Genomic DNA, 56,572 nt, shown 5'->3' with positions numbered 1-56,572 from the left:
ATCGACACGGCGCGGGCGGCGGTTGCGCACCTGGTCTCCGACGGTGTTCCACGCAGCACGACCCAATTGCGCAAGGCGCTACCGGAACTCGATGGTCGAGTGACCATCGGCACGGGAAAGTCGTGGGGCGGAACGATTCCCATGGCACCGCGTGTCCTGAACATGATGAGTGCAGCCGGCGAGATCGTCCGCGGCCCCAACGACGGTCCCTGGCATCGGTCCAAGCCGCTGTGGGTCGGGATGGAGCAGTGGCTCGAAGAACCGCTCGATCCGCCCGACATCGAGACCGGCCACGTCAGAATGATCGACAGGTGGCTGCGTGCCTTCGGACCGGGTACCGAGACCGATATCGTCTGGTGGCTCGGGAGTACCAAAACCGCTGTGCGAGCGGCACTTGCGCAGCTCGACGTCGTCGAGGTCGACCTCGACGACGGATCGGTCGGCTACGTGCACGCCGACGACACCGAAGAAGTCGGCGCCGTGGAACCGCAGGCGGTGCTGCTCCCCGAGCTCGACCCGACGACGATGGGTCACAAGCAACGCGCCTTCTACCTCGGTGAGCACGGCGAGCACGTCTTCGATTCGAACGGCAACGGCGGACAAACCGCGTGGTGGGACGGTCGGATCGTCGGAGGTTGGTCGCGCCAGCCGGATGGATCGGTGGAGATCCATTCGTTCGAGCGACTGCCCCGCGCCGCGACTCGAGCACTGACATCGCGCGCGGACACGTTGGCCGAATGGCTCGGCGACGAGAACCCGCGGCCCGCATACCCGGCGCCGTTCATGCGTGGGGCGCCTCGATGAGAGCTATGGGCCGCTGACTACGACCGGGGTGGCTGCTCTCGAACTACACCCACTCGACGAACTGCACGATGATGCCGTTCGGATCCTCGATCTGGAAGTAACGCTCGCCCCAGGGTTCGGTCTCCGGTTTGGTCACCACCTGTGCGCCCGCGTCGCGCACTGCGCGGAAGACACCGTCGACGTCGTCGACCACGAATGCGAGGAGTAGCCCGTCTCCCGCGCTCCCCGCACGATGGGCGGGTTTGAAGGTTCCCAAGCCGGTCTCGAGAAAGATGACGTTCGGTGTCCCCGTCGGCGCATCGTCCGGTGCGGCGAGTGAGATAAAGCCGTCCGCCTGCATGGCGACGGTGTATCCGACGTGGCGGGATAGGAAGTCGGCCGACGCCTGTGGGTCTGGCACGTTGAGGGAAATCGCGGTGGCTGTGATGGGCATGTGGGCCTTTCTCGTATGGGGTACGAGATCCAGTATCCGTATAGTGTACGAAAAGTCAAGGAACGGGAGATGCACTGGTGAGCACCATCGAACTGCTCTGGCGCAAGGTGGTGCCGCTGCCCGCGCGGCAGGGGAGGCCGCCGCGCTTCACGGCGGACGCTGTCGTGGACTCGGCGATCACGGTCGCCGACCGTATCGGGTCGAGATTCACCCTGCGCGACATCGCGCAGGAGCTGGGAGCGCCGGTGATGTCGCTGTACTCCTACGTCGACAATCGTGAGCAGCTCGTCGAGCTCATGGTCGACCAGTGTCGTGCCGACATGACGCATTCGGTGCTGACCGGAACGTGGCAGTCGCGCCTGCGGCAGGTCGCAGCCGACAACCTGAGCCTGTTCGACCGCCACCCGTGGATGGTCGACGTCGAGTCCGAACGCGCGATTCTCGGACCGGGAACCCTCGGCAAATACGAGCGCGAACTCGGCGCCGTCGAATCTCTCGAGCTCAGCGACGCGGCGAAAGATGCTGCGCTGCAACTGGTGCTGAACTTCGTTCGTGCGTCGGCTCGTTCGCTGCATCACGCGATTGCGGAGCGGCGAGAAGAGACCCCCGAGCATTGGTGGGAGCGGGAGGGCGCGCAGCTCGCGAAACTCGGTGTCGAGGAACGCTATCCGCTGGCATCCCGTATCGGTACGGCCGCTGGACAAGCGACCGGGGCGGCCGAGAACGCCGACGCCGCTCGCGACTTCGGATTGTCGGCGCTGCTTCTCGGCATCGAGGCGATGGAGTCCTCGGGGGTGTGAACGCAGCGAGGAGGCCGCGAGCGCGACAAACTGCGTACACAATTCGGTCGTCAGCGCGAGGCCACGACAATAATTGTCTCGGCGCCCCGCTGACGTCACAGTTGTGTACGTATCCATGGGCAACGTGTTCGTGTGTCGGCGCGACGATGAGTTTTCCCGGCCACTGTGGTCAGTCTCTGTGACCGGACTTCTTCTCGGTTGAACTCGGCCCGACTTCCTCGGCTCAACTCGAAGGACAGGAGCACTGAATGTCTGAAGGACTCCCACCCGTCGTCGACGTAGATACCTGGCGTCGCGAACTCGACGAGCTGCGCGCCCGTGAGAAGGCCGCAACTCGTGAACTCGATGCGATTGCGGCGCAACGTCGTCGAATGCCGATGGTCGAGGTCACCGATCACATGCTCACCGGCCCGGAAGGCCCGATCGCGCTCTCGGACATCTTCGACGGTCGCTCACAGTTGATCGTCTACAACCACATGTGGACCGACGGAGCAGCGTTGCAGTGTGGCGGTTGCACCGGGTACACGTCGCAGTTCACCCGGCTCGACTTCCTGGACAACTACGACGCGCGTTTCGTGATCGTCACCAACGGACCGATCGGCGAGGCGCTGGACTACAAGCGGCGGGTCGGCAACCAGATGGATTGGTACTCGGCGGCGGGCACGACCTTCGGCACCGAGGTCGACGCGGCACCCGGCGAGGGCTTCGCCATCAACGTCTTCCTCCGCGACGGGCAACGGGTCTTCCGTACCTGGCACACCGCCGGCCGCGGCACCGAGCAACTCGGTCATAGCTTCTCGCTCCTCGACATCCTGCCGTGGGGCAGGCAGGAGGAGTGGCAGGACGTGCCCGACGGCTGGCCGCAGCGTCCGACATACTCGGGGTGGGCGAGCTCGGCCGACATCGCGCGCCTCTACGGAGAGGCGTAGGCCCAAGGCTCGGGACCCGGCGTCGCAGAATGAACGCTCCCGAACGTGCAGGTCAACGCTCACAGGAAGCTGCCAGCTCGTCTCCAGACTGATGGCAGAATGCTGCGAGAAGGTGTATCTGTGAACGAGATGGGTCAGGGAACACACCAGTTGATCAGCAGGGGCGCCGGAACCGGGCCGCGAGTGCTCGTCGTCGACGACGAGACCAATATCCGTGAGCTGCTCTCGGTGTCGTTGAAGTTTCAGGGATACGACGTCGAGGTCGCCGCGGGCGGCCCCGAGGCCATCGACAGGTGCCGAACCTACAAACCCGACGTGCTCATCCTCGACGTGATGATGCCCGGCATGGACGGATTCGGGCTGCTGCGCAGGTTGCGCGCCGACGGCGTCGACGCTCCCGCGCTGTTCCTGTCTGCCCGCGACAGCGTCGAGGACAAGATCAACGGCTTGACGGTCGGCGGCGACGACTACGTCACCAAGCCGTTCAGCCTCGAAGAAGTGGTCGCGCGGTTGCAGGTGTTGTTGCGCCGCAGCGGATTCGACGCGCAGGCCAAAGAGGCGTCGCGCGTCACCTTCGCCGACATCGAACTCGACGACGAGACCCACGAGGTCTGGAAGGCGGGCAAGCTGGTCTCGCTGTCGCCGACGGAGTTCACGTTGCTCCGCTACTTCATGGTGAACGCGGGCACGGTGCTGTCGAAGCCTCGTATCCTCGACCATGTGTGGAACTACGACTTCGGCGGCGAGGTGAACGTCGTCGAATCGTATGTCTCGTACCTGCGTCGCAAACTCGACTTCGGCGAGAAGCCACTCATCCACACGCTGCGCGGCGTCGGATATGTGATGCGAGAGCCGCGTACCTGATGGTGGCAACGCAGCCGCACTCTGCAGCGGCACGGTCTGCTCCGCAGCACGCCGAGTCTGCGGGCGGACTATCTGGCGCGGTCGCCAGTCGCGCGAAACGTGGTGTACCACTGCGTATCTCGCTGGTTGCGTTGACGGTGCTGCTGATGGCCGTCGGCCTTCTGGTGTCCGGGATCGCCGTGACGTCGGCGATGAAGAGTGACCTGATGTCGCGCACGGACGCGGGTCTCGTTTCGGCCGTCGACACCTGGGCCAAGCCCCGGATCCACGTCAGCGACTCGCCCGGCCCACCGCCGGGGCCTCGCAGGCCGCCGTCGCCGTACTTCGTGGAGAACACCCTGTCCAACGGGACGGTGATCTCCAGCAATGACTTCGACGACGAGCCCGCCACCTCCGCTCTGCCCCAGGGCGATGACGGCCCGGTGACGGTGAATTCCGCGGACGGCAACGGGCCGCAGTGGCGGGTGATCAAGCGGTCGAGTCCCGAGGGGCAGTCGATCGTCGCGATCCCGCTGACGGATGTGAACAAGACCATCTCGCGTCTGCAGTGGCTCGAGTTCGGGATCGGTGCGGCGATCGTTCTGGTGATCGGGGTGCTGAGCTATCTACTCGTCCGCTCCTCGCTGCGCCCGTTGCGCCGCGTCGAGGAGACCGCGCACGCGATCGCGGCGGGCAACCTCAACATGCGTGTACCGCCTGCCGCGCCGAACACCGAGGTCGGCAGCCTGTCGTCGTCGCTGAACACCATGCTCGGCCAGATTCAGCACGCGTTCGCCAAGACCGCCGCATCCGAGCAGCAGGCCAGGGCCTCCGAAGAGCAGGCGCGCGCATCCGAGGAGAAGATGCGACGTTTCGTCGCCGACGCCTCGCATGAACTTCGTACTCCGTTGACCTCGATCAAGGGGTTCGCTGAGTTGTCGCGCAGCGGCGCGCTCCCCGACACCGGCGACGCACTTCGACGCATCGACGACGAGGCGGGTCGGATGGCTCTGCTCGTCGAGGATCTGCTGGTGCTCGCGCGTCTCGACGCGCACCGGCCGCTGAACTCCGAGCCCGTCGACGTGTTGTCGCTGGCCGCCGACGCCGTGCAGGCGGCGCGCGTCGCGGCACCCGAACGGAGCATCCGGCTCGAGATCGGCGAGTCCGACGAGCCGCCGATGGTCCTGGGCGACTCACCACGCCTGATGCAGGTGATCCGCAATCTGGTGAACAACGCGGTGGTGCACACTCCGAAGGATGCGTCGATCACCGTCGGAGTCGCCGTCGACCGCGCAGGCACCCACGGCAATGGCGCGCCCGTCGACGACGTGGTGATCACCGTTGCCGACACCGGTCAGGGCCTCGAAGCCGGTGAACTCGAGCACGTCTTCGAGCGCTTCTACCGCGGCGATTCGTCGCGCTACCGCGGCGAAGGCGGCGGCAGCGGACTGGGCCTCTCGATCGTGGCAGCTCTCGTCGGGGCTCATGGCGGTCGCGTCGGGGTCGAGTCGACACCCGGCCAGGGCGCGTGCTTCTGGGTGCGCCTACCCCGGCTCGCGGCCTGAGCCGCGCGTCGACTGGGCGCTCGAGCGTGCCGACTGGGCGCTCGAGACTGTCGAGTGGGCGCTCGAGACTGTCGAGTGGGCGCTCGAGACGGTCGACTGGGCGCTCGAGACCGTCGACTGTGCGTCAGACCAGCCTGTGTAGCCGCGCGAACTCGGCGAGGTCGTCGCGAAACGTGTCGAGCGTTGCGAGCGTGTACATCCCGTCGATCTGGCGGTCGGCCCATAGTTGGTGGATGCGGCGGAGGTCGGACTGCCTCGACTTCCAGCCGATTCCGTCGATGACGGCCAGGACCACCTGGCGTGGAAGCCGTACTTCGGCCATCTCCTCGATCTCGCGCACGGCGTCGGTCAGCTTGCTGCCGGTCGAGTCGAAACCCTTTGCGGCGACGACGATGTCGGCGGCTCCCTCGTGCCCGACGATGAGGTCGGCAGGGGCGTCGCGCCCGCCTCGTCCGGAGAATCGGGAGCGGGTCACGTAGGGGAGTCCGAGATCGCGGGCGATGGCCTCGATCTCGTCTTCGATGTGTCGTCCCGACGCTCCCGCGCGGGTGGCCGTTGCGCGCGTTCCCGACCGCGCGACGAGGATGTCGGCAAACGTGTACGTCCGTGCCATCTGTACTCGCAGCATTCGGACAAGGTCGAACTCCCGGTCCATCCAACTGACCAGCTCGTATGGCTGTGTGCGCGCAACTTTCTGCCACGACGACGTCCCGAACTCGTGCCGCAGGTTGTTGCGCAACTTCTCTTGCGAGAGGCCGACGGCCAGCCGCAGGATGCTGTCCTCGTCGGCGTGATCGCGCGCCCAGACGGCGAGCCCAGTGAGGTCGGTGTCGAGTACCTCGGTCAGTGTCTCGACGGCGTCGACGATCTTCTCCGCATCGGGGGTCGACGCTGTCGGGTCGACGTGTGCTGTCAGCCGGCCCAGCGTCGACAGGTAGTCGTCGAACTCTCCCGCGTCACTCATCGTCGTCGATCCCTGTGTGTCTCAAAGATGGTGTATTTCAACGATGTTCAGTCTCGGCCGATGAACAGGTACTCGCTCACGTCGCGACGGGTCGCGGCGGCGTGGGTGCCGAAGCTGTACTTGTGGTCGATCGCGATGACTTCGACCGACGGCTTGACCTTGCCAAGCAGGTCGACGATGCGGTCGGCGCCGGGCAAGGCGTTCGACGAATAGGACAGCACGATCGCACCCGCGTCCTCGAAGTGCTCGAACGTGCGGACCAGAGCGTCGTCGATGGTCCGTTTGTAGGCGAACGGGGTGAACCGCTTCGGCAACTTCTTGGTCTTGGTGTTCTCCATGATGCTCATGCCCTCCCAGTAGACCGAGAGGCCCTCGAGGAAGTGGTAGCGCTTGATGTAGTCGTTGTCGTCGGTGGGCGGTGCGTAGGGAGGGTCGAGGTAGACGAGGTCGGGAGCGGCGTCGAACAGCGGTGTGACGTCGAGGTCGAAGACGTCACCGCAACTGCTGCGATGCTTGCGGCCGTTGCTGAAGACCGTCGAGTTGTATTCCGACGCCGCGCGCAGCCGGAAGTGGTCGCGTAGCGACATGCGCAGATCGCGCCGGCCGTCGGCGTAGCGGGTGGCGTCGGTGAACGTGAAGACGCCGCGTGGCTGCTTTCGTGCTGCCGAGAGGACGAGGGCGGAGATGGCAAGGTCGCGACGGTACCCACGCAGGCGCGCGATGTGTGACCACGCGGAATCGAGGAAGGCGCGGTCGGCGGCGTCGAAGTAGAGGCCGTCGAACGTGCTGCGGATGAAGTCGCGGTCGTCGAGGGGTGGGCCGCAGATCTCGTCGATCAATTCGGGCTCGAGGCGCACAGACGAATTGGCGACCGTCGCGCGGGCGATGATGCTCGGAAAGTTCAGGAAGTCGTTGCTCGCAACGGAGAACCCCTGCGCCTTGAGTAGATATGACACGACCCCGGACCCGGAGAACGCGTCGACCGCGGTGGTTCCGCCGATCTCGGCGAACGTCCGCTCGAGGTGGGGGAGGAGCCGGTACTTGGAGCCCATGTACCGCAACCGGGGGAAGCGCTGGGCGCGTGCCACCACCTCTGCGGAACCGACCGGCCGCGTCCCGGACGGCGTTGCGGACTGCATCGGGTGCGCGGCGTCGGTGAACTCTCGACGACTCACAGGAAAAGAATGTCACGGCCCACCGACAAGATCGCAGGCAACACGACTCGATCGCCGACAACGTCGCCGGGATTGCCCACAACACCCGCAGTATTGCCGCCCGACCGCCATAGAATGTCCTCATGGCATCAGTATTCACCAAGATCATCAACGGAGAACTGCCCGGTCGATTCGTGTGGAAGGACGGCCAGGCGGTCGCATTCCTCACCATCGAGCCGGTGACCGAGGGCCACGTCCTGGTCGTGCCGCGCAAGGAGGTCGATCACTGGGAGCAGATGGACACGGCATCGTTCACTCATCTCGCCGACGTCGCGCAGCAGGTCGGCCGTGCCGTCAAAGCCGCGTTCGACGCTCCGCGCATGGGTCTGCTCATCGCCGGACTCGAGATACCGCACGTGCACCTGCACGTCTTCCCCGCCAAGAGCATGGAGACGTTCGACCTCAGCAAGGCCCGGAAAGACATCTCGCCTGAGGAACTCGACGCCGACGCCGAGAAGATCCGCGCCGCGCTCCGGGCAACCGGCTACGGCGAGTACGTCGCCGACTGAGCGTCGCAGCGCACACTCGGCGCGCTGGAGCGCCCAGTCGACGATCTGCAGCGCCCAGTCGGCGGTCTCGAGCGCCCAGTCGACGATCTGCAGCGCCCAGTCGGCAGTCTCGAGCGCCCAGTCGTCGAGCGGCTCGGGCGGTCAGACGCTCCGGTGGATCAGCAGCGGCATGACCGCGGTGGCGCCTGGCTCGCGCAGTGCGGCGGCGGCGAGCGTGATCGCCCACCCCGACCGCGACTCGTCGACGACGAGCAGCACGTTCTGACCCGCGACCTCCGGCGGCGGCTCGCCCAGATGGTCGCGCCAATACGCGGCCTCGACGGCGCCGGGTGCGTCGCGATCGGGCGGGTTGCCCTGCCGCACCGGTAGATGTCCGCCCGGCCGCTTGCCGACGACACGTAAGTGTTCGGCGAGTTGATCGGCCAGGTTTGTGCCGGTCAGGCGCAGCGACATGATGATGTCGGGGCGCATGCCCGACTGCCGCACCCACGACGACAGTGTCGCCACCGCAGCGTCGCCGAGGTCGGCCAGCGCCTGCTGATCGTCGGCGCGAGCGGCACTGAGGAGGTCGGTCCACTCCGGGGCGTCGGCGTGTGCCAATACCCTTCCCGGTTCAGCGGCGAGGTCGGCGGCGATGCGGCCGCGACGCCCGAAATCGCCACCGGGCCACATCTTTCGCGGTTCGAGGATCTGCGCGGAACGTCGAAGGTCGCCGGTGATCGTGCGTACGACGGCGGGATCGACGTCGGCGGTCAGCGGCGGGGTCAGGGCTCCCGTGCACACCGAACAACGCCCGCACGGCTGCGCCTGCGGATCGTCGAGCGATTCGGTAAGTAGCTGCATCAGACATTGTCGGCCTGCGATGTAGCTGCGCATGATGTCGGCTTCGCGACGCCGCACCGCGACGACCCCGTCGTAGTGGGCGGCGTCGAACGTCCACGGTGTACCCGTCGCCGACCATCCGTCCGGCCCGCGTTCTGTGGCCCCGTCGACCGCAAGCTGCTTGAGCATCAACTCGATTCGACCTCGACGCTGCCCGGTCGCCGCCTCCAGTGCGGGCACCGACATCGGCTCGTCGGCCTCGCGCAATGCCGAGAGCACCGACTCCATCTTCACCGGATCAGGGATGGTGGCGGTCGCGAAGTAGTCCCACACCGAGTTGTCGGTGGCCGACGCCAACAGCATCACGACGGCGTCGTCGAGTGCGCGGCCCGCACGCCCGACCTGCTGGTAGTACGACACCGGCGACGGCGGCGATCCGACGTGCACCACGAAGCCGAGATCTGGCTTGTCGTAACCCATTCCGAGCGCAGATGTCGCAACGAGAGCCTTGACCTCGTTGCGCAGCAGGGCGTCTTCGAGATGGTGCCTGCGGTCGGCGTCGAGCTGCCCGGTGTACGCCTCGACGGCCAACGAATCTCCGTGTATCGCGCGAATCGCGTCGACGAGGCGTTCGGCGTCAGCGACGGTGAGCACGTACACGATGCCCGAACCGGGGAGTTCCGGCAGGTGCTGTGCGACCCAGGCGTACCGCCCGATCGGCGACAGCCCATCGATCACGTTCAGGTGCAACGACTTTCGAGCAAGTGGACCGCGCAGCACCAAGGTCTCGGACTGCTCGCCGCCGGCGCTGAGTTGCGCGGCGACGTCGTCGGTGACCCGACTGTTCGCCGTGGCCGTGGTTGCGAGAACAGGAGTCTGGGGATTGAGCGACTGCAGGACGTCGGAGACCCTGCGGTAGTCGGGCCGAAAATCGTGACCCCAATCGGAAATTGCGTGCGCCTCGTCGATGACGAGCAGGCCCAATTCGCCCGACAACGCGTCGAGCACGCGCCTGCCGAATCCCGGATTGGCGAGACGCTCCGGCGAGACGAGCAGAACGTCGAGTTCGCCGGAACGCAACGACGACTCGATCGCCGACCAGTCGTCGACGTTCGACGAGTTGAGCGTCGCCGCCCGCAGTCCGGCACGCTCGGCCGCCGAGACCTGATCGCGCATCAGCGACAACAGCGGCGACACGATCAACGTCGGACCCCGCCGATGAGACCGCAGGATCGCCGTCGCAGTCCAGTACACCGCCGACTTTCCCCACCCCGTCGCCTGCACCACGAGTACACGCGGCCCTGAGCTCCCTGAGCTCCCTGAGCTCCCCGAACTCCCCACCAACCCGACCACCGCACTGAGCTGGTCGTCGCGCAGGCGCGCGCCGTCGCCCGCGAGGCTGGTGATCACCGCGTCGGCGACAGCCTGATCGTCGTCGGACAGTCCTACCGGTGTTGCCGTCATGCCCGCCAATCTAGTGATGGCCACCGACGATGGCCTTTTCGCAGGCCAGACGCTCACAGGAAGCTGGCAGGTTCGACGCAGAGTTGCTGCAGTTTGGCACCCGAATCTGTACTCATGACGACAGAAGCCCTCCCGCAGGCCGCGGCACCCGTGACGATCGTCGCCGACACATCGGTCACCGCTCCGGTACTCGACATCGTCGTACCGGTCTACAACGAAGAGACCGACATCGCCTTGTGCCTGCGCCGCCTCCACGACCACCTGCGGACACACGTCCCGTTCACCGCGCGCATCACCGTTGCCGACAACGCGAGCACCGACGCCACCGTCGCGATCGCCGCGGAACTCGCGGGCGAACTCGGCGACATCCGGGTGGTACACCTCGACGAGAAGGGCCGCGGCCGGGCACTCAAGGCGGTGTGGACGCGCAGCGACGCACGGATCGTCGCCTACTGCGACGTTGATCTGTCCACCGACCTCAACGCGCTGATGCCGCTCATCGCGCCGCTGGAGTCCGGGCACTCCGACATCGCGATCGGCTCCCGACTCTCCCGCGGCTCACGGGTGGTGCGTGGTACGAAGCGCGAATTCATCTCGCGCTCATACAATCTCATTCTTCGTACGACGATGCGCGCCAAGTTCTCCGACGCCCAGTGCGGCTTCAAGGCAATGCGCACCGACATTGCCCGTCAGGTATTGCCCTACGTCGAGGACACGGGCTGGTTCTTCGACACCGAACTACTCGTCCTCGGTGAGCGCATCGGGCTGCGGATCGCCGAGATCCCGGTCGATTGGGTCGACGATCCGAACAGCACCGTCGACATCGTGTCCACGGCGGTCGACGACCTCAAGGGCTGCGCCCGGGTGGGCTACGCGCTGGCGCGTGGTCGGCTGCCCATCGTCGAGCTGCGTTCGACGGTCGGCCGTGAACGCGCGGCCGGTCCCGACATCGCGGGTGTTCCGCCGGGCATGGTCGGCCAGCTCGTCCGATTCTGCGTCGTCGGGGTGGCGTCGACGGCCGCGTATGCGGTGCTCTACCTGCTCCTGCACTCGATCCTCGGCGCGCAGGTCTCCAACTTCGTGGCACTCGCGGTGACCGCGGTGCTCAACACCGCAGCCAACCGCAAGTTCAGCTTTGGCGTGCACGGCCGCGAAGATGCTCTCAAACACCAGCTCTTCGGCTTCGGTGTCTTCCTGTTCGGCTGGGCGGTCACCGCGGGGGCACTTGCGGGACTGCATGCCTTCGCACCGGAAGCGTCGAAGCACGTCGAACTCGTCGTGCTGATCGTCGCCAATCTGGTGGCCACGGCGACGCGTTTCGTCGGATTGCGGTGGGTGTTCCGTGCTCATCTGCGACGCACCGCCGAGGTAGCGGAATGACGTCCCACAGCATTCACGAGGCCGGTCACACTGAGGTCAGACACACCGGGGCCAGCCGCTTCACCGAGCAAGAATCGAGACGATGACCACCACAGCAGAATCGGCGACGGCCCCGGACTCCCGGGGCCGCGCGCCTGTCGACACCACGGGCGGCTCGACCGCACGCACGACGCTCTGGGAGCGCGGATCGCTTGCCGCACTATTGATCGCGACGACGATCATCAACCTCTGGAACCTCTCGGCGAACGGGTGGGCCAACTCGTTCTACTCCGCGGCGATCCAGGCGGGGTCACAGTCGTGGAAGGCATGGTTCTTCGGGTCGTCGGACATGGCGAACTCGATCACCGTCGACAAACCGCCTGCGTCGCTGTGGATTCCGGCGCTGTCGGTGCGGATCTTCGGATTGAACTCGTGGGCGATCCTGGTGCCCAATGCCTTGATGGGCGTGGCATCTGTGGCGTTGCTCTACTGGATGACGCGCAGGTACTTCGGGCACTGGGCGGGCATTCTCGCCGGTGCGACGTTGGCGCTCACCCCGGTCGCCGCAATGATGTTCCGCTTCAACAATCCCGAGGCGTTGCTCATCCTGTTGATGATCGCCGCGGTCTGGGCATGTCTGAAAGCCGTTGAGACAGGACGGCTTCGGTGGATGATCCTGGTCGGCGTGTTCGTCGGGTTCGGATTCCTCACCAAGCAGTTGCAGGTGATGCTGATCGTGCCGGGACTCGCGATCACCTACTTCGCATTCGGTCCGGGCGGGTGGGGTCGACGCCTCGCGCACTGCTTCGCCGCACTCGGAGCGATGATCGTCAGCGCGGGTTGGTGGCTGCTCGCCGTCGCGCTGTGGCCGGTGTCGTCGCGACCGTGGATCGGCGGATCGCAGAACAACTCGGTCATGGAACTGACGTTGGGCTACAACGGTTTCGGCCGCCTCAGTGGCAACGAGACCGGCAGCGTCGGACCGGGCATGGGGCGCGGTTCCTACGGTGGTTCGGCAGCGGGGCCGGGCGGGATGGGTGCCGATTTCGCGGGACCGGGCGCGCCCGGTGGCCGCGGCGGCATGTGGGGACAGCCCGGCCTGCTGCGGATGTTCCAGCCGGAGCAGGGCGGTCAGATCGCCTGGCTGATTCCGTCGGCGCTGGTGCTCGGTATCGCCGCGCTGATCATCATCGGTCGGGCCAAGCGCACCGACACACGACGCGCCTACCTCGTCGTGTGGGGGCTGTGGCTGCTCGTGACGATGGCCGTGTTCAGCTTCATGGCGGGCATCTTCCACAGCTACTACACCGCTGCCCTCGCGCCGGCCGTCGCCGCCGTGCTCGCCGGTGGTGCCGCGGTGGCCTGGCGTGCGCGCGACAAGGTGTGGGTCCGGTGTGTGCTCGCCGCTGCGGTGTGGATCGCGGCGATCTGGGGCTTCGCGCTGCTCGCGCGGTCGTCGGATTTCGTGCCGTGGCTGCGCTACGTGGTGCTGTTCCTCGGGATTGTCGGGGGTGCTGCGATGTTGTTCGCGCAGCGCGCCTACGTCGGTGCGCTCGCGATCGCGATGTCGGTGATCGCCGCTCTCGCGGGCCCGTTCGCGTACACCGTCGACACCATCACCACGGCCAAGCAGGGCTCTATCATCAGTGCGGGACCGCGCGTCGAGGGCGGATTCGGTCCCGGAATGCGCGGCGGACCGGGCGGAATGCGCGGTGGCGGAGCTGGATTCGGCGGACAGCGTGGAGGCGGCCAGGGCATGGCTGGCCAGGGCGGATTCGGCGGCCCGGGTATGGGCGGCCAGGGCCAGGGCCAGGGCCAAGGCCAAGGCATGGGCATGGGCATGCCGCCCGGCATGGCTGCGGGCGCCGGGTACGCGGGGATGCGTGGCGGAATGGGCGGTCCCGGTGGCGGTCTGCTGATGGGGTCGAAGCCCAGCGCCGAGATGCTCGCGCTGTTGAAGTCCGACGCCGAGAAGTACACCTGGGTCGCAGCGGCTGTCGGATCGAACACCGCGTCGGGCTACCAGCTCGAATCCGGCTACTCGGTGATGCCGATCGGCGGGTTCAACGGCACCGATCCCTCGCCGACGCTCGCACAGTTCCAGAAGCTGGTGGAGCAAAAGAAGATCCACTACTTCATCGGTGGCGGTGGATTCGGCGGTGGCGGATTCGGTGGCGGTTCGGACAGCAGCAGGCCGTCGAGTCAGATCACTACGTGGGTGGAGCAGAACTTCACCGCAAAGACGGTCGACGGTGTGATCACCTACGACCTGACAGCTCCGAAGTAGTCGCCCGGCGTCGACGTCGGGACCTCGACAGTCGAGAGCGAATCGACAACCACGTGTTGCGATCGCTCCGGTCTCGCTTGAGTGTCCTGACGTCGACGTCCTCCGACGTTAAGGTTCTGATCGTGGCATTGACGATCGGACATCGACTGAGTCGGATGACGGGCAGAGACCCGCACGAGGAACGACGCTCGGCGACCAACCTCGAGTTGTTCTTCGACCTCGTCTTCGTGGTCATCTTCTCGGTGGCAGGCACGCAGGTGGCCCACTACCTCGCGGAAGGTCACTGGCGTACCGCCTTCTTCGGATACGTGCTGTGCACCTTCGCCGCGATCTGGGCGTGGATCAACTTCAGTTGGTTCGCCTCGGCATTCGACACCGACGACTGGTTCTTCCGCGTCATGGTGCTGGTGCAGATGGTCGGTGTCGCGATCCTCGCGTTGGGAATCGCCCCGGTGTTCACCTCGATCGAGAACAACGAGCACGTCGACATCCGCGTTGTCGTGATCGGGTACGTGGTCATGCGGCTGGGGTTGGTCACGCAGTGGCTGCGGGCGGCGTCGCAGAGTCCGCGTTACCGCAAGACCTGCCTGACCTATGCCTTGATGATCTTCATCGCGCAGGTCCTCTGGGTGATCGTTGCGATCGTCGATCTGTCGCTGTGGCCGACGATCATCGCGATCGCGGCGTGCGCGTTCGTCGAATACCTCGGGCCGTACGTGGCGGAGACGCGCTTCACTTCGACGCCGTGGCACCCACATCACATCGCCGAGCGTTATTCGGCGCTGACCATCGTCACTCTCGGCGAGGGTGTCGTCGGCACCGTCGCGATCTTGCAGGCGGTGGTCGAGGAGGAGGGCTGGACGACCGAGTCGGCGGTCTTCGGACTCTCCGCGATGGTCATGATCTTCGCGATGTGGTGGATCTATTTCACCGTCCCGGTAGGCGACGCGCTGCATCTCAACCCGGGCAAGTGCTTCCAGTGGGGCTACGGACACACCGTGATCTTCATGTCTGCCGCGGCAACCGGAGCGGGCCTCGAGGTGGCAGCGCTGTGGACCGAGCACGAAGCGAAGATCAGCGCGGGCGCCGTCGTGGCATGCGTCGCGGTGCCGCTGGGCATCTACTGCCTCTCTGTTCTCGGCATGTACGACTACCTGGTGAGATTCGACCCGGTCTCGCTGCTGTGCGCGATCGGGGCCGCTGTCCTACTCGTCGCCGGGGTGTGGATGGCCTTCGCCGGGGTGTCGCTGACGATCTCCGTCGTGGTCGTCGCGTTGGCGCCGGTGTTCATCGTGATCGTCGACGAGGCGTTCCGCGTACCGCGGCGTGCGCAAGCGCTCGTCGACATGGGACTCGACGCAGTGGTGTCGTGACATCGCTGCGCCGCGTCGACGCCGCCCCACCTGTGCTGCTTCGCGCGCACTCCAACCACTAGAGTCGTGGGCGTGCGCGTACTAGTCATCGGCTCGGGCGGCCGTGAACACGCCCTGCTCCTCGGCCTGTCCCGCGATCCGTCGGTCACCGAACTGCACGTCGCGCCCGGTAACGCGGGGACTGCGTCGATCGCCACCAATCACGCCGTCGACGTCGTGTCGGCCGACGGTGTGGTGGCACTGGCGCGTCAGCTCGACGCTGATCTCGTCGTCATCGGCCCCGAGGTGCCGCTGGTCCTCGGTGTGGCCGACGTGCTGCGCGACGCAGGGTTCGCGACGTTCGGACCCGGAGCGCAGGCGGCACAGATCGAGGGATCGAAGGCCTTCGCCAAAGATGTCATGGCAGCGGCCGGTGTCCGCACCGCGCACAGCGAGGTCGTCGACAACCCTGCCAAACTCGACGCCGCGCTCGATCGTTTCGGCCCGACCTGGGTGGTCAAGGACGACGGCTTGGCCGCGGGCAAGGGCGTCGTCGTGACCACCGACCGCGCGGCCGCACGGAGTCACGCGGCCGAGTGTCTCGAGATCGGCCATCCGGTCCTGCTCGAAAGCTTTCTCGATGGACCAGAGGTCTCACTGTTCTGCCTGGTCGACGGCGAGACCGTCGTACCGCTGATCCCCGCACAAGACCACAAGCGCGTCGGCGACAACGACACCGGGCCCAACACCGGTGGCATGGGCGCCTACACGCCGCTGCCGTGGCTACCCGACGAGGTGACCAGCCAGATCGTCGACGATGTGGTCAAACCTGTTGCGGCAGAGATGGTTCGACGCGGTACTCCGTTTTCCGGGCTGCTCTATGCCGGACTCGCGATCGGCAAGGACGGGCCGTCCGTCGTCGAATTCAATTGTCGGTTCGGTGATCCCGAGACTCAGGCGGTGCTCGCGCTGCTGAAATCGCCTCTGGGACAAGCGCTCAACGCGACGGCAACCGGCACCCTGGCCGACCTGCCCCCACTGGAGTGGGAAGACGGCGCGGCAGTCATCGTGGTGGTCGCAGCGGAGAACTACCCGGGCAAGCCGCGCACGGGCGACGCGATCACCGGCGCATCAGGCGAGGGCGTGCTGCACGCAGGAACGGCAGTCGATGCGTCCGGTGCCGTGGTGTCGTCGGGAGGTCGGGTACTCGGAGTGCTCGGGGTTGGTGCCGACCTCGCCGAGGCGCGCGCTCAGGCCTACGAGCGGATCGACGCGATCAAACTGCCGGGCTCACATCACCGCACCGACATCGGCAAGGCCGCGCTCGACGGCGAGATCAGTATCTGATCTAACGGGCCAGTTCGCGCCCGAGGAACGCCACCTGATCGGGAAGAACGCTGCGCCAGTAGCGATTCGTGTGTCCGCCGGCCGCTGTCCCGAATGCCGCCGGTGGGTGTAGCCCTGCGGCCCATTGACGGGTGTAGGTGTAGAACTGATCGCTCGAACCGATGGTGATCAGCAGCGGGATCTTGTCGAACGCGCGCTGCTGGCCGAACAGCGAGTTGCGCTGATAGTCGTCGAAACTGTCGAAGGCGCGTTGCGGGAAATTGTTCGGATCTGCCCACAGCGCAGGCGAACTCACCGCGATCGCAGCGACGCGGGGCGCGCCGAGTAGCGCTCCGAGGCGCAGTGCTCCGTAACCGCCCATCGACCAGCCGAAGAGCCCGAGTCGATCGGTGGATAAATCGAGTTCGCGATTGCTCGCCAGCATCGGGATGAACTCGTCGAGAACCATTGCGCCGCCGTCGGTTCCGTCGGCGCGCGCGTGCCAGTAGTTGCGCGCGCCGTCGACCGCGGCAATCGCGAACGGCGCATTGCCCGCGTCGACGTACTCCTGAAGCACGGTCTGGACGCTGAGCTTATTGGTGAAGATCGACTGCTCGTTTGTGTTCAACGCGTGCAGGACCACCACGACGGGGAGCGTGCCGGTCACACCCGACGGTCGTGCCACGGCCCAACGCGTCGGCCGACCACCCATCTTGGCGGAGACGAAGCTACCCGTGATGAGCTTCGGACCCTCGGCGATGGGCGCGGGCGAGGTCTCGATGGGCAACTCGTCGTCGGCGGAACGGGGGACCGCCGCTCGCCGCTCGTCGACAGTCACCGCATCCGAGCGTGAGCACGACGACAGTGAGAACGCCGACAGCGCTCCGATTGCCGAGACACCCAGGGCGGACGCGAGAACGGCCCGACGGTTGGGCTGCGCCGACGGCGCGTCGGAGGTGGGGTCGGCGCGCGGGGTTGCGGCGTTCGGCCGGTGATCGGTGCTCATCGAGTTCACAGGATAGTGGGCACCGATCAGATAGCGGCGATTGCCGCCTTCAGCTTGGTCGACGCGTCTGCGGCGACGTCGGGTAGCCCCGGCGCATCGGCGACCGCGACCATGATGTCGGGGTTCATCGCTTCGACGATCACTTCGCCCGTGACCTCGGGATTCGCCCGGACGACCACGTTGCACGGCAGCAGCAGACCGATCTGCCGTTCGATGCCGAGTGCGCGGTGCGCGAGACCGGGATTACACGCACCGAGGATCAGGTAGGGCTCGATGTCTTCATCGAGCTTCTTCTTCAACGTCGCGGTGACGTCGATCTCGGTGAGCACGCCGAATCCCTGCTCTGCCAGCGCTGCGCGGGTGCGGGCGACGGCGTCGTCGAACTCGGTGGTGAGGGTGGTGGAGTAGCCGAGTTGCATGGCGTTTCCTTTCTTGTGTGCCCGGCGATTCTGTATGGCCGGATATGGGGCCGGGTTCAGGCCAGAGCGAGGAACAGCTTCTCTAGCTGTTCTTCTGTCATGGGTTCCGTCGTTGCCTCGTCGCCGGTGAGGCATTCACGCAGGCCCGTGGCGACGATCTTGAACCCGGCGCGGTCGAGTGCACGCGAGACCGCGGCGAGCTGCGTGACGACGTCCTTGCAGTCACGGCCCTGCTCGATCATCGAGATCACGCCCGCGAGCTGACCGTGCGCACGGCGCAATCTGTTGAGTACGACGGTGATCGCTTCGTCGTCGCCGACCATGTGCGCCTCCTCGGGGTGGCTGGATATGGCTCCAATATACCCCAGGGAGTATCCGTCAAACCGTGAACCACCGTACTCGACGTTGCACCGCGCAACGCTGTTACGGCCGCCGAACGGTGGATTCGCCTGCCACGCTTCGCAACTCGTCGACCGTGTCGAGGACGAGTGCGCCGAGTTCCGTGTCGGTGCCGTCCGAGAGCCAGTGATCGAACGCTGCGGTGAAAGCTGCAATCGCCATGTCAGCGGCCAGTCGTGCGCGCACGGGGGCGTGGCCGCGGGCTTCCAGTGCCACGGCCAGTGCGTCCGCGAGCGAGGTCATCTTGAGTAGCTCCCGTTCGTGTAGCTCGGGAGTGGCGTCGATGATTCGCTGCCGGATTCGAGCGTGGTCGAGCCTGTCGACGAAGAACCGGCTGCTCGCCGCGGCGAGGGCGTGAGCTGCGGCGTCGAGCGGAGCAATGCCCGCGGGAGTATCGGCGACCGCTTCGATCGTCGCCCGCTCGAGGGTGCGCTCGCGGTCGAACAGCACCTCGCGTTTGTCGCCGAAATGCCGATAGAAGGTCCGCTCGGTGACGTCCGCGCGCTCGGTGATGTCGGCGACCGAGGTCTCGTCGAAACCCTTCTCGAGGAACAACTCGACCGCGGCTGTCTGCATCCGCTCCCGTGATCCCGTCGGCCATCGACCCATCTGGCCAGAATAGCGTCGATGACAGAACCTGACATCAGGGGTAGCGTGAGTGATGTCAGATCATGTCATCACTACGAAGAGGCTTGTCATGCGCGTTTTTCTCACCGGTGCGTCGGGACACATCGGGTCCGCACTCATACCCGAGCTCATTACGGCTGGCCACAGCGTCGTCGGACTTGCTCGCTCTGACGACGCGGCCGCGCTCGTGGCTGACCGCGGGGCGGAGGTCGTCCGTGGTGGACTCGACGACCTCGACGTGTTGCGTGCGGCCGCGTCGGACTCCGACGGTGTCATCCATCTCGCCTTCCGACACGACCTCATGCAGGTCGGCGACATGGCAGGCGCCGCAGATTCCGACCTCGCGGCTCTCACCGCCATCCGTGACGCCGTGCGCGGTACCGGCAAACCCCTGGTGGGTACATCCGGAACGCTTCTCTTGGCCGCTTCCGGCATCACCGGACGCCCCGGCACCGAGGAGGATGCGCTTCCTTCGGGGTACCGGATCGACTCCGAGAACTTCGTGATCGGACTTGCCGACGACGATGTGCGGTCGTCGGTGGTGCGTCTACCTCCGACGGTGCACTCCGACCTCGACCGCCATGGCTTCGTCCCCGGATTGATCGGGTTCGCGCGTAACGCGGGGTCGTCGGGATACCTGGGTGACGGACACAACCGGTGGCCCGCGGTGCACACCCGCGACGCCGCGCGCGTCTATCGCCGTGCGCTCGAATCGGCACCGGCAGGCACCCGGCTACACGCGGTTGCCGAGGAGGGTGTGCCGTTCCGGGAGATCGCCGCGGCCATCGGTCGGGGACTCGACGTCCCGGTGGTGTCGGTTCCCGCGGACAGGGCTGCTGACGTATTCGGTTATCTCGCAGGCTTCGTCGGCATCGACAATCCGACGTCGTCGACGCTGACTCGTGAACTGCTCGACTGGGAGCCGGAGTTCCCCGGTTTACTCAGCGACCTCGCGGCCGGGCACTACTTCACCTGAGTACGCAATATGCCCAACGCGTGTGATCGCGAGGTCGAGATTCGCGAAAGCCAACCGTGCAGTGAAATCGCTTGGCAGCATGGGGGCCATGACGGCGGCGACCACTCCCAAGGGAGAGCGCAGGCGGTCGCGCCTCATCGCGGCTGCCGGAGAGTTGTTGCTGGAGGGCGGCTTCGACGCCGTGCGTCACCGAGCAGTTGCCGATCGCGCGCAATTGCCACTCGCGTCGACGACGTACTACTTCGGCTCGCTCGACGACCTGATGGCCGAGGCCGCGGGCTTCGTGTCGCGGGCAGACGAGCAGGCGATCGTCGATCGGGGTGAGGCGGTTGCACGGCGTCGTCGAGGAAGTCACGCGACCGCAGAGATCCTCGCCGACGTGTTCGTCGGTGAGAACACCCCCCACGACGAGTTGGCGGCCCGCTACGAAATGATCGCGCTCACACCCAGGTACCCGCGGCTCTACGACGTCGTGGCCGCGCGACGTGCGACGCTCGCCGCAACACACCTCGTCGTGCTCGACAGGTCGGGACGGTTGGCACGGGCCGCACACATCGAGAACCTCATCGCCATCGAAGACGGCGCCGTTCTCGGTGCGCTCGGCAGCGGATCGTCGCCAGCCGGCGCGACGCGCGACGCGCTCGGCGAGGTCGTCGACGTGCTGGCCCCACGAGTGGAGGAACCACGGTGAATCAGCGGAGAACCGTCGTGGCGTGGAGCCGCGGTATCGGTCGGGTAGTGGCGACCGTCGTCGTCGCGGTGGGCGTGCTCGTCGCAGCGTTGTCGGCGCAGGGCGCGGCGTCGGCCGAACCGGTCCAGGCGCCCGATCCGGGAGTGCCGTTCTCCTCGGTGGTCTACGGAACCGGATGCACGTATTGGCTGACGGGCTTGGTGAACTCGCGCGGGACGGTCACGTTCTGGGAGGGCAAGAAGGGCTACACACCACGGCTCATCGGGAGCGCCGAACCTGCTGGCGGCCAGGCGACGATCAGATGGATTCCCCGCCGGATCGGCGACAGATACCTCTACACCAAACAGAACGGTGTGCGGTCGAAGCTGACGCTTGCACGAGTGCACCAGGGCTATGGCTCGGGCGGGACGTGCTTCGCGATCTGAGTCGCCGCCCGTGGCCGGCGGACGGCCAGACGCCCGTGACAGTCGAGTGTCGAGTACACGACTAGACTGTTGGCGTGTCGAAACCTGCCATCACCAATGTTCTGGCCAGCCGATATGCGTCTGCCGACCTCGCCGAGATCTGGTCGGCGACCAACAAGATCGCGCTTGAACGCCGCCTGTGGCTGGCTGTTCTGAAGGCGCAGCAGGACCTGGGGATCGACGTCCCCGACGGCGCGGTCGCCGACTACGAGGCAGTCATCGACCAGATCGACCTCGCGTCGATCGCTGAGCGTGAACGCATCACCCGCCACGACGTGAAGGCGCGCATCGAAGAGTTCAACGCGCTCGCCGGCCACGAGCAGATCCACAAGGGCATGACGAGCCGCGACCTCACCGAGAACGTCGAGCAGTTGCAGATCCTGCAATCGCTGCGGCACGTGTACGCGCACGGGATCACGGTGCTCGCACGACTCGTCGAGCATGCTGCGCAGTACAGCTCGACGGTGATGGCCGGACGCAGTCACAACGTCGCCGCGCAGGCCACGACGCTGGGCAAGAGGTTCGCGTCCGCTGCCGACGAGCTCATGATCGCGTTGCAGCGCGTCGACGAAACCATCGACCGCTACCCGCTGCGTGGCGTCAAGGGGCCGATGGGTACCAGCCAGGACATGCTCGACCTGCTGGGCGGCGACGCGTCGAAGCTCGCCGACCTCGAAACGCGCGTCGCCGGGCACCTCGGATTCGCGCGATCGCTGACATCCGTCGGCCAGATCTACCCACGCTCGCTCGATCACGACGTCGTGTCCGCGCTTGTGCAGGTGGGTGCGGGGCCGTCGTCGTTGGCGCACACGATCCGGCTGATGGCCGGCCACGAGCTGGTCACCGAGGGTTTCCAGCCGGGCCAGGTCGGGTCGTCGGCGATGCCGCACAAGATGAACACGCGTAGCTGTGAGCGCGTCAACGGCCTGCAGGTGGTGCTGCGTGGCTACGGCTCGATGGCCGCCGAACTCGCGGGCGCGCAGTGGAACGAGGGCGACGTGTTCTGCTCGGTGGTGCGACGCGTCGCGCTGCCGGACGCCTTCTTCGCGATCGACGGCATGCTGGAGACCTTCCTGACCGTGCTCGCCGAGTTCGGTGCCTACCCCGCCGTCATCGAGAACGAATTGGCCCGTTACCTGCCGTTCCTGGCCACCACCAAGGTGCTGATGGCATCGGTGCGAGCGGGCGTAGGGCGCGAGGCCGCGCACGAGGCGATCAAGGAGAACGCCGTTGCCGTTGCGCTCGCGATGCGCGAGGAAGGTCGCGAGCCCGACCTGCTCGACCGCTTGGCCGCCGACGAGCGCATCCCCCTCGACCGCGCCCAGCTCGACGCGCTACTCGACGACAAGGAGGCGTTCGTCGGAGCCGCAGGCCGCCAGGTCGCCGACGTCATCGCCGCCGCGGAAAAGCTCATCGCCGACAACCCCGAGGCCGCCAACTACGTGCCCGCGCCCATCCTCTAGACGCTGGTTGAGCGGCGCTCCCGCTGGTTGAGCTTGTCGAAACCACTCACTTCTTCTCGGAGTGGCCGAGCTGCCAGTCGGGCAGCGCGGTGTCGCGCAGGCGGCGCTTGAGCTCGGCGGCGTCGGGGAAACCGCCGTCGGCCTTGCGTTCCCAGAGCTGTGTCCCGTCGACGTCGATGCGGAAGATGCCGCCGGTGCCGGGGACCAGGGTGACCGAGCCGAGGTCGGTGCCGAAGGTGCTCAGGATCTCCGAGGCCATCCAGCTCGCGCGCAGCAGCCAGTTGCACTGCGTGCAGTAGGTGATGGTGATCGCGGGTGGGGTCATCTGCCTACGGTCCCACATGATGTGCCGGGGCTCCGAAGTCCGGCCGTCAACCCGAACATGTCTGCGCGCCGACGCAGCAACTAAGGTCGAAGCATGCGTCCAGCTCTCGATTCGTACACCTTTGTGGCCTCGGGCAAGGTGCGCGAGATCTATCAGATCGATTCCGACACCCTGCTCATGGTCGCCAGCGACCGCATCTCGGCGTACGACTTCGTGCTCTCGCCGGAGATACCCGACAAGGGCCGCATCCTCACCGCGATGAGCTTCTTCTGGTTCGACGCGCTCGGCGTGCCGAACCATCTCGCCGGTGGCCCCGATGACGAGCGCATACCCGCTGAGCTCGTGGGTCGGTCAATGGTGGTGCACAAGCTGCCGATGGTTCCCGTCGAATGCGTCGCCCGCGGTTATCTGACCGGGTCCGGTCTCATCGACTACAACAAGACCGGCGCGGTGTGCGGCGTCGTACTCCCGTCGGGTCTGCATGAGGCCGACAAGCTGCCGGAACCGATCTTCACTCCCGCGACCAAGGCGGAGCAGGGTGATCACGACGAGAACATCACCTTCGAGCAGGCTGCAGATGTCGTCGGCGCCGACCTCGCCGAGTCCCTGCGCACCGCGACGCTCGACATCTACGGCAGGGGAGCCGATCTCGCCGCAGGGCGCGGAATCATTCTGGCCGACACCAAGTTCGAGTTCGGTCAAACGCCCGACGGCTCGCTCGTCCTCGCCGACGAGGTGCTGACCCCCGACTCGTCCCGATACTGGGACGCCGCCTCGTATTCGCCGGGACACGTACAACCCAGCTTCGACAAACAGATCGTCCGCAACTGGCTGACCTCGGCGGCGTCGGGCTGGGACCGATCGTCCGACGACCCGCCGCCCAGCCTGCCCGCTGACGTCGTCGAGCGCACCCGCGCACGTTATATCGAAGCCTACGAACTGATTTCGCAGAAGTCGTTCGACGACTGGCCCGACCACGCATAGGAGACCCGTGACCGACGCACAATCCGGCAACTCTGCCACCCCGACCGCCGCCTCCCCGGCGGTACCGCCGGTCGCGAAGAAGGTTCGTACCGAGCGCACCCACCATGGCGACACCTTCGTCGACGAGTACGAGTGGTTGCGCGACAAGGACGACGCCGAGGTGATCGCCTTCCTCGAGGCCGAGAACGCCTACACAGAGGCGAATACGGCTCAGCTCGCAGACCTGCGCGCCACGATCTTCGGTGAGATCAAGTCGCGCACCAAGGAAACCGACATGTCGGTGCCGGGCCGACGCGGCGGCTACTGGTACTACGGCCGCACGCAGGAGGGTAAGCAGTACGGCATCCAATGTCGTTGCCCCATCGTCGATGTCGACAATTGGACGCCGCCCGAGGTGTCCGACGACGCACCGCTGCCGGGCGAGGAGATTTTGCTCGACGCCAACGTCGAAGCAGAAGGACACGAATTCTTCAGCCTCGGTTCGCTCGCCATCAGCCACGACGGCAAGTGGCTCGCGTACAGCACCGACGTCGTCGGTGACGAGCGATACACGTTGCGGTTCAAGAACCTCGAGACCGGCGAACTGCTCCCCGACGTCATCACCGACACCGCGGGCGGAGCGTCGTGGTCACTCGACGCCAAGCACGTGTTCTATCAGACGGTCGACGCCGCGTGGCGCCCGGATACGGTGTGGCGCCACGACATCGGGGCGGGCACCGACGACGTGACGGTGTTCCACGAGCCGGACGAGCGGTACTGGGTCGGCACGGGTTCGACTCGCAGCGACAAGTACCTGATGATCGTGACGGGATCGAAGATCACGTCAGAGTGCTTCGTGCTTGCCGCCGACGATCCGACAGGTGAATTCCGCAGTGTCGCACCGCGTGTCGATGGCGTCGAGTATTCGGTTGAGCATGCCGAGATCTCCGGTCGCGACTACTTCTTGATCGTGCACAACGACATCCGCGACGGCGAGAAGGCCGACGACTTCGCGATCGACATCGCACCCGTCGACGACCCTTCTGCCCGAACCGAATTCATCGGTCATCGCCGCGGCGTCCGGATCGAGGACATCGACGCCTTCCGCGACTACCTCGTCCTGTCGTATCGCGCCGACGCGCTGCCCCGGGTCTCGATTGCCGATCTGCGCCGTATCGACGGCATGCCGGTCGCGGAGGACTTCATCGAGGTCGCAGTCGCGCAGGAGCTGTTCTCGCTGGGGCTCGCCGGCAACCGCGAATGGGCAACGCCCCGTCTGCGTTTCGGATACGGCAGCTTCATCGAACCCGCCGAGTTGTTCGAGCTCGACGTCGAAACAGGTGAACGTACGCTGCTCAAGCGGCAGCCGGTACTCGGCGGCTACGACCCCGACGAGTACGAGCAGTCCCGCGAATGGGCAACGGCCGCAGATGGAACGCAGATCCCGCTGTCGATCGTCCGACGCAAGGGTGTCGGAGTCGATGGCAGTGAGAGTTCTTCGCCCGCACCGTTGTTGCTTTACGGCTACGGCTCGTACGAGGCGAGTTTCGATCCCGGTTTCTCGGTGTCACGGTTGTCGATGCTCGATCGCGGCGTCGTATTCGTGCTCGCACACGTGCGCGGCGGTGGTGAGATGGGGCGTCATTGGTATGAGAACGGCAAGACGCTCACCAAGAAGAACACCTTCACCGACTTCGTCGATTCGGCACGATACCTGGTCGACAAGGGCTGGACTACGCCGAAATTGATGGTCGCAGAAGGTGGTTCGGCAGGCGGACTGCTGATGGGGGCGGTCGCCAATCTCGCGCCCGAGTTGTTCAACGGCATTCTGGCGTCGGTGCCCTTCGTCGACGCGCTGAACTCGATCCTCGATCCGTCGTTGCCGCTGACGGTCATCGAATGGGACGAGTGGGGAGATCCGTTGCACGACGCGGAGGTCTACGAGTACATGAAGTCGTACTCGCCGTACGAGAACGTCACCGCGCAGCCCTATCCGTCGATCCTCGCGGAGACGTCGCTCAACGACACCCGTGTGATGTACACGGAAGCGGCGAAATGGGTTGCGAAGCTTCAGGCGTTGAGTACCTCCGACGCTCCGATCATGCTCAAGACCGAGATGTCGGCCGGCCACGGCGGCGTCAGTGGTCGCTACAAACAGTGGGAAGAAGTCGCTTTCGAACTGGCCTGGATTCTTCAGCAGACCGGCGCGCTGACCGAGTAGACCACAACGACAAAGTTGCCCCTGGCCGCGATTTCCGCAGCCAGGGGCAACTTGTGTGGTGACCAGCCGATCAGGTCAGTGCATGACGATCGGCGCGCGGTCCATGTCCTCCTCGACCAGAGGCGACGCGATCTTCTTGCGCGGCAGGAAGAACGCCGGGATGATCGTCACCGCGATCAGCGCGACGGCCACGATGAACGTGGTGCCGAACGCCTCGGCGGCCCAACTGAACCACTGATCCGGCGGGTCCTGAGGTGCCATTCCGGCCTTCACGGCCATGTCGTACTTCTCGGGAGCCGCATTCGACGCGATTGCCAGTTGTGACTCGGCATGCGCCTTGAGGTTGGTCGCGAGGATCACCGAGATGATCGCGGTACCGATCGACGACGCGGTCTGCTGCACGACGTTCATCAGCGTCGAGCCGTCGGGCACCTGCTTGTTGCTCAGTGTCGCCAGCGCTGCCGACATGATCGGCATCATCGTCATACCCATGCCGAGGCCCTGGACGAACAGCGCGCCACAGAGCAGCCAGTACGGGGTGTCGGAGCCGAGGAACATGAACGTGCCCATACCGACGGCCATCAGGACGATGCCCACGAGTACGAACTTGCCCGGCCCGATCTTGTCGGTCATCCTGCCTGCGATCGGCATGGTGAGCATGGCGCCGATGCCCTGCGGTGCCAGCAGCAGGCCTGCCGCGAGCGTGCTCTCTCCGCGGACTCCGATGAAGTACTGCGGATAGAGCAGCGCCGCACCGAAGAAGGCGATCATGAAGAACGTCATCGTGATGACGGCGATCGCCAGCACCTTGTTCTTGAACAGTCGCAGGTCGAGAAGCGGATGGTTGGTGTGCAGTGCGTGCCAGACGAATCCGAGGATGAGGATCAGGCCGATGATCGACGTGGTCAGCACCTTCGTGTCGATGAACGTACCCGCCTCGGTACTCGACGAGATTCCGTAGAGGAACAACGCAAGACCAGGTGACAACAACAGCAATCCGAGGATGTCGATCTTGGGTTTCGATTTCTCCTCGTCGTTGCGCAGCGCGAACCACGAATAGACAAGGGCCACGATGCCGATCGGCACGTTGATGAGGAACACCCAGTGCCAGCTCGCCTTCTCGATGAGTAGGCCGCCGAGGATCGGTCCCGCGATGGGACCGAGCAACATCGGGATACCGAGAACCGCCATCACCGAACCGACGCGCTCGGGGCCCGCCGCCTTGGTGAGGATCATCATGCCGATCGGCATGAGGAGGCCGCCGCCGAGGCCCTGCACCACGCGGAATGCCACGAGGGAGCCGATGTTCCATGCCAGGGCACAGAGCGCGGAGCCGATGGTGAACAGGATGAGCGACGTCATGTAGACGTTCTTGGTGCCGAAACGTGCTGCGGCCCAACTCGACAGCGGGATCACAGCGGCCAACGCCAGCGTGTAGCCGGTCATCGTCCATGCGGCGCCCGCGGCGTCGGTGTTGAACTCGTTCTGGAAGGTGTTCTGCGCGACCGAGACCACGGTGACGTCGAGGATCGACATGATCGCGCCGAGCACGACCACACCGGCGACGATCAGCACATGGCGATCGAGCTTGGTGTCCGGTGGGCCGGCGTGCGCGTGCGCGCCGGCAGAGGAACTCGTCATGAGGGATCTTTCGGTTCGGAGGTGGACGGTGTCGCAGTGCGGGTCCTCGAGGACTCGCGGTCGAGAGTGAAGTAGTCGACATCGGCGTCGACGATGTTCCGTAATGCAGACGTCAGCGCGGCCCGGAATTCATCGGGCAGTCCGTCGATGAATCGTCCGACGAGGTCTCGCTTGATGTCCAGCTGTTTTTCGACGGTCTCGCGGCCCTGGTCGGTCAGCGTCACGAGCTTGACCCGACGATCGCCCGGATCCTCGCGACGATCGACCAGCCCGGCCTGCACCAGTCGGTCGACGGTGCGCCCCGCGGTCGCAATCGAAAGGTCGACGCACTCGGCGATCTCGTGGACGGGCATCGGGGCGTCGTGCATCGATACGACGAAAAGGGCGCGGAACTGCGTGAACGTCAGCTCCGACGCCGCGAGAGTGTCCATGGCCTCGGCGGTACCGAGGCAGGAGAGTCGCTCCAGAAAACTGCTGAGCGCATCACATGCGGCGTCGTTCTGGAGCTGAGCGGGAGCGGACACTTGAAAACACTAACGCCCCTGCAACTATCTCACCAACGCAAATGTATGTGAGATGTAACCATGGTCGAGGCCTATTGTGATCTGCGACATATCTCGGTGGATGGCAGCCGGTGACTACTCTCGATCCCATGTCGGAAACCAACATCAAGAACATCCCGGTCACCGCGCTCGACGGCTCGGCGCTGAGCCTCGCTGACTTCTCCGGGCCGCTGCTCGTGGTCAACGTCGCGAGCAAGTGTGGCCTCACGCCGCAGTACGCGGGCCTCGAGGAGGTCGCCGAGAAGTACGCAGACCGCGGGTTGACCGTCGTCGGCGTGCCCTGCAACCAGTTCATGGGCCAGGAGCCCGGCAGCGCCGAGGAGATCGCCACCTTCTGCTCGACCACCTACGGCGTGACCTTCCCGCTGCTGGAGAAGACCGATGTCAACGGTGACGACCGGCATCCGCTCTACGCCGAGCTCACCAAGTCCGAAGATGCCAACGGCGAGGCGGGCGACGTGCAGTGGAATTTCGAGAAGTTCGTCGTCGACGCCGACGGCCACGTGACCACTCGCATCCGCCCGCGCACCGAGCCGACCGACCCGGTCGTGATCGAGGCCATCGAAGCGGTGCTCTGACCGGGTCGACTCCGAGACCGGGCCAACTCCAAGCCAGGTCAACCCGGAACCGGCAAACCGCGACCGGAGAGTGCAGGTTGCGGGTTGAACGGTAAGGTGAGAGCCGTCGAAAATCCGTCGGCGTCTCGTCGAGCGGATGTCACGTGAGAAGAGGAGCGCTAGCCGATGGCACGAGTGGTGGTCGACGTGATGCCCAAGGCCGAAATCCTCGATCCGCAGGGGCAGGCCATCGTCGGAGCCCTCGGTCGGCTCGGATTCGACGGCATCTCCGAGGTACGGCAGGGCAAGCGATTCGAGCTCGAGGTCGACGATTCGGTCGATGACGTGACCCTCGGCCGGATCGCAGAAGAACTGCTCACCAACACGGTGATCGAGAACTTCACCGTCTCCCGCATCGCCGACTGACGGCACGAGATCGAGTCGAGTAGGACCCACATGACTGCACGTATCGGTGTCATCACCTTCCCCGGAACCCTCGACGACGTCGACGCATCGCGTGCGGTGCGCATCGCGGGCGCCGAGGCCGTCGAACTCTGGCACGGCGACGCCGACCTCAAGGGGGTCGACGCGGTGATCGTTCCCGGCGGCTTCTCCTACGGCGACTACCTGCGTGCCGGCGCCATCGCCAAGTTCGCTCCCGTGATGGGTGCGGTGATCGAGGCGGCCGAGCGTGGAATGCCGGTTCTGGGAATCTGCAACGGTTTTCAGATCCTGTGCGAGGCAGGGCTCCTGCCCGGCGCGCTCACCCGCAACGAGGGTCTGCACTTCATCTGCCAGGACCAGTGGCTCAAGGTCGAGAACAACACGACGGCGTGGACGTCGCGGTTCGACGCAGGCGCCGAGATCCTCATCCCGCTGAAGTCGGGCGAGGGTCGCTACGTCGCGCCGGAGCGCAAGCTCGAAGAACTCAAGGGTGAGGGCCTGGTCGTATTCACCTACGCCGGAGGCAATCCCAACGGTTCCGTCCTCGACATCGCCGGCATTTCCAGCCCCAACGGACGCATCGTCGGACTCATGCCGCACCCCGAGCACGCGACCGAAGCGCTGACCGGTCCCAGCGACGACGGTCTCGGGCTGTTCTACTCCGCGATCGACGCCGTACTCGCCAACGCCTGATCCCGATGCCCACCCCGTCGCTGGCAACGTCCGCCACAGCCGAGGGGCTCGGTGAGTTCATCGACGCCTCGCCGTCACCCTTCCACGTGTGCGCGACGGTCGCCGCCGAGCTCGAATCCGCGGGATTTCAACGCCTTTTCGAGGATCAGGACTGGTCGACGGAGGAGAGCGATGCCTTCGAGGGCTTCGTCGACGACGCGGGCCGTCGGTTCTATGTCATTCGTGGCGGGTCGATCATCGCGTGGGATCTCGGCGATGGCGACGGATTCCGGATCGTCGGTGGCCACACCGACAGCCCCAATCTGCGGCTCAAGCAGAACCCCGACCGTGAATCAGCCGGGCTGGCGACGGTTGCGCTCGAACCCTACGGCGGCGCGTGGCTGAACTCGTGGCTCGATCGCGACCTCGGACTCTCGGGTCGGCTTGCCTATCGTGCGGACAGTGGTGTCAGCAGTGTGCTCGTCAACGTCACCGAGCCGGTACTTCGCGTGCCCCAGTTGGCGATTCACCTCTCCGAGGACCGCAAGGGCGTCACACTGAACCCCCAGCGACACGTCGACGCGATCTGGGGAGTCGACGCCGCGACCCCGATCCTGCAGTGGGTTGCCGAGTACGCGGGCATCGACGCCGACGCGCTGCTCGGGTGGGAGTTGATGACCCACGATGTCACGCCATCGAGGCTCATCGGACCCGAAGACGAATTGCTCAGCGCCCCAAGGCTCGACAACCAGGGCACCTGCTACGCGGGACTGCACGCGCTGCTCGACGGCGAGCCGACGATCCACACGAGAGTGCTCGCGCTGTTCGACCACGAAGAGGTGGGCAGCGGCTCGGAGCGGGGCGCGGCGTCGGACTTCTTGGCGACGACGTTGGAGCGAATCGTGTTGTCGCAGGGTGGTTCTCGCGACGATTATCTACGGTCCATGGCATCGAGCGTATGCGTCTCGGGCGACATGGCGCACGCCACTCACCCGAACTACCCGGACCGGCACGAGCCGACGCACCGGATCGCGATCAACGGCGGACCGGTTCTCAAGGTCAACCAGAACCTGCGGTACGCGTCGGATGCGTTGGGAGAGGCCATATTTGCGCTCGCCTGCGACACCGCCGGGGTACCGATGCAGCGCTACATCCACCGCGCCGACCTGCCGTGCGGCTCGACGATCGGACCGATCACGGCGACGCGGACAGGGCTGCTCACCATCGACGTCGGTGCACCGCAGCTGGCCATGCACAGCGCACGTGAACTGATGGGCGCCGCCGACGTTCCGATGTATTCTGCTGCGCTGCAGGCGTTTCTGAGTTCACCGGCCTGATCCCGCCCGCCTGATCCTGCTGCCAGGTCCCGTCCGCCGGGGCCACCCCTCACGCCCCGGCGGACGGTCGGTGTGCGCGTCAGTAGCTGCGCGCGAAGCCCAGGACGTTGTTCACGTAGTCCATCGAGTTGTTGTACCGCAGAACGGCTGTGGCCTCGGAGGCCTGGTTGCGCAGGTCGAGGTGGCCGTCGCACAGGTACCGGGCTGTGGTCAGCGCACCGTCGAAGAGGTTTTGCGGGTCGATCTTGCCGTCGCCGTTACCGTCGGCGCCGTACTTCTCCCACGTGGCGGGGATGAACTGCATCGGTCCGACGGCGCGGTCGTGGGCGGAGTCGCCGTCGAGGCGTCCGCCGTCGGTGTCGGTGATGACCTGGTTGCCCGCGAGCGAACCGTCGAGCATCGGTCCGAAGATCGGATTCTTCAGCGTGCCGTCGGGTGTGGCGTCGCCCTCGTTGGCGTGGTGCGATTCCACCTTGCCGATTCCGGCGATGAGCGTCCACGGGATGCCGCAGTTCGGCTGATCGCGTGCCATCGTGTCGGCGGCCTTTCGGTACGCCTCGAACGCGACCTGCGGGACGGCGCCGTCGGTGACGCTGGCGGGAAGCGGTGGGGGAGGCGGGGGCGTCGCTGTCGCCTTCTGGGTCGCGACGACCGGCTGTGCGGGAGCGGGCGCCTTCTTTTGCGCCTCAGCGTCCTTCTGCGCGCTCGGAGTGGCGGCGGACTGTGTGGTGGACTGGCTCGGTGTGGGAGCGCCCAGGGCGCCATGGTCGGCGTTGGCGCCCGCGGCAACAGTCAGGGCTCCGACGACGGGGATCAATGCGGCCCCGATCAGCGGCGCCCGCGACTTGGTGAACGCATGCGGCAAAATTGCTCGCCGCTGCTTCGAATGCTTACCCAAAACTGAACCTCACACGTACGTCGGTGGATGTACCGAGAGAGACCGTACATGCGGACGTGTCCTTACCGTTATCGCAGCGTTATCGAAAACTGAGTGATCGCTGAACGCCGACGTGCGACATCGCTGGTCGTTACGGGGATGTTTCGTCGAGTGTGACGTCAGGCACACAGGGGCTTTAGGCCCTTGCTGATGCAAGGATTTCGGCCCTTCGTAAAACCCCTAGTTGGGCCGCAACACCGACAGCGAGGTGCCCTCGGTGAGCACGATGTAGCCGTCGACGTCCGTCGCCCGCCCAAGGATCGGACGGGTCCAAGCGACCTTGCCCGCAGGGACGTCGAACGCTGTCAGTTGGCCGCTGCTGCCGAACACCAGGTGATCGCCGGACGAGCCGACGCAGCTCAACAGGTCGAGGTTGGTGTCGGGGTCGTCGATGCTCGGCACCGGCAGGGTTCCCGCGCGCTCGCCGTCGTCGAGTTGGTAGACGACCCGTGAGCGGTCCATCCGCGCGAAAGCGACCATCGATCCACACGGTCGGGTGTTGGATTTCGAGAGGTTCGGATCGGTGATCTGCCAGAGCGCTGCCCCACGGGCCGGGTCGCGCACCTGGTAGAAGCCCTGCGTCGCCTGCATAGATGCGTCGCCGACCGTCGTGAGCACCGGAAGGGTCGACGGTCCGTCCACCACCTCGGCTTCGGCGGACTCCGACGTCGGGCGTCGGGTGGGGGTGCCGCCGACCACGGCGTAGGTGTCGACGGACTCCTGATCCCCGTCGCGTCGAACAACGGCGAGGCCCGAGGAGTACGTCAGGATGTCGCACTGGCGGCAGCGCAGAGTGTCCTTGCCCCGCGAATCGACGACGAATCGGCTGCCGTCGGCCGTCGAGATGATGAGCATGTCGTGGTCGAATGTCGCCTGCGCCGCGGACGCGAAGGTACGGCCCCAGACGCGCTTGCCCGCTGCGGTGCGCATCGAGACCTCGTAACCGGCTTGATCGATGCGCACGAAGTTCGCGCCGACTCCGACCACCCGGGCGGTGTCGTCGAGTGCCGACTTCGAACCGACGCTGCCCGAGTCGTCGACGATATAGAAGCCGTCCGGCTGATCGCCGAGCTTGATGGCACACCCGACGTTCCCCGCGGCGTCGAACGCACACGAACCGAGCCCTGCGACGACGGGCTGCGACCACAGTGCGCGTCCACTGTGTCGATCGACGAGTTGGTAGGCGCGTCCGATGCCGCGCGGATACGAGAGCAGCCAGTGATCGCCGCGGGCGTCGGCGACCTCGATGTTGCCGGTCTGGTTGTAGCCGGGCAGTGTCTCCGCCGATGCGGTCCAGGCGACCTCTGGCTGCTGTGAGTAGCCGCGGAGCTGGGCGTTCTCGTATGTCCGTGCCACCGTGGGTGTTCCGATGGATAGCACGATCCCGACGGTCGCGACGAGAAGTGCGATCAACACCAGGGTGACTGTGCCGATGCCAAACGGCATGCGGTGTGCAACGCGCCTCACAGCGGAGCGGGCAGACATGGCCAACAGTCAATCACGGACGCGTTCTGCGCCACGCGGCCGACCGGCCCCGCGTGAGGTCACGCTCTCCCGAGTCAGGCGCCGGTAGCAGAAAGCGCGCCGCTGATCACGTCGGCGAGCGGCGTCGAGGGATGGCCCGCAAGGGTCTCGAGGTCGGTGGAATCGGAGTCGAGTTCACCGCGCGCGATGCCCGCATCCGAGTCGGCGAGGACCTTCGCGAAAGCCTCGGGGACACCGTTACTGGTCAGCGCCGCTGCAAAGTCCGCTTCGGGAAGATCCTGGTAGTGCACGTGACGGCCGCTCACCTTCGCAAGCGTCGCAGCGATGTCGCTGAGCGTCAGATGCTCCGAACCCGCGAGCTCGTAGATCTCGCCGCCCTTGGCGTTGATCAGGGCCGACGCCGCTGCGTCGGCATAGTCCGAACGCGACGCGCCCGCCACCTTGCCGTCGCCCGCGCTGCCGTAGAGGTTTCCCGTGTCGATCGCGGCCGACGCGCCCGCCAGGTAGTTCTCCCAGTACCAACCGTTGCGCAGGAGCACGGTGGGGATTCCGCTCTCGGTGAGCAGTTGCTCGGTGGCCTGATGCTCCTCCGCGAGCGCCAGGGTGCTGGTGTCGGCGCGCAGGATGGAGGTGTAGGCGATCAGCGAGACCCCGGCTTCCTTGGCTGCGTCGATCACGTTGCGGTGCTGCGGGATTCGACGACCCACCTCGCTGCCGGACACCAGCAGCAGACGATCGACGCCCGCAAGGGCTGCGCGCAACGTCTCGGGCGATTCGTAGTCGGCGACGCGGACGTTCACTCCCACATTCGACAGCGCGCTCGCCTTCTTCTCGTCGCGCACGATTGCCACGATGTCGGCGACGTCGACGCCAGCGGCGCGCAAGCTATCGGCGGCGAGTCCGCCGAGCTGCCCCGTTGCTCCGGTGATTGCATAGGTGGTCATGTGATCTCCTGGTGTTCTGGTGGATCAAGCTGTCCATCTCATCGTGCACTTACCTTTCGTATAGTGCAACAGTTTCTGGAAGCGCTGGCTGTAATGTGCAGTACACTGAGGTCATGACCAGGGCAGAAGACCGCTCGGCGCGTGACTCCGACATCGATCCGGCACTAGAAGATCCGGCGCTCGAAGCCGACGTGTTCGCGCGGGATTGCGGATCGCGCGAAGTGCTGCAGGATGTGACGAGTCGCTGGGGCCTGCTCGCGCTCGGAGCTCTGTACGACGGTGACCTGCGGTTCAGTGCGCTGCGGCGTCGGGTTCAGGGTGTCAGCGAGCGAATGCTGTCGGTGACGCTGCAGACACTGGAGCGCGACGGATTCGTCAACCGCACTGTGCTGCAATCGATTCCCCCAAAGGTGGAGTACTCCCTGACCGATCTGGGTCGCGAGGTGGCTCAGCGCCTGATGGCTGTCATCGAACTGGTCGAGGGGCACCTACCGGACGTCGAGCAGGCGCGCGAGCGCTACGACAGCCGCTGACGGCAAAGTTGCGTGGGACATACGGGGGCATTTTTGTACCCGTATGTCCCACACAACTTTCCGGTTCGTCGCCTCAGAACAGCTGCCCGAGGTAGAACTGCGCTCCCTGGTCGTCGGCGCACAGTGCCACGATCCCGTACGCCGCGCGCTCGGGTTCGGAGATCACCGAGCCTCCCGCTGCGCGGACCCGCTCGACGGCTGCGCCGACGTCGTCGACGTTCCACATGGGCACCGCAACGTCGGAATCCGCTCCGCCCGCGATACCGATCTGCGGGTGTGCGTCGTCGACCTCCCAGCCGTCGGCGATACGTCCGGGCGTGAACGTCCAGCCCAGCGCGGTCCCGTAGAACTCGCGCAACCGTGCGCTGTCGCGGGTGTGCACCGTCAGATACGACAGCTCGCCGACGCCGCGCGGATGCTGAGCCGCGCGCGGTTCGTCGGGGGCTGCGACGTACACCGCGAATTCGACGCCCTGATCGTCCACGCAGTCGAGGCCGTGCCGGTCGTCGCGTGTCGTCCCTCCGGCCGCTTCGATCCGACGCCGCGCGGCGTCGAGGTCGTCGACCGCGTAGGCGCAGAAGATCGTCTGCGGCCCAGACGTTTCCACCACGACGGTGGGGTGACTCGCGGTGGTCACCATGCGCAGCTCGTCGTCGAACTCCCAACCCAGGACCGCGCCGTAGAAGGCGCGGGCGCGAGCGGCGTCGTGGGTGTTGACCGAGATGAAACCGATGTCGCCCTGAAGGATTCGCGCGGCAGGCGGCTCGCTCATCGAGGCCCGCGCCGCGAGCGTCGGACCGGTCAGCATCCATCGGTGCCCGTAGGGATCGATGATGGTCGCGGTGCGAGAACCGTACGCCTCGTAGGGTTCTCGGGTCACTGCGGCTCCGCCTGCCGTGGCGCGACGCAGAGCCTCGTCGGTGTCGTCGACGGCGAGCATGAGGCTGACCGATACCGCTCCGGGCTGCGGCGCCCGCAACCCCATGTCGGGGAACTCTTCCGCCAGGTAGATCGCTCCGCCCCCGACCTCGAGCTCGGCATGTCCGATCGTGTTGTCGTCCATGAGGATCGGCTCACCACGAACGGTGGCGCCGAGCCGTTCGACGTACCAGTCGAGCGCCGAGCGCGCGTCGTTCACGGTGAGATAGGGCAGCGCGCCCGGTCGTTCGACGAGCTCCTGCGGTGCGCTCGTGTCGATGTCGGTTGCGGTCAATTCGTGTTCGAGTTGGACGGTGTTCATGTCGACTCCTTCGGGAAGTGACACTCCACGCTCGAGTCGCCTGCGTAGTGCTTCGGCGAAATCGTGTGCGGGAGCGAGGGGTTCGTTCCAGCCCGGCGTCGTGGCGGAGCTCAGAACGCTGAGCGGGTCGTGCGATGTCGGCGTCGCGTCGTCGGCGTTCATGCGATCACCCCTTCGCGGACTGGTTGAGCGGATAGGCCTCGCGGAATGCTCGCTTGGCCCTGGTGAGCAGTGCCTCGGTGGCGCCGACCGTACGGCCGAGGATGTGCGCGCAGTCGGCGACCGGCAGGTCGTCGACGTAGCGCAACGTCAACACGGCGCGGTTGATCGGTAAGAGTTGCGCCAGTGTCGCGTGCGCGACCATGCGGTCGAGGTGGGCATCCCACCCGTCGTCGGGGTGTTCGGGTAGTTCGTCGACCGGTTCGGGTGTGCGCTGCGCCCGCCGCCAGTGGTCGGCGAGCTTGTGCCGGGCGACGCCGATCAACCAGCCGACATTCGGCGAGGCGGTCCGGTCGCGACGCATCGTGTCCATCGCGGCCAGGAACGTCTCAGAGGTCACGTCCTCGGCGATCCGCCGATCCGAGCAGCGTCGAAAGACGTACCCGTAGACAGCGGGTAGCGCCTCGTCGTAGACCTCGAGAATGGCCTCGGGGCCGGTGTGTTCGCCGCTCACACCACCATCATCGTTCGCCGCCACCGAAACCCGACGGCCGTTGGGAGAACTTTCTTCGCACAGCACACCGCCCCGCAGCGTCAACGCAGCGGGGCGGTGGTCGGGCCAGGTGGTCAGGGGTGCGGTGGGAAGTGTCCGACGCGGATGATGTGGGTGCCGACGGTGTACGCCGTGACGAACGTCGGTCCGCCGCTGGCGCAGCACAACGGGTCCGACGACTTGAGCCAGCGGTAGCGGACCGTTACCGAGTTCTTGGTGTACTTCGCCACCCAGGTGTAGCCGTACGGCCTCGGATCGACGGTTCCGATGAATCGACCGTGCTTGAACAGAAGTACGCGTGACTGATACGTCGCATCACCGATTCCGTTGCCGTTGACCAACATCCAGTCGAGGTTGCACCCATTCCTCAACGGATTGTTGCTCGCGCGGTACGGCGACCAGCCGCCACCGTTGGCGTCACGCCCGATCTTCGAGAGTGACGACTTCGCCAGCGGGGAATTGATGTCGAAACAGAGTCCGTGGCCGCTGCCGTACGGCGGTGCGGCCGACGCGGAGCCCGAGCCGAGCGTGGTTGCCCCCAGCGTTCCCGCGACCAGGCCCGCGAGGGTCAGCGCGAGGACGATGAGACGTCGCGTTCGGAGGGAGAGCCGGGTTCGGGTGGCGAATGAGTGCATGAGGGGTGCCTTCCGCTCGGGGAACCAGTGGACGCTGGCTGCCGGCCGTGCGATCGGCCCGCTGTTGAGGTGATCGGTCGACGGCAGGGCAGTCGTTAGCAGGAGTCATTCATCGATGGGACGCCGTCTCGGCCGGGTCGCGCACGGGGATCCGAGTTGCGTGGGATCCACGGGGGCATTTTTGTACCCCGCTGTCCCACGCAACTTCGATGAGTTTTCGGCTCCGGGCCGGTCAACACCTGCATGGCAACCGCAACCATTTCCTCCATGCTCCTGTCCACCGACGATCCGCAGCAGCTCGCGCGCTGGTACGCGACCGCATTCGAAGCCGAACCGATGTCGGCACCGGGCGGTCCTGACGGACCGGGCTACACAATCATCGAGCTCGACGGCTTCTACCTGATGTTCGACAAGCGCGACGACGTCTCGGGGCGCAACCCGCAGGGAGCGCGTACGCTGCTCAACGTCGAGGTCGACGATGCTGCGGCGACGGCCGCGCGCCTCGACGCCCTCGGGGCCACCTGGATCAGCCCGCTCGAAGACCGCGACGGCAACCAGTTCGCGACGGTCGAGGACCCCGACGGCAACTGGCTGCAACTCGTCTCATTGTCCGACGAGCACGAGGCGCAGATGAGTTCCCCGACATCGCCCTACTCCGGCTTCGCAGTGCGCGACACCGCCACGACCGAGCAGTTCTATCGCGACGTACTCGGCATGCGAGTCTTGCGATTCCCCATGGGGGACAACGACATTCTGGGTATCCGCATCAACCGCGGTACCACCGTCCTTGCCTACCCGAAGCCCGATCACCAACCCGCGACCTTCACCGTGCTCAACATTCCCGTGCCCGACCTCGCCAAGAGCATCGACGACCTGGCCGCGCGCGGCGTCGAATTCCTGCGTTACGACGGCTTCGAGCACGACGAGCGCGGCATCGTGCACGGCAACGGTGTCGGACCCGACATCGCCTGGTTCACCGATCCCTCGGGAAACGTGATTGCACTTGCGCAACGAGGTGAGCAATGAGCGCGAGCGCGGCATCGGCGGATCAGTATCCTTCGCCCATGCGGCCACTGCGATACTCCATCAACATCACGATCGACGGCTGTGTCGACCACACGGCCGTCAACCCGACCGAGGCGATGCATCGGCATTCGGCACAGCTACTCGCCGACGCCGATGCGCTGGTCTTCGGTCGGGTGATCTACGAGATGATGGAAGCCGGATGGCGAGAGGTCGCCAGAAACGACGAGATCACCGACGGCAGGCCCGAGTGGATGGTGCCCTTCGCCCACGTTATCGACCGTGCGAAGAAGTACGTCGTCTCCGACTCGCTCACCAGCGTCGACTGGAATGCCGAACTGATCCGTCGCGACGACCTCGAGTCGACGGTCCGCGAACTCAAGGCCCAACCGGGCAACGGCCTGGCCACCGGGGGCGTCACGCTGCCGCTCGCGCTTGCCGAACTCGACCTCATCGACTCGTACGAGTTCATCGTCCATCCGCGCATCGTCGGCCACGGTCCGCGGATCTTCGAGGGGATCTCGCAGCACGTCGACCTGCGCCTTGTCGAGCGCTCCGGGCTCGACGCCGACATCGTCGTCCTCCGTTACGAGCCGGTCCGGTAGTACACAGAACCTCGTTCGCTCTCGGCGTAGCCCACGTCACCATTTGCCGGAACATGCCCGTGTCCTGCGGAGTTGTAGCTGTCAGATCCCCGCCGACACCTGTTTTCGTTGCGACCTGTGCAGACGTTAAGTGCAGGTGCACTCCAGTTGACCACTACAGTGGAAGCCAGGCTGGTCGTCGTATATCCGACACCACCGCAGTTGTCGCCAAGAGGCTTGAAGACATCGACGGCCGGGGCGCTAGCAATGTGAGGGAGAACAATGTTCGAACGGTTCACCGACCGCGCACGCCGGGTTGTGGTTCTGGCCCAAGAAGAGGCGCGGATGCTCAACCACAACTACATCGGCACCGAGCACATCCTCCTGGGTCTGATCCACGAGGGTGAGGGCGTTGCCGCCAAGGCACTGGAGTCTCTGGGGATCTCCCTCGAGGGCGTCCGCAGCCAGGTCGAGGAGATCATCGGCCAGGGTCAGCAGGCGCCGTCGGGGCACATCCCGTTCACGCCGCGTGCCAAGAAGGTCCTCGAGTTGTCGCTGCGTGAAGCGCTGCAGCTCGGCCACAACTACATCGGTACCGAGCACATCCTGCTCGGCCTCATCCGCGAGGGCGAGGGCGTTGCCGCGCAGGTTCTGGTCAAGCTCGGCGCCGACCTCAACCGGGTCCGCCAGCAGGTCATCCAGCTCCTGTCCGGTTACCAGGGCAAGGAGCCGCAGGAGGCGGGCACCGGCGGTCGTTCCAGCGAGGCAGGCACGCCGTCGACCTCGCTCGTCCTCGACCAGTTCGGCAGAAACCTGACCGCTGCTGCCGCCGAGGGCAAACTCGACCCCGTCATCGGGCGCGAGAAAGAGATCGAGCGGGTCATGCAGGTCTTGAGCCGCCGCACCAAGAACAACCCTGTTCTGATCGGCGAGCCCGGCGTCGGCAAGACCGCTGTCGTCGAGGGACTGGCGCAGGCCATCGTCAACGGCCAGGTGCCCGAGACGCTCAAGGACAAGCAGCTCTACACGCTCGACCTCGGTTCGCTGGTCGCAGGCAGCCGTTACCGCGGCGACTTCGAGGAACGCCTCAAGAAGGTGCTCAAGGAGATCAACACCCGCGGCGACATCATCCTGTTCATCGACGAGCTGCACACGCTCGTTGGTGCCGGTGCCGCAGAGGGCGCAATCGACGCTGCGAGCATCCTCAAGCCGAAGCTGGCCCGCGGCGAGCTGCAGACCATCGGTGCCACCACGCTCGACGAGTACCGCAAGTACATCGAGAAGGACGCAGCACTCGAGCGTCGCTTCCAGCCGGTGCAGGTCGGCGAGCCGTCGGTGGAGCACACCATCGAGATCCTCAAGGGTCTGCGCGACCGCTACGAGACGCACCACCGTGTGTCCATCACCGACGGAGCTCTCGTCGCTGCGGCAACCCTTGCCGATCGGTACATCAACGACCGCTTCCTGCCCGACAAGGCGATCGACCTCATCGACGAGGCAGGCGCGCGCATGCGCATCCGCCGGATGACCGCACCGCCAGACCTGCGCGAGTTCGACGAGCGCATCGCCGACGCGCGCAAGGAGAAGGAAAGCGCGATCGACGCGCAGGACTTCGAGAAGGCCGCGAGCCTGCGCGACAAGGAGAAGCAACTCGTCAACGAGCGCGCCGAGCGTGAAAAGCAGTGGCGCAGTGGCGATATGGACGTCGTGGCCGAGGTCGACGACGAGCAGATCGCCGAGGTTCTCGGTAACTGGACCGGCATCCCGGTGTTCAAGCTCACCGAGGAGGAGACCACCCGTCTGCTCCGCATGGAGGACGAGCTGCACAAGCGGATCATCGGCCAGGAAGACGCGGTCAAGGCCGTGTCGAAGGCGATCCGTCGTACCCGCGCAGGGCTCAAAGACCCGAAGCGCCCGTCGGGCTCGTTCATCTTCGCCGGCCCGTCCGGTGTCGGTAAGACCGAGCTGTCGAAGGCGCTCGCGAACTTCCTGTTCGGCGAGGACGACGCGCTCATCCAGATCGACATGGGCGAGTTCCACGACCGCTTCACCGCGTCGCGTCTGTTCGGTGCGCCTCCCGGATACGTCGGATACGAAGAGGGCGGCCAGCTCACCGAGAAGGTGCGCCGTAAGCCGTTCTCGGTGGTCCTGTTCGACGAGATCGAGAAGGCACACTCGGAGATCTACAACACCCTGTTGCAGGTCCTCGAAGACGGACGTCTCACCGACGGCCAGGGTCGTACCGTCGACTTCAAGAACACGGTGCTGATCTTCACCTCGAACCTCGGTACCTCCGACATCTCGAAGGCAGTCGGCCTCGGCTTCTCGAAGACCGGCTCCGACGGCTCGCAGTACGAGCGGATGAAGCAGAAGGTCAACGACGAGCTCAAGAAGCACTTCCGGCCGGAGTTCCTCAACCGCATCGACGACATCGTCGTGTTCCACCAGCTCACCCAGGACGAGATCATCCAGATGGTCGACCTGATGCTGGCACGCGTCGAGACCGCGCTGCGCAACAAGGACATGGCCATCGAGGTCACGGACAAGGCCAAGTCGCTGCTGGCCAAGCGTGGTTTCGATCCGGTTCTCGGTGCGCGCCCGCTGCGTCGCACCATCCAGCGTGAGATCGAGGATCAGCTTTCGGAGAAGATCCTGTTCGGCGAGGTCGAGCCGGGTCAGATCGTGCTGATCGACGTCGAGAACTGGGACGGCGAAGGCGAAGGCGAGGACGCGAAGTTCACCTTCGTCGGTTCGGAGAAGCCGCGCGAGCTGCCCGACGCTCCGGTGGAGCTGAGCAAGGCAGGCGAGGGCAAGAGCGACGCCTGAGTCAGTCGAAAGACCGACAAGTCAATAGATCGACAAGTGCAGGGGTGCAACAGTAAAAGCTGTTGCGCCCCTGCGCTGTATCTTCTCGGGTAGTTGCCGCAGCGTCCGCCAGAAGGACAGCGTCTGCCCGAAAGGGCAGTGCGTGCCGAAAGGACATCGGGATGTTTCGACGTGGGCCCAATGCGCCGACCGCGTTGTATGAGGTCGGCGAGCAACTCGGATGGGCCACGGCCACGTCGGTGGACCTCTCGGTCATCCAGCCACCGACCCACGCCGGCGTCGATGTCCACGATCTCCGGCGACGTGGCGCCCGGTGGCAGGCATGGGCGATCGAGAGTCCCGTCGGTGTGCTGGCCTCACACCTCGAGGTGTTCAACGACGAGTACGACCAGCCGGTGTACGACGTCGCTGGTCGCGTGGCGCCCGATCACACACGGGTTGCGTTGCCGCATGTCGAGATCGGATGGCGATTGGTGCCGTACGGCCATCACCGACTCGCGGGCCGGTTCGGGTCGCCGGGGTCGCGCAAGGTGTCGTCGAAGGGCACAGGCATGGCGGTGCGAGTGTCACGCGATTGCGACGAGGCCGCTGTCGATGCGTTGCTCGGCGACCCACGATGGACCGACATCGGCCGTCGCGCACAAGCGATTTCGCGAACCGGACTGGCGGTGGAGATCGTCGGCGGCCGCGCGGTGGTGTTCACCACGACGGCCACAGCGCCACGCGGCACCGAGCGATGGCGTGAGCTGATCGCCGCCGAGGAGGTGCTGCACACCATTCTCGACGAGCACCGCAGATGACCGATCGAGGCTGACGAAGGCAGGCGCCGGCCAGGGTCGCGATCCGATAGAAAATTCAGCAGCGAAGAGCCTGGTACCACCCGTGGTGCCGGGCTCTTCGCATGTCTAAGGTGAGGCGTCGGAAAAAGATTCCGGCACGGGGGAACATGTCAGTGCTTTGGCCGCATCCAATGTAATGACAACGCAGAAAGCGTTGACGAACACCGGAGATCCACTCCTCGAAAGGACCATGATCATGGCGACTGCAAGCTACGACACCAACGGCGACGGCTACGTGGATGTTCAGCTCAAGGACACCAACGGTGACGGTTACGCCGACGTGAAACTCCAGGACACCAATGGCGACGGCTATGCCGACGTTCGGTACACCGATACCAACGGTGACGGACGAGTCGACGTCCGTGAGAGCGACACGAATGGCGACGGCTACATCGACACGCAGTACGCCGACACCAACCGCGACGGCTATGTCGATACCGCGAACTACGACACCAACGGTGACGGCTACGTCGATACCGCGAACTACGACACCAATGGCGACGGCTACGTCGACACCGCGAACTACGACACCAACGGTGACGGCTACGTCGACACCAGCTACGGCGTCTAGCGCGCGTCTGCGGCGGCTGACTCAGTGGCGCCTACCATCGGCGTGATGAAACGAATCGCGCTCGGCGCCACTGATGTCACCGTGCCCAATGTCGTCCTGGGGATGATGCGTATCCAGGACCGCTCCGACGACGAGATCCGCGAACTCGTCGGAGTGGCCCGCGACGCGGGCATCGACTTCTTCGACCACGCCGACATCTACGGCACAGCACCCGCGCACGGATGCGAACAACGTTTCGCGCATGCGCTGCGGTTCTCGTCGTCGGAGCGTGAGCAGATCACGATCCAGTCGAAGGCGGGCATCGTCAAAGATGGTCCCTACTACGACTTCTCGTACGACCACATCGTCGAGGCCGTCGACGGATCGCTGCGGACACTCGACACCGACCACCTCGATATCCTGCTCCTGCATCGACCTGACGCCCTCGTCGAGCCCGACGAGGTGGCACGCGCCTTCGACGACCTGGAACAGGCGGGCAAGGTGCGCCACTTCGGGGTGTCCAATCACACGCCACGGCAGATCGAACTGCTGAAAAGGTCTGTGACACAACCGATCGTCGCCAATCAGCTGCAACTGTCGATCACCCACGCGCCGATCATCGCGCAAGGTGTTGCAGCGAATATGGCGGGCGAGGAGCAGGCGCAGACCCTCGACGGCGGGGGCGTCCTCGACTACTGCCGCCTCAACGACATCACCGTCCAGGCGTGGTCGCCGTTCCAGGCCACATTCTTCGACGGTGTCTTCCTCGGATCCGACCGCTACCCGGAACTGAACGCCGTGATCGACAGGCTCGCAGCGAAATACGACGTCGAGCCGATCGCGATCGCCACGGCGTGGATCACGCGACATCCCGCCCAGATGCAGGTGGTTCTCGGCACCACCACCCCCGCGCGCGTCGTCGCCGCGTCGAAAGGTTCCGACATTCCGCTCACCCGTCCGGAGTGGTACGAACTGTTCCGCGCCGCCGGGCATCCCGTCCCGTAGGTCAGGCGACTGGCACCCGAATACTAGGATGTGCAAGTATTTGGGGAGAAGGTAGGCGCGCGACAGCGAGGAGTGGCACTCATGACGGATCAGCCGACGGTTCTCATCGATGTGGTCGGACGGATCGGGCAGATAACACTCAATCGGCCCGCGTCCATCAATGCGCTCGGTCATCCGATGGCGCTCGCCATGCACGACGCTCTGCGCACGTGGGCGAACGATCCCGCCATCGACGCGGTCGTCGTCGCAGGTGCGGGTGAGCGTGGGCTGTGCGCAGGGGGCGACATCGCGGCCATCCATCGAGACGCGTCGAAGCTCTCGTCGGGTGGAGGGGGAGACGACGCGGTGGCCGCGAACAGTCCGTCCGGCCGCTTCTGGTCGGACGAGTACCGCCTCAACCTCGACATCTCGACCTATCCCAAGCCCTACGTCGCGATCATGGACGGAATCGTGATGGGTGGCGGCGTCGGTATCTCCGCGCACGGCAACACGCGCGTCGTCACCGACAGAACTCGTCTGGCCATGCCGGAGGTCGGTATCGGCTTCGTGCCCGACGTCGGCGGGACATTCCTTCTCGCACGCGTGCCGGACCAACTCGGTACCTACGCAGCGCTGACCGGCGGCACGCTGTCCGGTGCCGACGCGATCGCCATGGGCCTCGCCGACCACTACGTCCCGGCCGAGAATCTCGACGCCTTCCGTGACTCCATCGTCTCCGACGGCGTCGACGCCGCGCTGTCGCGCTACGCCGTGACGCCGCCCGCATCGACGCTCGACGCCGAAAGAGACTGGATACGTGAGGCTTTCGCAGCCGATACGGTGTCGGAGATCATCGAGAGGTGTCGAGCGGTTGGTGTCGAGTCGGCCGATCGTGCCGCGGATCGGATCGCGTCGAAGAGTCCGGCCTCGTTGGCCGCAACCCTGTACGCGTTGCGCCACAAGGAATCCGACCTTGCGCAGACACTGCGTCGTGAATATCGCGTCTCGCTGCGCTTCCTGCAGCACCCCGACATGGCCGAGGGAATCCGCGCGCAGGTGATCGACAAGGATCGCACCCCGGCGTGGACCTCGGATCATGCGTCGGCCGCTGCGTCGCTCGACGCCGTGTTCGCCCCGCTGCCTGCAGCCTGTGAGCTCTCGCTCGACACCACAACCGTCTAGGAGGAATCGAATGTCCGAGTACGAGACGATCGTCACCGAGAGTGCTGATGGCATCGGTGTGATCACACTGAACAGACCGAAGGCGCTCAACGCGCTGAACACCACGCTGATGAACGAAGTCGTCACTGCGGCAGAGCAATTCGACGCTGATCCGGAGATCGGCGCCATCGTCATCACCGGTTCCGAGCGTGCCTTTGCAGCGGGCGCCGACATCAAGGAGATGTCCGACAAGACCTTCAGTGAAGTGGTCAGCGAGTCGTTCTTCGGCGCCTGGGACAACCTGTCGCGGCTGCGCACCCCGACCATCGCCGCGGTGACCGGCTACGCACTCGGGGGTGGCTGCGAACTCGCGATGCTCTGCGACATCCTCATCGCGGGCGACAACGCGGTGTTCGGGCAACCAGAGATCAACCTGGGGGTCATCCCCGGTATCGGCGGATCGCAGCGCCTGACCCGCGCCATCGGCAAGGCCAAGGCGATGGATCTGATCCTCACGGGTCGTCAGATGAAGGTCGACGAGGCCGAGCGTGCCGGACTCGTCTCCCGCGCCGTGCCGGCCGCCGAATGCCTCGCGACAGCGAAAGAGGTTGCCGTGACGATCGCGGGCAAGTCGTCGATCGCGGCGGGGCTGGCCAAGGATGCGGTGAATCGTGCCTTCGAGACGACACTGACAGAGGGCGTGCGTGCCGAACGCGGCCTGTTCTACTCGACGTTCGCCACCGACGACCAGACCGAGGGCATGGCGGCGTTCGTGGCCAAGCGCGAGCCGGATTTCCGTAACCGCTGAACCCGATCGATCGCCGACCGGCGGTCATGAGCGGCGACGGGTGTGGTCGCGACGGTCTGCGTGAGGAATATGGGAAGATCACAGGCGTGTCTCGACGTCTGTTCCGCCGCATGGGTATTGCCGCCGGTGCACTTCTCGCTGCCGCGGCCGTGGTCGTGCCCGGCGTCAGCGGAGACGGCACGTCGCATGGGCCGACCGTCAAGCCAGCCGTCCGTGCCTCCGCTGAGACACCGCCGGCGTATGTGGCGCTCGGAAGTTCGTACGCCGCAGGCCCAGACGCCGTACCGACGCGTCTGAACGTCTGCTTCCGCAGCCCCGACAACTACCCCAATCGGGTGGCCAAAGCGATGCGCCTGCGACTGGTCGACGCCACGTGTTCGGGTGCGACCACGGAGAACATCGTCGACAAGCCGCAACGATTCCTCGCGCACAAGCAGATCGACGCCGTCACCCGCAACACCGCACTCGTGACCGTCACCAGCGGCGGAAACGACATCGACTACATCGGCCGATTGCTCGCGATGAGTTGCAACAACGTCGCGAGCGGCGTCGACAAAGCTTTGGGGCCTGCCGCCAGGAGTTGTCACACCGGGCATCGGATCGCCGCGGAACCCACCGACGCCGACTACGCGCGGGTTCAGCGCCTATTGATCCAGACGGTGTTGGAGATCAAGCTGCGTGCTCCTCGCGCGCGAGTGGTGCTCGTCGACTACCCACCGCTCACCGTCGCGGGTGAGGCGCCGTGCGACCTGCTCCCACTCACGCCCGAGCAGACTGCGCAGACGGTGCGGATCTTCGACAGGCTTGCGGATGCCACAGCGCTGGCGGCACACGAGACCGGCGTCGACCTGGTCCAGGCGTCGGTCGCAGGCGCCGACCACACCGTGTGTTCTGCACAGCCGTGGCTGCGGGGGTTCGCTCCGCCGATTCCGTATCACCCGACGACGCGCGGCAAGGCCGGCGTCGCGGGCCTCGTCGTCGAATCGCTCGGCGGTCCGGTCGCCTGATCGCGCCCGATCTCCTTGGAAGTCGGTGTCCCTGAAAGCCTGCGTCCCCGGAAGTCGGTGTCCCTGAAAGCTGGGGCATGTGCGTGAGGCGGGGTGCCTTTAGCGTTGGTCATGGCTCCGGTGCCACCGGGGTGAGGGGGTAGGCCGCCGTCGGACGAATGTCATGTGGATGGAGATCTCGTGGGTGCAGGTTGTTGTGACCATTGCCGCCGCTGTTATCTGCCCAGCTCGCGTGGTGCCCTGGGGAGGGGGCCGCGAGCTGGGCGGCGTCTACATCCGAGCGTGACGTTTCGACGACGGTCGGTGCCTCCGAACACGACGGTCGCCGAGAGGGAACCTCCGTCATCTCGGTGATTCGATGAATCCCAGATCAGCGGCCCCCATCTCGGTGACTGTCGTGCGGACGCGGCCATCAGCGTCGACTCCGACCCACTCGCATCGGTCGTCGGCCTCGGCGACGACGCTCACAGCAAACGTGCGGTGCCGTGGCAGCGCGCGTATGCGGACTGCGCCGTCCGCCGCTCGGCGGAGCGTGCCGATGATCAGCTCGCGTGTGGACTTGTCGAGAGGATCCGGGGCGTCGCTGTCGGGGCGATCGAGCCCGCGGTCGTCGAGGAGGCTCACCGCGACCCCTCGACGTCGGGCATCGTCGACCGCGGCGTTGATGTCCGGAGTGCACAATGCCCTGGAACGCAACAGATCTCGTAGCCGCGCCTCGGTGAGGCTGCATTCGGTTCGGGTTGCGTCGTCAAGGCGCTCGCCGCCGCAGAGTCGCAGCAGGAGCGGTCGGGCCAATGCGGTGACCGGTTCGAGTTGTCGGGCGCGTTCCTGGGCCGCGGCACGCGCCGCGGCGACGTTGCCCGCAGCTTCTGCCGTTCGTTGTCGACTGTCGGTCAGATCACGCGCCAGCGTTCGATTGACCCGCGCAAACACGACGCCGATCGCGACGAAGCCGCCAGAGGGGCCGATCAGCAGAATGCCGGGAAGTGCGTTGCCCGTGGCGGCGTACGACCACAGACCTGTCACAGCCAAGGCAACGGCGAAGCCGATGATCGCTGTGGCGGGCCGTCCCCTCATCGCGAGCAGTGCCGCGATCAGTGCCGGTGGGCCGGTCACCCACAGGGGAATCGCCTGCGTGGTGTCTTCGAGTGCGAAGAGGTAGGTGGCGCACATGAGCGCGGGCACCGCGGCGACGAAGAGTGCCGGCAGTGGGCGCAGGACGTCAGTTACGCCGCCGACCAGGAACGCGACCGCGACCGCCATCATGACGACGATCCCTACCGGGACCCACCAGGGAGCGGAACCCGGATTGAGTGCAGCAGCCGCAGCAAGGACGATGACGATCGACGCAGCGAGCACCCGAGCGGTGGATGAACGCAGGCGGAGTGGGTCGGGTTCATCGACGCGGACGGGATCGGCAGGCCTGTGCCAGACGAGCGTCACGGCGGTGCCCCTGCCGGGAACGGAGTCGACGGTCGCCTCACCACCCACCCGCCGTAATCGTTCCTCGACGGACATCGCGAGTCCGAGCCGCTCACGTGGCACAGCAAGGCGATCGAAACCAGGCCCGTCATCACCGATGGTGACCTCGATCCCATGATCTTCGACGAGTATTCGGCAGGATCGGCTGCACTCGGGTGGAACGTGCCGAAAGCAGTTGCGAGCGGCCTCCGCGGTCGCTCCGACCAACGCTTCCACGGACACCTGCGGAAACGTCGATCCGGCGGATGCGCGCACGTCGCTGCTCACAGTCATGCCGGGATCGTTGTGCTGCGCGGCCTCGCTGAGCCTGCGCACGACCCCGGCAGGTTCTGGATTGAGACCCGACGTCGTCTCGCGCAGGGCGTCGTCGAGCGCGACCAGCGTTGCGGTTGCACGAGAGGGGAGTCGAGGCGAGTCCGGGTTTCGCGCGGCCTCGAGAAGAGTGGACATGATCTCGTCGTGGGTGATCGCCCGTGTGAGCGCGCGTTCGGCCAACCGTGCGCGGGTCGCGGCCGTCTGCTCGGCGAGGGCGATCTCAGCGGCAGAGTTGCGGTCGAGGGTGGCCGCGATGCGCAATCCGGACACGCCGAGTGCGAACGGCACGATGGCAAATGCCGCGCTGCACGCGGCGTCGGCAATCATCGTCGCCGGCGACGAAATCCCCTGGGTCACATTGCCGGTGACCTTGATCGTGATCGCGCAGACGATCAGATACAGAGCTGCCGGGGCGGGTTTCCATGCGATCATCGCGCAGATCGTGCCCAACACCACGAAGGGTCCGAGCCAGTAGACGGTGGCATCGTCGAGCGGTGTGCCGTTCCACGCAGGCCACCAGAGGAGTTCCGCCACGAGCACACCGAGTGCTCCGAGGGCGGCCCACCGTCGGAGCCGGACCGGATTGGCCGAGATCAGGCAATGAACTCCGACGATGACGCCCGGGAGTGCCGCACAGATCAATGCCGTCGGAGTCCACCACCACGCCGATATCGAGCGTGCTTGCGCTACTGCGGGAATCAGAAATGGAATGAATACGCAGTAGGCCGCGCCCGCAAACAATCCGTAGTAGCGAAGCGTTCGAGAGACGGCCGTTCGAGAGGCAGCGGAGTCCGTGGTGGGCGATTGGTGCGTGGCATTCTTCGATGGTCGCCTCGCACTGTTCCGACGGAACTCGGACACCGACCGATATGGTTCGGGGAATTGCCGTGCGGTCACCGCCCGCATTATTCCCCCAAGCAGCTCATGCTGTCTCGTAGAGAGCGCATTCCGACCACTTTCCCGAAGGGACTATCCCATGGTGAATTCGGAAGAATCCGAAAGTCAGATCCGGCGAATCGGAGTCATCGATGATCACGATTCGGTGATCGAGGGCTTACGGGGTTTCTTCGCGGATACACGTGACCTGCAATTGGTTGTCGGCGCGCACACCGTCGAAGAACTCCTTGCTCAGCTCGGACCCGGCACTGCCGACATGGGCGTCCCACTTGACCTGGTCGTCCTCGATCTCCGGCTCGGTGACGGGTCGACGCCCGCGGGCAATATCGCCGAGTTATCGGAAGCCGGAGTATCGACGCTCGTCTACACGTCAGGAGACGAACCCTATTTGGTTCGGGATGCGGCAGGCGCTGGAACTCTCGGCGTCGTCCGCAAGAACGCGACGAAGGCAGAGGTGTGCACAGCGGTGCGTACGGCAGCGGCGGGGTCGACCGTTGTGTCGATGGATTGGGCGGCGGCGCTCGACTCGGACCCGCAATTCGTCGACCTTCCCACGCGACTGAGAGAAGTGTTGGAACTGTACGCCGCGGGCGGATCGGGGGCTCACGTCGCTCGTGTCATGGGGCTCTCTCCGGACACGGTCAACGAATACATCGAGCGCATTCGCAGTAAGTACCGCGAGGTGCATCGCGACGCTCCGACGAAGACGGACCTCTACAAAAGAGCTGTCGAGGACGGCTGGCTTCCTATGCCGCGTCGGAATCCGCCGAAATAGCCGCCCCCGAGGATGCTGAATGTGTGTCGAATCGAAGGATGTGGGTGCTGCAACACCCACATCCTTCGATTCGACACACATCTGTAGCTCGACGGGTCGCCGCGCCGGCGAGATAGGGGGAGCAGGCGATCTCGCGGTCACGACCAACGGCCCCGCGGTCTCGGTGTGATGGCCCCGGACTTGCTGCTGCTCGTGCCGCCGAGGATGTCGTCCGCTCGAAGGGATTCGTGTCCTTGTGGACATCGGATCGTGGAGAGGCCCCAATGTGTGACACACTAGAAGTCGGGTCGTCGAACTGACGGCTCAGCAAAACAGGAAGAGAAATTGCATGACTCAGGGCACCGTCAAATGGTTCAACGGCGAGAAGGGCTTCGGCTTCATTGCTCCCGATGACCAGAGCCAGGACGTGTTCGTTCACTACTCCGCCATCACGGGCAGCGGCTTCCGCAGCCTCGAGGAGCAGCAGCGCGTCGAGTTCGACGTCGAACAGGGCGCCAAAGGACTTCAGGCCACCAACGTGACCGCTCTCTGATTTACATCAGACACAGGTAAAAAGCCCCGACGATGTCGTCGGGGCTTTTTCGTGCACGCTGGTTTTTATCAGACCGGCTGTTCGGTGAACTCGTCGTCGCGGTTGCGCCACTGATGCCACGCGACGATCACGGCGGAGATCGCGAGTAGCGCTCCGGTCGCGGCGAACAGGTAGCCGGCCCAGACGTCGAACACCTCTGAGGCGATCACTCCGCCGACGATCGCCACCACCGCGACGGCCAGCGATCGGCCGACATTCTGGGAGCGCCAGTCGAGGCGATTGCGACCGGTGGTGATCAGGCTGATCGGGCTGCGTCGAAGCACCTCGACCACGAAGATGGTTGCCGCGACGGTGGCCGCGTAGGCAAAGATCACGCGTGGAACACCGGGCCACGACGCCGGTGCGATGGTGGGCAGCAGTGCGCTCAGCGCGAGGGGATGCGCGAGGTAGATCCCGAACGATCTGTCCGACGCCGTGCGGAGAATCTTGTCGGGGACCGACCCCGGTGTTCGACGCTGCTGCCAGATGGTGCCCAGGCAGTAGAGCATCATGATGATCGCGATGAACGCGTAGACGTTGTGCGGCAAGAACACGTTGGTGGCGCGTGCGACGGAAGTGCCGGTCGACGTGATGTGCAGGTAGTACGCGAGCGTGGCGCCGATGGTCGCGACACACGCCGCGAGAAGTGCCCAGCGCCAACGGATCACGAACGCCTGGAACGCCTCGTAGTGCATGGCAGCGACACATCCCGCGAGGATGAAGAACTGATACGGGAAGATCGTGATGACCAGGTGCGTCCAGATCACGCCGCCGACGCCGTCGGCGAAAATGTCGAGCGGCGGGCGGACCATGAGGTACATCAACGTCACCTGGATCGCGAAGCTCACGATCAACTGGTAACGGTGAAAACCCCACGTGCGCTTGAGGATTGCGAGGATGAGCGGGAAGAACAGGTAGATCTGCATGCTCACCGACAAGAAGTACAGGTGATACATCGCGTTGCCGGTGATGAGGTCGTAGCCGATGCTCTTGGCTGCGGTCACCATCGAATGTTGATCGGCGACAATGCCTTTCAACGTCTCCAGGCCGCCGATACGGTATCGCCCGTACAGCCAGTAGAACAGTGTCCACGTCACGAAGGGCAGCCCGATGAGCTTGAATCGACGGCGCCAGAAGCTGATCGGCTCGAGGCTGCGGTTTCGGTACTGATACGTCAGCACAAAGCCGGTGAGCGCGAAGAAGCCATATCGGGTGTAGCGAAGAAAGACCTCGACGGAGCCTGCGGCAACGCTCGTCGCGGCGGTGATGCCGATCATGACGTGATCGAGGATCACGCCTCCGAAGGTCACGAGCCGGACCAGGTCGATCTGATACAGATGCTTGTCGCGCCGCGGCTGCTCGGTCAGCGACGGCGTTTCGGCCAGCACCGTTGTGTCTGCTTTGTCGCTTTCGGGGGAGCCTTCGGGTTCTGGCAGTCGCGGCGTCGTCTGCTGGCTTACGATTGCTCACCCTCCGTTAACCCGGCGACCAGAGATCATGAGTCGCCCTAAATGGTGTGTTGCATCGAGGAACGGTACTCCCCGATCCTGTGATTCTTGCTGTGAGACAGCTGTCGGGCCTAATCGACGTCCGGTTTGCGCCGAATTGGGTAATTGCTGGTCAGCGGGTGCGCCGCCACACCGCGAGCCCGATTGCCGCGGCGACGAAGCACGACGCCGCACCAACGGCGAGCCCCGTGCGAGCCCCGGCCACCTCGGTGATTGCACCGATCAACGGTCCACCGATCGGCGTCGACCCCATGAAGGCGACCGACCACAGTGCCATCACCCGACCGCGCATCTGCGGGCGTGAGTTGAGCTGAAGCGTCGCGTTGCCCGTCGACATGAACGAGACGCTGAGCCAGCCGACGAAGAACAGCGCGACGATCGCCAGCCACAAGCTGGGTGCTGCCGCTGTCACCGCGATGGTGATGCCGAATCCGGTCGCGGTCACGATCAGCGTGCGCAGGCCTGTGGTGCCGCGTGCGGCGACGATGAGGCCGCCGACGACCGCACCGACCCCCATCGACGACGTCATGAACCCGAAAGCCTGCGGTCCGCCGTCGAAAACGTCACGGGCGGCAACGGGGAGCGATACCTGGAACTCGTATGCGAGCGTGCCGACGAGCGCCATCATGACCAGCGGAACCCACAGGATGGGTTTGCTCCGGACGTAGCGCAGGCCCTCACGGAGCTGTCCCTTGGCGCGTGGGACGGGAATCTCGTGGGAGATCTCCGAGGTCCGCATCGCGACGAGTGAGACCACAACCGCGACGAAGCTCGTCGCATTGATGACGAAGCACCATCCGGCGCCCACTGCTGCGAGTAGTACGCCCGCCACCGCGGGACCGATCGCTCGCGCGGCGTTCACCATGACGGAGTTCAGGGTGACCGCGTTGCGGATCAACGATTCGCCGACGATCTGGTGGATGAAGGCCTGTCGCGCCGGATTCTCGAATGCGTTGTTGAGTCCGAGGAGTAGCGCGAGGATCGCGATCTGCCACACCGCGATCCAGCCGCCGAGTGTGAGGATCGCCAGCACCAGCGCGAGCACACCCATGATCGACTGCAGAAAGATCATGAGCAGACGCCGGTCGACGCGGTCGGCGATCACGCCCGCATACGGCCCGATGATCAGGATCGGTAGCGCCTGCAGAGCGACGATCAGACCGAGGATCGACGACGACCCGCTGAGCGTGAGCACCAGCCAGGCCTGCGCCGTGGCCTGCATCCACGTCCCGATCAGCGAGACCGCCTGACCGCCGAAGTAGAGGCGGTAGTTGTGTACCGACAGTGACGCGAAGACCCCGGTCGACTGCGCGGGTAGCGGCGACGTCGGGGCGGTCAACGCTGCGCGCGATTGAGCCGCCAGACGTCCGTCGACAACTTCGTCGCGAAGCCGCACCACAGCGGGTACGGCGTCAGCGCGGCTCCCGCGCCCGGCGAGACCTTGGCCGTGCGCCGCGCGAGGTCGGCGCTGCTAGCAGTCAGTGCCAACGCGGTGATCGCCGACGCTCCGAGTCGGTGCGCGCCGAAGAACAGCCAGCTCCAGCCGGCGTTGAGCACCAGATTGGTCCCGAGCGCTGCGGTGTACTTCTTCGCCTCGGCGGCGTCGTGTTCGTTCAGTTCGTCGATGCTGATCGCCGATGTCACCGCGATGTCGGCATAGAGTGCGGTCCACACGATCGGGAATGCGAGATCGGGTGGCACATACGACGGCTTGTTCAGTTTCGGGTACCACGACTGCAGTGCCGAGCGAGACGCGATGCTGCCGACGGCTGCCGCTGCTGCGGTACCCAGGCCCGTGGCGAGAAGTGTTGTCAGACGCACTCCATCGACGTTACCGCCGCGCCCAACTCAATAGACTATATTGTTTGCCATGAGTGCCGATGTTCCCGCACGCACCCGCAGGCGTCGGCCACGACTGTCCGACGAGGCGGCCGAGCATGTGCGCGAGCTGATCGTCTCCGGTCAACTCGAGCCGGGACAGTTCATCCGTCCGGAGACGATGGCAGCCGAACTGGACATCTCTGCGACACCGATGCGTGAGGGACTCCTGACCCTACAGAGCGAGGGCTTGCTGCGCGTCGAACCGCGCCGCGGCTTCATGGTTTCTCCGTTGAGCGCCAACGACATCGAGGATGTCTTCGTCGGGCAATCGCTTCTCGCAGGTGAATTGGCCGCGCGTGCCACCTCACGGATGTCCGACGACGAACTCGACGCGCTCGAGAAGATCCAGGCAGATCTCGAACATGCCGCTGACACAGCCGATTACGACGAAGTGGAACGACTCAACCACGTGTTCCACCGGTCGATCTACTCGGCCGCCGGCTCTCCGAAGCTCTCGTGGATGATCAAGGGATCGCTCAACTATGCGCCGCGTCGGTTCTTCGCCTCGGTCGACGGGTGGCCGCAGGCGTCGGCCGCCGACCATCGGGCGATCATCGCGGGGTTGCGTGCTCGCGACGGCGAGGCCGCTCGGGCGGCGATGGTCGACCACATCAGGAACGCAGGACGCCTCCTCGCCGCACAGCGTTGACGAGGGCGTTGCCGGCGACTTACGGATTATGTGCAATCCGCCTAGGATGAGGGCATGGCGGGTGAGGGTGAGACGAGTGTCGAGGTCGCAACCCGCCTGTTCGACCTGTTGACCGACGCGCTCGAACGCAGAACCCGAGACCTGAGTATCGCCGGCTCGTCGACGCTGTTCAGTTTGTGGCGCTGGGGGCCGCGGCGCGCAACGAGCCTCGCCCTACTCGAGGGTCTCAACCAGCCTGCCATGACCGCGCTCATAGCCTCGCTCGAACGCTCGGGAATGGTCGAGCGCCGTCCAGATCCGGCCGACGGACGGGCATCGCTCATCGCGATCACCGACTCGGGTACCGCCTACATCGAGGAGCGAGTGCGTGAGCACGTCGAAGCCCTCGCAGTGGGAATCGACGGAATGTCGGAGCGTCGGAGGTCTGAATTGTTCTCGGCGACAGACGCTCTCGCTGAACTCGCCGATCGACTCCGCGCCGACGGCTAGTCCGCTAGTCGTCGAAAAAATTCATCACCAGCGGACTGGCCTCTGCACGACACTCGTCGAAGTAGGCGTGCCGGGCGCCGTCGAAGACGTGCGTCCTGGCGTCGGGAATGGCCGACGCCAGGATCTCGGCGTTGACGACCGGTGCAAATCGGTCGTCGGAGCCGTGGAGGATGAGGGTTGGCGTGGTGATTTCCGGCAGGTGGTCCCATGCATCGTGAGAGTCGCTGGCGCGCAAGTGTTGTCGGCGTGCGCGTGGCGTCATCGTCGGGTCACCGAGAACTGTGTACGGCCCGGGGTT

At 65.5% G+C, this 56,572-nt stretch carries 56 protein-coding genes (2 of these 56 cut by a window edge); 34 read left to right on the top strand and 22 right to left on the bottom strand.

The features are described from left to right. A protein-coding gene (locus A5788_RS20295; protein ID WP_064868839.1) for a winged helix DNA-binding domain-containing protein crosses the window boundary here: on the top strand, window positions 1-804 show its 3' portion. Its footprint begins 390 nt before the window's first position; 804 of the gene's 1,194 nt are visible here — the last part of the coding sequence; its start codon lies beyond the left edge, outside the window; its stop codon occupies window positions 802-804. A 43-nt stretch (window positions 805-847) separates the two neighbouring features. Here A5788_RS20295 and A5788_RS20290 read toward each other — a convergent pair whose 3' ends face one another. Then, on the bottom strand, window positions 848-1,237 hold the full coding sequence (locus A5788_RS20290) for a VOC family protein (protein WP_064868841.1): 390 nt from the start codon (window positions 1,235-1,237) through the stop codon (window positions 848-850). Between the two features lie 77 nt (window positions 1,238-1,314). Here A5788_RS20290 and A5788_RS20285 point away from each other — a divergent pair, with 77 nt between their 5' ends. The 4 genes from A5788_RS20285 (at window position 1,315) to A5788_RS20270 (ending at window position 5,374) form a co-directional block, all read left to right on the top strand. After that, complete coding sequence (locus A5788_RS20285) at window positions 1,315-2,037, top strand: TetR/AcrR family transcriptional regulator (protein ID WP_064868844.1); 723 nt, start codon at window positions 1,315-1,317, stop codon at window positions 2,035-2,037. A gap of 248 nt (window positions 2,038-2,285) precedes the next feature. After that, window positions 2,286-2,966 (top strand): DUF899 family protein, encoded by a 681-nt coding sequence (locus tag A5788_RS20280; RefSeq protein ID WP_064868847.1) that lies wholly within the window; start codon window positions 2,286-2,288, stop codon window positions 2,964-2,966. Window positions 2,967-3,068: 102 nt separating this feature from the next. After that, window positions 3,069-3,830, top strand: coding sequence for a response regulator transcription factor (locus tag A5788_RS20275; protein ID WP_414652014.1), 762 nt, complete (start codon window positions 3,069-3,071; stop codon window positions 3,828-3,830). Beyond that, window positions 3,830-5,374, top strand: coding sequence for a sensor histidine kinase (locus A5788_RS20270; RefSeq protein ID WP_064868850.1), 1,545 nt, complete (start codon window positions 3,830-3,832; stop codon window positions 5,372-5,374). The genes A5788_RS20275 and A5788_RS20270 overlap by 1 nt, the downstream gene beginning before the upstream one ends. Before the next feature lie 124 nt (window positions 5,375-5,498). Here the strand turns inward: A5788_RS20270 and A5788_RS20260 are convergent, their stop codons facing one another. Both A5788_RS20260 and A5788_RS20255 read right to left on the bottom strand, forming a co-directional pair. Further along, on the bottom strand, window positions 5,499-6,338 hold the full coding sequence (locus tag A5788_RS20260; RefSeq protein ID WP_005207421.1) for a hypothetical protein: 840 nt from the start codon (window positions 6,336-6,338) through the stop codon (window positions 5,499-5,501). Between the two features lie 47 nt (window positions 6,339-6,385). Continuing rightward, on the bottom strand, window positions 6,386-7,513 hold the full coding sequence (locus tag A5788_RS20255) for a DNA adenine methylase (protein WP_231894121.1): 1,128 nt from the start codon (window positions 7,511-7,513) through the stop codon (window positions 6,386-6,388). Window positions 7,514-7,635: 122 nt separating this feature from the next. Here A5788_RS20255 and A5788_RS20250 point away from each other — a divergent pair, with 122 nt between their 5' ends. Beyond that, window positions 7,636-8,061: an HIT family protein gene (locus A5788_RS20250; protein ID WP_064868857.1), complete on the top strand. Its 426-nt coding sequence runs from the start codon at window positions 7,636-7,638 to the stop codon at window positions 8,059-8,061. A gap of 141 nt (window positions 8,062-8,202) precedes the next feature. On the opposite strand, the gene A5788_RS20245 is transcribed toward A5788_RS20250, so the two are convergent. Then, window positions 8,203-10,347 carry a RecQ family ATP-dependent DNA helicase gene (locus A5788_RS20245; protein ID WP_064868860.1) on the bottom strand — a complete coding sequence of 715 codons (2,145 nt, stop codon included), beginning with the start codon at window positions 10,345-10,347 and terminating at the stop codon, window positions 8,203-8,205. A 114-nt stretch (window positions 10,348-10,461) separates the two neighbouring features. On the opposite strand from A5788_RS20245, the gene A5788_RS20240 reads away from it, so the two are divergent. The 4 genes from A5788_RS20240 (at window position 10,462) to purD (ending at window position 16,692) form a co-directional block, all read left to right on the top strand. Further along, window positions 10,462-11,727: a bifunctional glycosyltransferase family 2/GtrA family protein gene (locus A5788_RS20240; protein WP_064869018.1), complete on the top strand. Its 1,266-nt coding sequence runs from the start codon at window positions 10,462-10,464 to the stop codon at window positions 11,725-11,727. An 82-nt stretch (window positions 11,728-11,809) separates the two neighbouring features. Continuing rightward, window positions 11,810-13,993 carry an ArnT family glycosyltransferase gene (locus A5788_RS20235; protein ID WP_064868863.1) on the top strand — a complete coding sequence of 728 codons (2,184 nt, stop codon included), beginning with the start codon at window positions 11,810-11,812 and terminating at the stop codon, window positions 13,991-13,993. Between the two features lie 155 nt (window positions 13,994-14,148). Further along, window positions 14,149-15,366 (top strand): low temperature requirement protein A, encoded by a 1,218-nt coding sequence (locus A5788_RS20230; protein ID WP_049698029.1) that lies wholly within the window; start codon window positions 14,149-14,151, stop codon window positions 15,364-15,366. 72 nt (window positions 15,367-15,438) lie between these two features. Then, window positions 15,439-16,692: a phosphoribosylamine--glycine ligase gene (gene purD, locus A5788_RS20225; RefSeq protein WP_197494561.1), complete on the top strand. Its 1,254-nt coding sequence runs from the start codon at window positions 15,439-15,441 to the stop codon at window positions 16,690-16,692. Between the two features lies 1 nt (window position 16,693). On the opposite strand, the gene A5788_RS20220 is transcribed toward purD, so the two are convergent. From A5788_RS20220 to A5788_RS20205, 4 genes are all read right to left on the bottom strand, one after another. After that, complete coding sequence (locus A5788_RS20220) at window positions 16,694-17,677, bottom strand: alpha/beta hydrolase (RefSeq protein ID WP_064869021.1); 984 nt, start codon at window positions 17,675-17,677, stop codon at window positions 16,694-16,696. A gap of 26 nt (window positions 17,678-17,703) precedes the next feature. Continuing rightward, window positions 17,704-18,096, bottom strand: coding sequence for a DUF302 domain-containing protein (locus A5788_RS20215; RefSeq protein WP_049697670.1), 393 nt, complete (start codon window positions 18,094-18,096; stop codon window positions 17,704-17,706). 56 nt (window positions 18,097-18,152) lie between these two features. Continuing rightward, window positions 18,153-18,419: a metal-sensitive transcriptional regulator gene (locus tag A5788_RS20210; RefSeq protein WP_005207431.1), complete on the bottom strand. Its 267-nt coding sequence runs from the start codon at window positions 18,417-18,419 to the stop codon at window positions 18,153-18,155. A gap of 100 nt (window positions 18,420-18,519) precedes the next feature. After that, window positions 18,520-19,071, bottom strand: coding sequence for a TetR/AcrR family transcriptional regulator; helix-turn-helix transcriptional regulator (locus A5788_RS20205; RefSeq protein ID WP_231894256.1), 552 nt, complete (start codon window positions 19,069-19,071; stop codon window positions 18,520-18,522). A 121-nt stretch (window positions 19,072-19,192) separates the two neighbouring features. Between A5788_RS20205 and A5788_RS20200 the strand changes: the two genes are divergently transcribed. From A5788_RS20200 to purB, 4 genes are all read left to right on the top strand, one after another. After that, on the top strand, window positions 19,193-20,098 hold the full coding sequence (locus A5788_RS20200; RefSeq protein WP_064869024.1) for an SDR family oxidoreductase: 906 nt from the start codon (window positions 19,193-19,195) through the stop codon (window positions 20,096-20,098). Window positions 20,099-20,177: 79 nt separating this feature from the next. Continuing rightward, window positions 20,178-20,789, top strand: a complete 612-nt coding sequence (locus A5788_RS20195; protein ID WP_049698032.1) for a TetR/AcrR family transcriptional regulator — start codon at window positions 20,178-20,180, stop codon at window positions 20,787-20,789. Continuing rightward, on the top strand, window positions 20,786-21,214 hold the full coding sequence (locus A5788_RS20190) for a hypothetical protein (protein WP_231894255.1): 429 nt from the start codon (window positions 20,786-20,788) through the stop codon (window positions 21,212-21,214). The genes A5788_RS20195 and A5788_RS20190 overlap by 4 nt, the downstream gene beginning before the upstream one ends. Before the next feature lie 74 nt (window positions 21,215-21,288). Then, window positions 21,289-22,716, top strand: coding sequence for an adenylosuccinate lyase (gene purB / locus A5788_RS20185; protein WP_064868872.1), 1,428 nt, complete (start codon window positions 21,289-21,291; stop codon window positions 22,714-22,716). 46 nt (window positions 22,717-22,762) lie between these two features. On the opposite strand, the gene A5788_RS20180 is transcribed toward purB, so the two are convergent. Then, complete coding sequence (locus A5788_RS20180; RefSeq protein WP_049698034.1) at window positions 22,763-23,041, bottom strand: SelT/SelW/SelH family protein; 279 nt, start codon at window positions 23,039-23,041, stop codon at window positions 22,763-22,765. 93 nt (window positions 23,042-23,134) lie between these two features. Between A5788_RS20180 and A5788_RS20175 the strand changes: the two genes are divergently transcribed. Both A5788_RS20175 and A5788_RS20170 read left to right on the top strand, forming a co-directional pair. Beyond that, window positions 23,135-24,025 (top strand): phosphoribosylaminoimidazolesuccinocarboxamide synthase, encoded by an 891-nt coding sequence (locus tag A5788_RS20175; RefSeq protein ID WP_064868875.1) that lies wholly within the window; start codon window positions 23,135-23,137, stop codon window positions 24,023-24,025. Window positions 24,026-24,032: 7 nt separating this feature from the next. Next, entirely contained in the window at window positions 24,033-26,225 is a 2,193-nt protein-coding gene (locus tag A5788_RS20170; protein ID WP_064868877.1) for a S9 family peptidase, read from the top strand. Between the two features lie 75 nt (window positions 26,226-26,300). Here A5788_RS20170 and A5788_RS20165 read toward each other — a convergent pair whose 3' ends face one another. Together A5788_RS20165 and A5788_RS20160 are read right to left on the bottom strand one after the other, a co-directional pair. After that, complete coding sequence (locus A5788_RS20165) at window positions 26,301-27,866, bottom strand: DHA2 family efflux MFS transporter permease subunit (protein ID WP_064868880.1); 1,566 nt, start codon at window positions 27,864-27,866, stop codon at window positions 26,301-26,303. Further along, window positions 27,863-28,390, bottom strand: a complete 528-nt coding sequence (locus A5788_RS20160) for a MarR family winged helix-turn-helix transcriptional regulator (protein WP_064868884.1) — start codon at window positions 28,388-28,390, stop codon at window positions 27,863-27,865. The genes A5788_RS20165 and A5788_RS20160 overlap by 4 nt, the downstream gene beginning before the upstream one ends. 128 nt (window positions 28,391-28,518) lie before the next feature. Here A5788_RS20160 and A5788_RS20155 point away from each other — a divergent pair, with 128 nt between their 5' ends. The 4 genes from A5788_RS20155 to A5788_RS20140 all read left to right on the top strand — a co-directional run bounded on the left by A5788_RS20155 (window position 28,519) and on the right by A5788_RS20140 (window position 31,439). Next, complete coding sequence (locus A5788_RS20155; protein WP_064868887.1) at window positions 28,519-29,007, top strand: glutathione peroxidase; 489 nt, start codon at window positions 28,519-28,521, stop codon at window positions 29,005-29,007. A gap of 165 nt (window positions 29,008-29,172) precedes the next feature. Next, a complete protein-coding gene (gene purS, locus A5788_RS20150) occupies window positions 29,173-29,412 on the top strand; it encodes a phosphoribosylformylglycinamidine synthase subunit PurS (RefSeq protein ID WP_064868890.1) in 240 nt (79 codons plus the stop codon). A gap of 30 nt (window positions 29,413-29,442) precedes the next feature. Beyond that, complete coding sequence (gene purQ / locus A5788_RS20145) at window positions 29,443-30,123, top strand: phosphoribosylformylglycinamidine synthase subunit PurQ (RefSeq protein ID WP_064868893.1); 681 nt, start codon at window positions 29,443-29,445, stop codon at window positions 30,121-30,123. A 5-nt stretch (window positions 30,124-30,128) separates the two neighbouring features. Then, the gene (locus tag A5788_RS20140; protein ID WP_049697678.1) at window positions 30,129-31,439 is read left to right on the top strand and encodes a M18 family aminopeptidase; all 1,311 of its coding nucleotides are present in this window, start codon (window positions 30,129-30,131) and stop codon (window positions 31,437-31,439) included. A 79-nt stretch (window positions 31,440-31,518) separates the two neighbouring features. Here A5788_RS20140 and A5788_RS20135 read toward each other — a convergent pair whose 3' ends face one another. The 3 genes from A5788_RS20135 to A5788_RS20125 form a co-directional block, all read right to left on the bottom strand. Next, window positions 31,519-32,337, bottom strand: a complete 819-nt coding sequence (locus A5788_RS20135) for a lytic transglycosylase domain-containing protein (RefSeq protein WP_064868896.1) — start codon at window positions 32,335-32,337, stop codon at window positions 31,519-31,521. Between the two features lie 219 nt (window positions 32,338-32,556). After that, entirely contained in the window at window positions 32,557-33,822 is a 1,266-nt protein-coding gene (locus tag A5788_RS20130; protein ID WP_082938031.1) for a hypothetical protein, read from the bottom strand. Window positions 33,823-33,935: 113 nt separating this feature from the next. Next, window positions 33,936-34,805, bottom strand: a complete 870-nt coding sequence (locus A5788_RS20125; RefSeq protein ID WP_064868900.1) for an SDR family oxidoreductase — start codon at window positions 34,803-34,805, stop codon at window positions 33,936-33,938. A 113-nt stretch (window positions 34,806-34,918) separates the two neighbouring features. Here A5788_RS20125 and A5788_RS20120 point away from each other — a divergent pair, with 113 nt between their 5' ends. Continuing rightward, window positions 34,919-35,338, top strand: coding sequence for a winged helix-turn-helix transcriptional regulator (locus tag A5788_RS20120; RefSeq protein ID WP_049697682.1), 420 nt, complete (start codon window positions 34,919-34,921; stop codon window positions 35,336-35,338). A gap of 73 nt (window positions 35,339-35,411) precedes the next feature. Here the strand turns inward: A5788_RS20120 and A5788_RS20115 are convergent, their stop codons facing one another. The 3 genes from A5788_RS20115 to A5788_RS20105 form a co-directional block, all read right to left on the bottom strand. Beyond that, window positions 35,412-36,740, bottom strand: a complete 1,329-nt coding sequence (locus tag A5788_RS20115; RefSeq protein ID WP_064868903.1) for a VOC family protein — start codon at window positions 36,738-36,740, stop codon at window positions 35,412-35,414. A gap of 4 nt (window positions 36,741-36,744) precedes the next feature. After that, a complete protein-coding gene (locus A5788_RS20110; protein ID WP_064870132.1) occupies window positions 36,745-37,251 on the bottom strand; it encodes an RNA polymerase sigma factor in 507 nt (168 codons plus the stop codon). Window positions 37,252-37,364: 113 nt separating this feature from the next. Then, entirely contained in the window at window positions 37,365-37,925 is a 561-nt protein-coding gene (locus tag A5788_RS20105; RefSeq protein WP_064868906.1) for an LppP/LprE family lipoprotein, read from the bottom strand. 243 nt (window positions 37,926-38,168) lie between these two features. On the opposite strand from A5788_RS20105, the gene A5788_RS20100 reads away from it, so the two are divergent. The 9 genes from A5788_RS20100 (at window position 38,169) to A5788_RS20060 (ending at window position 47,707) form a co-directional block, all read left to right on the top strand. Next, a complete protein-coding gene (locus tag A5788_RS20100) occupies window positions 38,169-38,951 on the top strand; it encodes a VOC family protein (protein ID WP_049697686.1) in 783 nt (260 codons plus the stop codon). 38 nt (window positions 38,952-38,989) lie between these two features. Continuing rightward, window positions 38,990-39,553: a dihydrofolate reductase family protein gene (locus tag A5788_RS20095; RefSeq protein WP_064869031.1), complete on the top strand. Its 564-nt coding sequence runs from the start codon at window positions 38,990-38,992 to the stop codon at window positions 39,551-39,553. Between the two features lie 261 nt (window positions 39,554-39,814). Beyond that, a complete protein-coding gene (locus A5788_RS20090; RefSeq protein WP_049697687.1) occupies window positions 39,815-42,358 on the top strand; it encodes an ATP-dependent Clp protease ATP-binding subunit in 2,544 nt (847 codons plus the stop codon). Between the two features lie 161 nt (window positions 42,359-42,519). Beyond that, window positions 42,520-43,158 carry a hypothetical protein gene (locus tag A5788_RS20085; protein ID WP_064868908.1) on the top strand — a complete coding sequence of 213 codons (639 nt, stop codon included), beginning with the start codon at window positions 42,520-42,522 and terminating at the stop codon, window positions 43,156-43,158. Window positions 43,159-43,393: 235 nt separating this feature from the next. Continuing rightward, entirely contained in the window at window positions 43,394-43,768 is a 375-nt protein-coding gene (locus A5788_RS20080) for a hypothetical protein (protein WP_049698036.1), read from the top strand. Between the two features lie 45 nt (window positions 43,769-43,813). Next, on the top strand, window positions 43,814-44,752 hold the full coding sequence (locus A5788_RS20075) for an aldo/keto reductase (protein WP_064868911.1): 939 nt from the start codon (window positions 43,814-43,816) through the stop codon (window positions 44,750-44,752). Window positions 44,753-44,833: 81 nt separating this feature from the next. Further along, window positions 44,834-45,913 carry an enoyl-CoA hydratase/isomerase family protein gene (locus A5788_RS20070; protein ID WP_064869034.1) on the top strand — a complete coding sequence of 360 codons (1,080 nt, stop codon included), beginning with the start codon at window positions 44,834-44,836 and terminating at the stop codon, window positions 45,911-45,913. 10 nt (window positions 45,914-45,923) lie between these two features. Next, a complete protein-coding gene (locus A5788_RS20065) occupies window positions 45,924-46,700 on the top strand; it encodes an enoyl-CoA hydratase (protein ID WP_064868914.1) in 777 nt (258 codons plus the stop codon). 86 nt (window positions 46,701-46,786) lie between these two features. Beyond that, on the top strand, window positions 46,787-47,707 hold the full coding sequence (locus tag A5788_RS20060) for an SGNH/GDSL hydrolase family protein (protein WP_064869036.1): 921 nt from the start codon (window positions 46,787-46,789) through the stop codon (window positions 47,705-47,707). 342 nt (window positions 47,708-48,049) lie between these two features. Here the strand turns inward: A5788_RS20060 and A5788_RS20055 are convergent, their stop codons facing one another. Beyond that, window positions 48,050-50,401 carry a sensor histidine kinase gene (locus tag A5788_RS20055; RefSeq protein WP_156525567.1) on the bottom strand — a complete coding sequence of 784 codons (2,352 nt, stop codon included), beginning with the start codon at window positions 50,399-50,401 and terminating at the stop codon, window positions 48,050-48,052. Window positions 50,402-50,480: 79 nt separating this feature from the next. On the opposite strand from A5788_RS20055, the gene A5788_RS20050 reads away from it, so the two are divergent. Further along, window positions 50,481-51,176, top strand: coding sequence for a response regulator transcription factor (locus tag A5788_RS20050; RefSeq protein ID WP_064868919.1), 696 nt, complete (start codon window positions 50,481-50,483; stop codon window positions 51,174-51,176). Between the two features lie 328 nt (window positions 51,177-51,504). After that, window positions 51,505-51,708 carry a cold-shock protein gene (locus A5788_RS20045; protein WP_005207466.1) on the top strand — a complete coding sequence of 68 codons (204 nt, stop codon included), beginning with the start codon at window positions 51,505-51,507 and terminating at the stop codon, window positions 51,706-51,708. A gap of 68 nt (window positions 51,709-51,776) precedes the next feature. On the opposite strand, the gene A5788_RS20040 is transcribed toward A5788_RS20045, so the two are convergent. From A5788_RS20040 to A5788_RS20030, 3 genes are all read right to left on the bottom strand, one after another. Beyond that, entirely contained in the window at window positions 51,777-53,135 is a 1,359-nt protein-coding gene (locus A5788_RS20040; RefSeq protein ID WP_064868921.1) for an acyltransferase, read from the bottom strand. 232 nt (window positions 53,136-53,367) lie between these two features. Continuing rightward, on the bottom strand, window positions 53,368-54,594 hold the full coding sequence (locus A5788_RS20035) for an MFS transporter (RefSeq protein WP_064868924.1): 1,227 nt from the start codon (window positions 54,592-54,594) through the stop codon (window positions 53,368-53,370). Next, on the bottom strand, window positions 54,591-55,076 hold the full coding sequence (locus A5788_RS20030; RefSeq protein WP_064868927.1) for a TspO/MBR family protein: 486 nt from the start codon (window positions 55,074-55,076) through the stop codon (window positions 54,591-54,593). Before A5788_RS20030 ends, A5788_RS20035 begins: the two co-directional genes overlap by 4 nt. A gap of 49 nt (window positions 55,077-55,125) precedes the next feature. Here A5788_RS20030 and A5788_RS20025 point away from each other — a divergent pair, with 49 nt between their 5' ends. Together A5788_RS20025 and A5788_RS20020 are read left to right on the top strand one after the other, a co-directional pair. After that, entirely contained in the window at window positions 55,126-55,785 is a 660-nt protein-coding gene (locus A5788_RS20025) for a GntR family transcriptional regulator (protein WP_064868932.1), read from the top strand. Window positions 55,786-55,839: 54 nt separating this feature from the next. Next, window positions 55,840-56,274, top strand: a complete 435-nt coding sequence (locus A5788_RS20020; RefSeq protein ID WP_049697697.1) for a MarR family winged helix-turn-helix transcriptional regulator — start codon at window positions 55,840-55,842, stop codon at window positions 56,272-56,274. Window positions 56,275-56,278: 4 nt separating this feature from the next. On the opposite strand, the gene A5788_RS20015 is transcribed toward A5788_RS20020, so the two are convergent. After that, window positions 56,279-56,572, bottom strand: the end of a protein-coding gene (locus tag A5788_RS20015) for an alpha/beta fold hydrolase (RefSeq protein WP_197494565.1). The gene runs 495 nt beyond the window's last position; only the last 294 of its 789 coding nucleotides appear in the window; its start codon lies off the right edge, out of view; it ends in the stop codon at window positions 56,279-56,281.

Source organism: Gordonia sp. 852002-50816_SCH5313054-c (assembly GCF_001665925.1).
Lineage (GTDB): Bacteria > Actinomycetota > Actinomycetes > Mycobacteriales > Mycobacteriaceae > Gordonia > Gordonia jacobaea.
Note: the sequence above shows the minus strand (reverse complement) of the source record. Positions and strands in the feature narration are given on the sequence as shown.

Excerpts from the sequence above, each read along its gene's own strand:
- A5788_RS20245 (WP_064868860.1), bottom strand. The coding sequence starts at position 10,347 with ATGACGGCAACACCGGTAGGACTGTCCGACGACGATCAGGCTGTCGCC.
- purQ (WP_064868893.1), top strand. The coding sequence starts at position 29,443 with ATGACTGCACGTATCGGTGTCATCACCTTCCCCGGAACCCTCGACGAC.
- A5788_RS20180 (WP_049698034.1), bottom strand. The coding sequence starts at position 23,041 with ATGACCCCACCCGCGATCACCATCACCTACTGCACGCAGTGCAACTGG.
- A5788_RS20195 (WP_049698032.1), top strand. The coding sequence starts at position 20,178 with ATGGGGGCCATGACGGCGGCGACCACTCCCAAGGGAGAGCGCAGGCGG.
- A5788_RS20250 (WP_064868857.1), top strand. The coding sequence starts at position 7,636 with ATGGCATCAGTATTCACCAAGATCATCAACGGAGAACTGCCCGGTCGA.
- A5788_RS20070 (WP_064869034.1), top strand. The coding sequence starts at position 44,834 with ATGACGGATCAGCCGACGGTTCTCATCGATGTGGTCGGACGGATCGGG.
- A5788_RS20125 (WP_064868900.1), bottom strand. The coding sequence starts at position 34,805 with ATGACCACCTATGCAATCACCGGAGCAACGGGGCAGCTCGGCGGACTC.
- A5788_RS20050 (WP_064868919.1), top strand. The coding sequence starts at position 50,481 with ATGGTGAATTCGGAAGAATCCGAAAGTCAGATCCGGCGAATCGGAGTC.
- A5788_RS20220 (WP_064869021.1), bottom strand. The coding sequence starts at position 17,677 with ATGAGCACCGATCACCGGCCGAACGCCGCAACCCCGCGCGCCGACCCC.
- A5788_RS20100 (WP_049697686.1), top strand. The coding sequence starts at position 38,169 with ATGGCAACCGCAACCATTTCCTCCATGCTCCTGTCCACCGACGATCCG.
- A5788_RS20045 (WP_005207466.1), top strand. The coding sequence starts at position 51,505 with ATGACTCAGGGCACCGTCAAATGGTTCAACGGCGAGAAGGGCTTCGGC.
- A5788_RS20020 (WP_049697697.1), top strand. The coding sequence starts at position 55,840 with ATGGCGGGTGAGGGTGAGACGAGTGTCGAGGTCGCAACCCGCCTGTTC.
- A5788_RS20235 (WP_064868863.1), top strand. The coding sequence starts at position 11,810 with ATGACCACCACAGCAGAATCGGCGACGGCCCCGGACTCCCGGGGCCGC.
- A5788_RS20095 (WP_064869031.1), top strand. The coding sequence starts at position 38,990 with ATGCGGCCACTGCGATACTCCATCAACATCACGATCGACGGCTGTGTC.
- A5788_RS20115 (WP_064868903.1), bottom strand. The coding sequence starts at position 36,740 with ATGAACGCCGACGACGCGACGCCGACATCGCACGACCCGCTCAGCGTT.
- A5788_RS20120 (WP_049697682.1), top strand. The coding sequence starts at position 34,919 with ATGACCAGGGCAGAAGACCGCTCGGCGCGTGACTCCGACATCGATCCG.
- A5788_RS20105 (WP_064868906.1), bottom strand. The coding sequence starts at position 37,925 with ATGCACTCATTCGCCACCCGAACCCGGCTCTCCCTCCGAACGCGACGT.
- A5788_RS20240 (WP_064869018.1), top strand. The coding sequence starts at position 10,462 with ATGACGACAGAAGCCCTCCCGCAGGCCGCGGCACCCGTGACGATCGTC.
- A5788_RS20290 (WP_064868841.1), bottom strand. The coding sequence starts at position 1,237 with ATGCCCATCACAGCCACCGCGATTTCCCTCAACGTGCCAGACCCACAG.
- purS (WP_064868890.1), top strand. The coding sequence starts at position 29,173 with ATGGCACGAGTGGTGGTCGACGTGATGCCCAAGGCCGAAATCCTCGAT.
- A5788_RS20130 (WP_082938031.1), bottom strand. The coding sequence starts at position 33,822 with ATGCCGTTTGGCATCGGCACAGTCACCCTGGTGTTGATCGCACTTCTC.
- A5788_RS20215 (WP_049697670.1), bottom strand. The coding sequence starts at position 18,096 with ATGCAACTCGGCTACTCCACCACCCTCACCACCGAGTTCGACGACGCC.
- A5788_RS20260 (WP_005207421.1), bottom strand. The coding sequence starts at position 6,338 with ATGAGTGACGCGGGAGAGTTCGACGACTACCTGTCGACGCTGGGCCGG.
- A5788_RS20270 (WP_064868850.1), top strand. The coding sequence starts at position 3,830 with ATGGTGGCAACGCAGCCGCACTCTGCAGCGGCACGGTCTGCTCCGCAG.
- A5788_RS20090 (WP_049697687.1), top strand. The coding sequence starts at position 39,815 with ATGTTCGAACGGTTCACCGACCGCGCACGCCGGGTTGTGGTTCTGGCC.
- A5788_RS20205 (WP_231894256.1), bottom strand. The coding sequence starts at position 19,071 with ATGCAGACAGCCGCGGTCGAGTTGTTCCTCGAGAAGGGTTTCGACGAG.
- A5788_RS20140 (WP_049697678.1), top strand. The coding sequence starts at position 30,129 with ATGCCCACCCCGTCGCTGGCAACGTCCGCCACAGCCGAGGGGCTCGGT.
- A5788_RS20210 (WP_005207431.1), bottom strand. The coding sequence starts at position 18,419 with ATGGTCGGCGACGACGAAGCGATCACCGTCGTACTCAACAGATTGCGC.
- A5788_RS20080 (WP_049698036.1), top strand. The coding sequence starts at position 43,394 with ATGGCGACTGCAAGCTACGACACCAACGGCGACGGCTACGTGGATGTT.
- A5788_RS20280 (WP_064868847.1), top strand. The coding sequence starts at position 2,286 with ATGTCTGAAGGACTCCCACCCGTCGTCGACGTAGATACCTGGCGTCGC.
- A5788_RS20230 (WP_049698029.1), top strand. The coding sequence starts at position 14,149 with ATGACGGGCAGAGACCCGCACGAGGAACGACGCTCGGCGACCAACCTC.
- A5788_RS20200 (WP_064869024.1), top strand. The coding sequence starts at position 19,193 with ATGCGCGTTTTTCTCACCGGTGCGTCGGGACACATCGGGTCCGCACTC.
- A5788_RS20175 (WP_064868875.1), top strand. The coding sequence starts at position 23,135 with ATGCGTCCAGCTCTCGATTCGTACACCTTTGTGGCCTCGGGCAAGGTG.
- A5788_RS20155 (WP_064868887.1), top strand. The coding sequence starts at position 28,519 with ATGTCGGAAACCAACATCAAGAACATCCCGGTCACCGCGCTCGACGGC.
- A5788_RS20025 (WP_064868932.1), top strand. The coding sequence starts at position 55,126 with ATGAGTGCCGATGTTCCCGCACGCACCCGCAGGCGTCGGCCACGACTG.
- A5788_RS20085 (WP_064868908.1), top strand. The coding sequence starts at position 42,520 with ATGTTTCGACGTGGGCCCAATGCGCCGACCGCGTTGTATGAGGTCGGC.
- A5788_RS20165 (WP_064868880.1), bottom strand. The coding sequence starts at position 27,866 with ATGACGAGTTCCTCTGCCGGCGCGCACGCGCACGCCGGCCCACCGGAC.
- A5788_RS20065 (WP_064868914.1), top strand. The coding sequence starts at position 45,924 with ATGTCCGAGTACGAGACGATCGTCACCGAGAGTGCTGATGGCATCGGT.
- A5788_RS20075 (WP_064868911.1), top strand. The coding sequence starts at position 43,814 with ATGAAACGAATCGCGCTCGGCGCCACTGATGTCACCGTGCCCAATGTC.